The organism is Chryseobacterium cucumeris (genome assembly GCF_016775705.1).
GTDB lineage: Bacteria > Bacteroidota > Bacteroidia > Flavobacteriales > Weeksellaceae > Chryseobacterium > Chryseobacterium cupriresistens.
On sequence record NZ_CP068760.1, the window covers coordinates 4,613,718 to 4,671,388 of the forward strand.

At 36.5% G+C, this 57,671-nt stretch carries 62 protein-coding genes and 1 riboswitch (2 of these 63 cut by a window edge); of the genes, 14 read left to right on the plus strand and 48 right to left on the minus strand.

The window, feature by feature from the left end; genetic code table 11:
* The 3 genes from JNG87_RS20660 to JNG87_RS20670 form a co-directional block, all read right to left on the minus strand.
* Positions 1–335, minus strand: the 5' end (the start) of a protein-coding gene (locus JNG87_RS20660) for an O-succinylhomoserine sulfhydrylase (protein ID WP_202840784.1). Its footprint begins 826 nt before the window's first position; only the first 335 of its 1,161 coding nucleotides appear in the window; it begins with the start codon at positions 333–335; the stop codon falls past the left edge of the window.
* Between the two features lie 124 nt (positions 336–459).
* Positions 460–1,998 (minus strand): ACT domain-containing protein, encoded by a 1,539-nt coding sequence (locus JNG87_RS20665; RefSeq protein ID WP_120232627.1) that lies wholly within the window; start codon positions 1,996–1,998, stop codon positions 460–462.
* Between the two features lie 5 nt (positions 1,999–2,003).
* The gene (locus JNG87_RS20670; protein WP_202840786.1) at positions 2,004–2,942 is read right to left on the minus strand and encodes an alpha/beta fold hydrolase; all 939 of its coding nucleotides are present in this window, start codon (positions 2,940–2,942) and stop codon (positions 2,004–2,006) included.
* A gap of 60 nt (positions 2,943–3,002) precedes the next feature.
* A riboswitch (SAM riboswitch) is annotated at positions 3,003–3,110 on the minus strand.
* 188 nt (positions 3,111–3,298) lie between these two features.
* Between JNG87_RS20670 and JNG87_RS20675 the strand changes: the two genes are divergently transcribed.
* Positions 3,299–5,914 (plus strand): MGH1-like glycoside hydrolase domain-containing protein, encoded by a 2,616-nt coding sequence (locus JNG87_RS20675; RefSeq protein WP_202840788.1) that lies wholly within the window; start codon positions 3,299–3,301, stop codon positions 5,912–5,914.
* 77 nt (positions 5,915–5,991) lie between these two features.
* Here JNG87_RS20675 and JNG87_RS20680 read toward each other — a convergent pair whose 3' ends face one another.
* The 8 genes from JNG87_RS20680 to JNG87_RS20715 form a co-directional block, all read right to left on the minus strand.
* The gene (locus tag JNG87_RS20680) at positions 5,992–6,411 is read right to left on the minus strand and encodes an OsmC family protein (RefSeq protein WP_202840790.1); all 420 of its coding nucleotides are present in this window, start codon (positions 6,409–6,411) and stop codon (positions 5,992–5,994) included.
* Between the two features lie 27 nt (positions 6,412–6,438).
* Positions 6,439–7,761 (minus strand): DUF58 domain-containing protein, encoded by a 1,323-nt coding sequence (locus JNG87_RS20685; RefSeq protein WP_202840792.1) that lies wholly within the window; start codon positions 7,759–7,761, stop codon positions 6,439–6,441.
* An 85-nt stretch (positions 7,762–7,846) separates the two neighbouring features.
* Positions 7,847–8,197, minus strand: a complete 351-nt coding sequence (locus JNG87_RS20690) for a four helix bundle protein (protein WP_202840793.1) — start codon at positions 8,195–8,197, stop codon at positions 7,847–7,849.
* Positions 8,198–8,276: 79 nt separating this feature from the next.
* A complete protein-coding gene (locus JNG87_RS20695) occupies positions 8,277–9,308 on the minus strand; it encodes an AAA family ATPase (RefSeq protein WP_202840794.1) in 1,032 nt (343 codons plus the stop codon).
* A 113-nt stretch (positions 9,309–9,421) separates the two neighbouring features.
* Positions 9,422–10,579 (minus strand): hypothetical protein, encoded by a 1,158-nt coding sequence (locus tag JNG87_RS20700; RefSeq protein ID WP_202840796.1) that lies wholly within the window; start codon positions 10,577–10,579, stop codon positions 9,422–9,424.
* A gap of 11 nt (positions 10,580–10,590) precedes the next feature.
* Positions 10,591–11,382, minus strand: a complete 792-nt coding sequence (locus JNG87_RS20705) for a DUF4129 domain-containing protein (RefSeq protein WP_202840798.1) — start codon at positions 11,380–11,382, stop codon at positions 10,591–10,593.
* Complete coding sequence (locus JNG87_RS20710; protein WP_202840799.1) at positions 11,375–12,337, minus strand: DUF4013 domain-containing protein; 963 nt, start codon at positions 12,335–12,337, stop codon at positions 11,375–11,377. Before JNG87_RS20710 ends, JNG87_RS20705 begins: the two co-directional genes overlap by 8 nt.
* On the minus strand, positions 12,321–13,304 hold the full coding sequence (locus JNG87_RS20715; RefSeq protein WP_123278486.1) for a stage II sporulation protein M: 984 nt from the start codon (positions 13,302–13,304) through the stop codon (positions 12,321–12,323). The genes JNG87_RS20710 and JNG87_RS20715 overlap by 17 nt, the downstream gene beginning before the upstream one ends.
* A gap of 28 nt (positions 13,305–13,332) precedes the next feature.
* Here JNG87_RS20715 and JNG87_RS20720 point away from each other — a divergent pair, with 28 nt between their 5' ends.
* On the plus strand, positions 13,333–14,082 hold the full coding sequence (locus JNG87_RS20720) for an RDD family protein (protein WP_202840802.1): 750 nt from the start codon (positions 13,333–13,335) through the stop codon (positions 14,080–14,082).
* Positions 14,083–14,214: 132 nt separating this feature from the next.
* Positions 14,215–14,505 (plus strand): GNAT family N-acetyltransferase, encoded by a 291-nt coding sequence (locus JNG87_RS20725; RefSeq protein WP_202840804.1) that lies wholly within the window; start codon positions 14,215–14,217, stop codon positions 14,503–14,505.
* Here the strand turns inward: JNG87_RS20725 and JNG87_RS20730 are convergent.
* From JNG87_RS20730 to smpB, 5 genes are all read right to left on the minus strand, one after another.
* On the minus strand, positions 14,494–15,465 hold the full coding sequence (locus JNG87_RS20730; protein WP_202840806.1) for a glycosyltransferase family protein: 972 nt from the start codon (positions 15,463–15,465) through the stop codon (positions 14,494–14,496). The genes JNG87_RS20725 and JNG87_RS20730 overlap by 12 nt on opposite strands.
* On the minus strand, positions 15,466–16,290 hold the full coding sequence (locus tag JNG87_RS20735) for a UDP-2,3-diacylglucosamine diphosphatase (RefSeq protein ID WP_110008582.1): 825 nt from the start codon (positions 16,288–16,290) through the stop codon (positions 15,466–15,468).
* A 57-nt stretch (positions 16,291–16,347) separates the two neighbouring features.
* Positions 16,348–17,088, minus strand: a complete 741-nt coding sequence (locus JNG87_RS20740; RefSeq protein ID WP_076596963.1) for a YebC/PmpR family DNA-binding transcriptional regulator — start codon at positions 17,086–17,088, stop codon at positions 16,348–16,350.
* Between the two features lie 95 nt (positions 17,089–17,183).
* A complete protein-coding gene (locus JNG87_RS20745) occupies positions 17,184–18,695 on the minus strand; it encodes an OmpA family protein (RefSeq protein WP_110008580.1) in 1,512 nt (503 codons plus the stop codon).
* Between the two features lie 77 nt (positions 18,696–18,772).
* Positions 18,773–19,231 carry an SsrA-binding protein SmpB gene (smpB, locus tag JNG87_RS20750; RefSeq protein ID WP_047427948.1) on the minus strand — a complete coding sequence of 153 codons (459 nt, stop codon included), beginning with the start codon at positions 19,229–19,231 and terminating at the stop codon, positions 18,773–18,775.
* Between the two features lie 121 nt (positions 19,232–19,352).
* On the opposite strand from smpB, the gene JNG87_RS20755 reads away from it, so the two are divergent.
* The gene (locus JNG87_RS20755; protein ID WP_137905042.1) at positions 19,353–20,975 is read left to right on the plus strand and encodes an ABC-F family ATP-binding cassette domain-containing protein; all 1,623 of its coding nucleotides are present in this window, start codon (positions 19,353–19,355) and stop codon (positions 20,973–20,975) included.
* Between the two features lie 79 nt (positions 20,976–21,054).
* Here JNG87_RS20755 and JNG87_RS20760 read toward each other — a convergent pair whose 3' ends face one another.
* Positions 21,055–21,867 carry a M48 family metallopeptidase gene (locus JNG87_RS20760; protein ID WP_202840808.1) on the minus strand — a complete coding sequence of 271 codons (813 nt, stop codon included), beginning with the start codon at positions 21,865–21,867 and terminating at the stop codon, positions 21,055–21,057.
* 110 nt (positions 21,868–21,977) lie between these two features.
* Here JNG87_RS20760 and recJ point away from each other — a divergent pair, with 110 nt between their 5' ends.
* The 8 genes from recJ to JNG87_RS20800 all read left to right on the plus strand — a co-directional run bounded on the left by recJ (position 21,978) and on the right by JNG87_RS20800 (position 31,729).
* Positions 21,978–23,690 carry a single-stranded-DNA-specific exonuclease RecJ gene (gene recJ, locus JNG87_RS20765; protein WP_202840810.1) on the plus strand — a complete coding sequence of 571 codons (1,713 nt, stop codon included), beginning with the start codon at positions 21,978–21,980 and terminating at the stop codon, positions 23,688–23,690.
* A gap of 30 nt (positions 23,691–23,720) precedes the next feature.
* Complete coding sequence (locus JNG87_RS20770) at positions 23,721–24,083, plus strand: four helix bundle protein (protein ID WP_202840811.1); 363 nt, start codon at positions 23,721–23,723, stop codon at positions 24,081–24,083.
* 26 nt (positions 24,084–24,109) lie between these two features.
* Positions 24,110–24,694 (plus strand): nicotinate (nicotinamide) nucleotide adenylyltransferase, encoded by a 585-nt coding sequence (gene nadD / locus JNG87_RS20775; RefSeq protein ID WP_202840812.1) that lies wholly within the window; start codon positions 24,110–24,112, stop codon positions 24,692–24,694.
* Positions 24,695–24,697: 3 nt separating this feature from the next.
* Positions 24,698–25,501, plus strand: a complete 804-nt coding sequence (locus JNG87_RS20780; RefSeq protein ID WP_202840813.1) for a hypothetical protein — start codon at positions 24,698–24,700, stop codon at positions 25,499–25,501.
* A gap of 6 nt (positions 25,502–25,507) precedes the next feature.
* Positions 25,508–25,846 (plus strand): DUF3817 domain-containing protein, encoded by a 339-nt coding sequence (locus JNG87_RS20785; RefSeq protein WP_202840814.1) that lies wholly within the window; start codon positions 25,508–25,510, stop codon positions 25,844–25,846.
* Positions 25,847–26,222: 376 nt separating this feature from the next.
* Positions 26,223–28,484 (plus strand): outer membrane beta-barrel family protein, encoded by a 2,262-nt coding sequence (locus tag JNG87_RS20790; protein WP_202840816.1) that lies wholly within the window; start codon positions 26,223–26,225, stop codon positions 28,482–28,484.
* A 46-nt stretch (positions 28,485–28,530) separates the two neighbouring features.
* On the plus strand, positions 28,531–30,789 hold the full coding sequence (locus JNG87_RS20795; RefSeq protein WP_202840818.1) for a TonB-dependent receptor domain-containing protein: 2,259 nt from the start codon (positions 28,531–28,533) through the stop codon (positions 30,787–30,789).
* 79 nt (positions 30,790–30,868) lie between these two features.
* Entirely contained in the window at positions 30,869–31,729 is an 861-nt protein-coding gene (locus tag JNG87_RS20800) for an alpha/beta hydrolase (protein WP_202840821.1), read from the plus strand.
* Between the two features lie 47 nt (positions 31,730–31,776).
* On the opposite strand, the gene JNG87_RS20805 is transcribed toward JNG87_RS20800, so the two are convergent.
* The 11 genes from JNG87_RS20805 to JNG87_RS20855 form a co-directional block, all read right to left on the minus strand.
* Positions 31,777–33,531, minus strand: a complete 1,755-nt coding sequence (locus tag JNG87_RS20805) for a discoidin domain-containing protein (protein WP_202840823.1) — start codon at positions 33,529–33,531, stop codon at positions 31,777–31,779.
* A gap of 28 nt (positions 33,532–33,559) precedes the next feature.
* Entirely contained in the window at positions 33,560–34,585 is a 1,026-nt protein-coding gene (locus JNG87_RS20810; protein ID WP_202840825.1) for a hypothetical protein, read from the minus strand.
* A gap of 9 nt (positions 34,586–34,594) precedes the next feature.
* Complete coding sequence (locus JNG87_RS20815) at positions 34,595–36,079, minus strand: NAD(P)/FAD-dependent oxidoreductase (RefSeq protein WP_238349634.1); 1,485 nt, start codon at positions 36,077–36,079, stop codon at positions 34,595–34,597.
* A gap of 79 nt (positions 36,080–36,158) precedes the next feature.
* Positions 36,159–37,673, minus strand: a complete 1,515-nt coding sequence (locus tag JNG87_RS20820) for a polyamine aminopropyltransferase (RefSeq protein WP_202840829.1) — start codon at positions 37,671–37,673, stop codon at positions 36,159–36,161.
* The gene (locus JNG87_RS20825) at positions 37,666–37,881 is read right to left on the minus strand and encodes a DUF350 domain-containing protein (protein ID WP_110008568.1); all 216 of its coding nucleotides are present in this window, start codon (positions 37,879–37,881) and stop codon (positions 37,666–37,668) included. The genes JNG87_RS20820 and JNG87_RS20825 overlap by 8 nt, the downstream gene beginning before the upstream one ends.
* Positions 37,882–37,896: 15 nt before the next feature.
* Entirely contained in the window at positions 37,897–38,091 is a 195-nt protein-coding gene (locus tag JNG87_RS20830; RefSeq protein ID WP_167456636.1) for a hypothetical protein, read from the minus strand.
* The gene (locus JNG87_RS20835; protein ID WP_202840831.1) at positions 38,081–39,544 is read right to left on the minus strand and encodes a DUF4178 domain-containing protein; all 1,464 of its coding nucleotides are present in this window, start codon (positions 39,542–39,544) and stop codon (positions 38,081–38,083) included. Before JNG87_RS20835 ends, JNG87_RS20830 begins: the two co-directional genes overlap by 11 nt.
* 2 nt (positions 39,545–39,546) lie before the next feature.
* Positions 39,547–39,906: an S-adenosylmethionine decarboxylase family protein gene (locus tag JNG87_RS20840; RefSeq protein ID WP_202840833.1), complete on the minus strand. Its 360-nt coding sequence runs from the start codon at positions 39,904–39,906 to the stop codon at positions 39,547–39,549.
* Positions 39,907–39,926: 20 nt separating this feature from the next.
* Positions 39,927–40,850, minus strand: coding sequence for a citrulline utilization hydrolase CtlX (ctlX, locus tag JNG87_RS20845; protein ID WP_202840835.1), 924 nt, complete (start codon positions 40,848–40,850; stop codon positions 39,927–39,929).
* Between the two features lie 55 nt (positions 40,851–40,905).
* Positions 40,906–41,313 (minus strand): four helix bundle protein, encoded by a 408-nt coding sequence (locus JNG87_RS20850; protein WP_202840837.1) that lies wholly within the window; start codon positions 41,311–41,313, stop codon positions 40,906–40,908.
* Between the two features lie 82 nt (positions 41,314–41,395).
* Positions 41,396–42,310, minus strand: coding sequence for a dimethylarginine dimethylaminohydrolase family protein (locus JNG87_RS20855; protein WP_076596983.1), 915 nt, complete (start codon positions 42,308–42,310; stop codon positions 41,396–41,398).
* A gap of 288 nt (positions 42,311–42,598) precedes the next feature.
* On the opposite strand from JNG87_RS20855, the gene JNG87_RS20860 reads away from it, so the two are divergent.
* A complete protein-coding gene (locus JNG87_RS20860; RefSeq protein WP_156121335.1) occupies positions 42,599–42,763 on the plus strand; it encodes a hypothetical protein in 165 nt (54 codons plus the stop codon).
* A gap of 108 nt (positions 42,764–42,871) precedes the next feature.
* On the opposite strand, the gene JNG87_RS20865 is transcribed toward JNG87_RS20860, so the two are convergent.
* The 8 genes from JNG87_RS20865 to JNG87_RS20900 form a co-directional block, all read right to left on the minus strand.
* The gene (locus JNG87_RS20865) at positions 42,872–44,158 is read right to left on the minus strand and encodes a citrate synthase (RefSeq protein WP_110008563.1); all 1,287 of its coding nucleotides are present in this window, start codon (positions 44,156–44,158) and stop codon (positions 42,872–42,874) included.
* Between the two features lie 88 nt (positions 44,159–44,246).
* Positions 44,247–45,539 (minus strand): phosphopyruvate hydratase, encoded by a 1,293-nt coding sequence (gene eno / locus JNG87_RS20870; protein WP_047427629.1) that lies wholly within the window; start codon positions 45,537–45,539, stop codon positions 44,247–44,249.
* Between the two features lie 213 nt (positions 45,540–45,752).
* Entirely contained in the window at positions 45,753–46,082 is a 330-nt protein-coding gene (locus tag JNG87_RS20875) for a hypothetical protein (protein WP_202840838.1), read from the minus strand.
* Between the two features lie 65 nt (positions 46,083–46,147).
* Complete coding sequence (locus JNG87_RS20880; RefSeq protein WP_202840839.1) at positions 46,148–46,936, minus strand: sensor histidine kinase; 789 nt, start codon at positions 46,934–46,936, stop codon at positions 46,148–46,150.
* A complete protein-coding gene (locus JNG87_RS20885; protein WP_202840840.1) occupies positions 46,933–47,568 on the minus strand; it encodes a hypothetical protein in 636 nt (211 codons plus the stop codon). The genes JNG87_RS20880 and JNG87_RS20885 overlap by 4 nt, the downstream gene beginning before the upstream one ends.
* Position 47,569: 1 nt before the next feature.
* Positions 47,570–48,361 (minus strand): hypothetical protein, encoded by a 792-nt coding sequence (locus JNG87_RS20890; protein WP_202840841.1) that lies wholly within the window; start codon positions 48,359–48,361, stop codon positions 47,570–47,572.
* A 6-nt stretch (positions 48,362–48,367) separates the two neighbouring features.
* Positions 48,368–49,000 (minus strand): response regulator, encoded by a 633-nt coding sequence (locus tag JNG87_RS20895; protein WP_202840842.1) that lies wholly within the window; start codon positions 48,998–49,000, stop codon positions 48,368–48,370.
* A gap of 202 nt (positions 49,001–49,202) precedes the next feature.
* The gene (locus tag JNG87_RS20900; RefSeq protein ID WP_202840844.1) at positions 49,203–51,062 is read right to left on the minus strand and encodes a glycoside hydrolase family 35 protein; all 1,860 of its coding nucleotides are present in this window, start codon (positions 51,060–51,062) and stop codon (positions 49,203–49,205) included.
* Positions 51,063–51,128: 66 nt separating this feature from the next.
* On the opposite strand from JNG87_RS20900, the gene JNG87_RS20905 reads away from it, so the two are divergent.
* Positions 51,129–51,563, plus strand: a complete 435-nt coding sequence (locus JNG87_RS20905) for a hypothetical protein (RefSeq protein ID WP_137905027.1) — start codon at positions 51,129–51,131, stop codon at positions 51,561–51,563.
* Between the two features lie 101 nt (positions 51,564–51,664).
* Here the strand turns inward: JNG87_RS20905 and rplQ are convergent, their stop codons facing one another.
* From rplQ to rplR, 12 genes are all read right to left on the minus strand, one after another.
* A complete protein-coding gene (gene rplQ / locus JNG87_RS20910; RefSeq protein WP_110008555.1) occupies positions 51,665–52,183 on the minus strand; it encodes a 50S ribosomal protein L17 in 519 nt (172 codons plus the stop codon).
* A 6-nt stretch (positions 52,184–52,189) separates the two neighbouring features.
* Complete coding sequence (locus JNG87_RS20915; RefSeq protein WP_047376582.1) at positions 52,190–53,185, minus strand: DNA-directed RNA polymerase subunit alpha; 996 nt, start codon at positions 53,183–53,185, stop codon at positions 52,190–52,192.
* A gap of 33 nt (positions 53,186–53,218) precedes the next feature.
* Complete coding sequence (gene rpsD, locus JNG87_RS20920) at positions 53,219–53,827, minus strand: 30S ribosomal protein S4 (protein ID WP_110008554.1); 609 nt, start codon at positions 53,825–53,827, stop codon at positions 53,219–53,221.
* A gap of 19 nt (positions 53,828–53,846) precedes the next feature.
* Positions 53,847–54,236, minus strand: coding sequence for a 30S ribosomal protein S11 (gene rpsK, locus JNG87_RS20925; protein ID WP_002983263.1), 390 nt, complete (start codon positions 54,234–54,236; stop codon positions 53,847–53,849).
* 12 nt (positions 54,237–54,248) lie between these two features.
* The gene (gene rpsM, locus JNG87_RS20930; protein WP_002983260.1) at positions 54,249–54,626 is read right to left on the minus strand and encodes a 30S ribosomal protein S13; all 378 of its coding nucleotides are present in this window, start codon (positions 54,624–54,626) and stop codon (positions 54,249–54,251) included.
* A 9-nt stretch (positions 54,627–54,635) separates the two neighbouring features.
* Positions 54,636–54,752: a 50S ribosomal protein L36 gene (rpmJ, locus tag JNG87_RS20935; protein WP_007839480.1), complete on the minus strand. Its 117-nt coding sequence runs from the start codon at positions 54,750–54,752 to the stop codon at positions 54,636–54,638.
* 62 nt (positions 54,753–54,814) lie between these two features.
* Positions 54,815–55,030: a translation initiation factor IF-1 gene (gene infA, locus JNG87_RS20940; RefSeq protein ID WP_002983257.1), complete on the minus strand. Its 216-nt coding sequence runs from the start codon at positions 55,028–55,030 to the stop codon at positions 54,815–54,817.
* Positions 55,031–55,033: 3 nt separating this feature from the next.
* Entirely contained in the window at positions 55,034–56,413 is a 1,380-nt protein-coding gene (gene secY / locus JNG87_RS20945) for a preprotein translocase subunit SecY (RefSeq protein WP_002983253.1), read from the minus strand.
* Positions 56,414–56,422: 9 nt separating this feature from the next.
* The gene (gene rplO, locus JNG87_RS20950) at positions 56,423–56,872 is read right to left on the minus strand and encodes a 50S ribosomal protein L15 (protein ID WP_110008553.1); all 450 of its coding nucleotides are present in this window, start codon (positions 56,870–56,872) and stop codon (positions 56,423–56,425) included.
* 21 nt (positions 56,873–56,893) lie between these two features.
* On the minus strand, positions 56,894–57,070 hold the full coding sequence (gene rpmD, locus JNG87_RS20955; RefSeq protein ID WP_029297759.1) for a 50S ribosomal protein L30: 177 nt from the start codon (positions 57,068–57,070) through the stop codon (positions 56,894–56,896).
* 11 nt (positions 57,071–57,081) lie between these two features.
* The gene (rpsE, locus tag JNG87_RS20960) at positions 57,082–57,603 is read right to left on the minus strand and encodes a 30S ribosomal protein S5 (RefSeq protein ID WP_002983245.1); all 522 of its coding nucleotides are present in this window, start codon (positions 57,601–57,603) and stop codon (positions 57,082–57,084) included.
* 19 nt (positions 57,604–57,622) lie between these two features.
* Positions 57,623–57,671 carry the 3' portion of a 50S ribosomal protein L18 gene (gene rplR / locus JNG87_RS20965; RefSeq protein WP_002983242.1) on the minus strand. 305 nt of this gene lie beyond the right edge of the window, so only the last 49 of its 354 coding nucleotides appear in the window; its start codon lies beyond the right edge, outside the window; its stop codon occupies positions 57,623–57,625.

Below are 57,671 nucleotides of genomic sequence, written 5' to 3' on the forward strand. Positions count from 1 at the left end.
GTGTGGGTAGACCCGAATACTGACTGGCAGCTCACAATATGATCTCCAGCGTTTAGCAATGCTGCAAATGTTGAATAGATGGCTGCCATTCCTGTTGCAAAGGCATATCCTGCTTCTGCACCTTCCATTTTAGCGATCTTATCTGTAAACTCGGTTACGTTTGGATTAGAGAAACGGCTGTATAAGTTTTTTGGTTTTTCTTCTGCAAAGCTTGCTCTCATATCCTCCGCATCCTGAAATATAAAGCTGGAGGTAAGATAGAGCGGCGTAGAATGCTCATCAAACTGAGTTCTTTCCGTCTGGGTTCTTATTGCTGATGTTTCAAAATTTTCCATATAGTTTTAATTAATTTACCAAAATAGCAGTCTAACAATGTACCAATTAAAATCTTCGCTTTGCTCAGAATAACGACACCAATTATTGGTAAACTGGTACATTATTAGATTGTTACATTAAATATTATTTTGTTTCACTTACTCTTAAAATATCTCCGAATACTCCTCTTGCGGTTACCTTTGCACCAGCTCCGGCTCCCATAATCACGATTGGATTTTCTCCATAGCTTTCTGTGTAGATTTCAAAGATGGAGTCTGAACCTTTCAGTTGTCCCAATGCTGAAGTTGCAGGAACAGAAACCAGTTTTACATCCAGTTCACCTTTATCTTTCTGTAAATCTCCGTGCAGATCACCTACATATCTCAATACATGTCCAGGTTCCTGGTTTTCTTTTATTTTCTGGTATTCTTCGTCAAGCTCCTCTAGTCTTGAAAGGAATTCTGATTTTGAAACTTCAAGTAAATTTTCAGGAACCAGATTTTGAATGCTGATATCATCAAATTCATTGATTAAGTCTAATTCTCTTGCCAGAATCAATAATTTTCTTGCTACATCGTTTCCTGAAAGGTCTTCTCTTGGATCAGGTTCGGTGTATCCTTTTTCCAAAGCTTCATTGATGATGGTTGAAAATTTATCATCTCTTAAAGAAAAATTGTTGAAAACATAGCTCAGTGTTCCTGAGAATACGCCTTTAATTCTTGTGATATTTTCTCCTGAAAGGTGTAGTAACTTGATGGTATCAATTAACGGTAATCCTGCTCCTACATTGGTTTCATACAAATACCGTCTGTTGTTTTTATTCAACGTATATCTTAGTTTTCTGTATTCTTCAATCGGAAGGGTATTGAAAATTTTGTTGGAAGAAACCAGATCAAACCCGTTTTCTGCCAAAGCGTGATAGTTTTTAACAAAATCCTTGCTTGCAGTGTTATCCACAACAATCAGGTTCTCCAGTTGATTTTCATTAGAGAAATTAATCAGTTCTTCCACGTTTGACGGATGCTCTGCTGTTAAAACCTCATCATTCCAATGGGCATCAAATCCTTTTTTGTTGAAGGCAATTTTCTTTGAATTGGCTACCGCAACTACTTTAAGGTCTATTTTTTTACGTTTTTTAATTTCTTCTGCAGATTCAAGTACCTGTTCTATCAAGGTTTTTCCTACATTTCCATGGCCAATAATGGCCAGATGAACGGTTTTCGGTTTTTTGAAAATTTCAGATTCTATGATGTTTCTTGTTTTTTCATCCTGTGAAGACGTCACTACGATATTGACTCTGTTTTCTCCTGCTACCTGGTTCAAAAGCAATGGAAAAACATTATTTCTTGCCAGCTCAGCAAAGACTTTATTAAAATCTTCTGCTACAAAACCAATGACAGAAACATTATTGATACTATAGATCTGGGAAACTTTTCCTGACTTTCTTTCTGCTTCAAATTCATCGATAAGACAAGCCACTGCCTTCTCTGCATCATTTTCATGAACCAGGATAGAAATTCCGTTTTCTACGGCCTGCTGAGAGATTACTCCTACACTGATACGCGCCAAAGTAAGCGCTTTAAAAATTCGTCCGTCAATCCCGATTTCTCCCAGGAAATCTTCTCCTTCAAATTTAACGATTGATCTGTTCTTCAAAAATTTTATTTCGTTAGCATTTTTCATTACTTCTATAAAATGTTTTTAATGATATTATTTAATTGTTGATATTCCATTAGGAAGGCATCATGCCCGTGTATAGATTGGATCTCGTGATAAGAAACATCTTTATTTTTCTCTTTTAAGTTTTCAAAACACATTCGGATTTCAGAAGCCGGGAAAAATAAATCTGTATCTACGGAGATCATGTGCATTCGTGCCTGTATGTTCTCCAGTGCTGTATCAGCAGCATTTATATTCATCAAGAGATGATTCATCAATTTGTAAGCTTTTAAACTAAATCTTTCGTTTAGTGCATTACCATGATAAACCAGCCAGTCTTCTGATTCCAGGCGTTGTTTGTCCTGATTATATTGGTTTTGAAATCTGTCATTGAGCGACTGCGGTGTTCTGTAGCACAACATGGCATGAATTCTTGCTTTCTGTAATGGTTCTTCCTTATCATTTAATAAAAATTTCTGAACCAGACACTGTGCATGAAGCCAGTCGTGTGTTCTGTAATCGCAGGCAATAGGAATAAAAATCTCAGCAAGATCCGGCTGCTGGGCAAGCATTTCCCAGGCAATACCTCCTCCCAGAGAGCCTCCTATAATGGCATATAAATTTTTGATCTGTAAAACTTCAAGTCCTTTCAGAAATATCGCAGCGATATCTGAAGGAGTAAAGTCTTCATAATCTTCAATTAAAAAATCGTCGTATCCGTTTCCTGGTATATTGAAGCACAGAACGGTATATTGATCGGTATCAACAATCTGATTTTTTCCCACCAGCTGTTTCCACCAGCCTTTTTCTCCGGATACGTTTGAATTTCCGGTAAGAGCATGATTGATTAAGACAACAGGGGCTGTAAACAGATCTTTCCCAAAAAGCTGATAGCTTAATGAGATATGGTATTCCTTTTGGGAATGAGTTTGATACGTAAGATTAATATAGTTTAGTTCTGTTTTCAATTCTATTAAATTTTAATACAATTGAAAATGCCACAGGAAATGGCTGAAAAGAACTTCAGTAAGTTATCTGTCCAAAATTATTTTGGTAGAACGTAGCACCTTCTTTACTTGCGCAAAGGGTTGCTAAGGTTTCATAGGGTCTAATCCCTCAACCTTTCTTGATAACATTTTCAATATTTGAATGAACGAATGGTGCAAAGGTAGTTCTTTTCTTTTAATTTCAAAAAAAAATTATTTTAATATTTAAAAAAGCCCTTAAATACAAGTATTCCAAGAGTATATTAATAATTATTCAGATGAAAAAAATTGGAATTACTTCTCAAAAAAACTAACTTCGTATGGAAAAGTGATGAGATATGACCGCCGAAAAAGATAGATTACAAGATACCAAATGGAAAAACTGGGGACCTTATGTAAGCAACCGGCAGTGGGGAAATGTACGCGAAGATTATAGCCCGAACGGGAATGCCTGGAATTTTACCAACCATAATAATGCAGAAAGCTATGCCTACCGTTGGGGTGAAGAAGGTATTGCCGGAATTTCTGATGTAAAGCAGCTTTTATGTTTTGCTTTTTCGTTCTGGAACAAGAAAGACAAAATGGTAAAGGAACGATTCTTTGGTTTGAGCAATCCTCAGGGTAATCATGGGGAAGACATCAAAGAAATCTTTTATTATCTGGATAATACACCTACTCATAGTTATATGAAAATGGTTTATAAATATCCCATCAATGAATTTCCTTACGATGAACTTGTTGCAGAAAACGGAAGACGCAGTAAAAAGGAACCGGAATATGAAATTTTCGATACCGGAATTTTCGATAATGATGAATATTTTGATATTTTCATTGAATATTGCAAGGCCGATCACAATGATATTCTTGCCAGAGTAACGGTCTGTAACCGAAGTCAGCATGAAGCACCTATTCTGGTAGCGCCTACTGTATGGTTCAGAAACAACTGGAAATGGGGATACAACACCTATAAGGCAGAGCTTAATGCTTCTCATGACGGAAGTATCAATATTGGACACGACAGTATCTCCATTAAAAAACTTTATTCCCGAAATACCAATGCACAAAGCGTATTTTGTGATAATGAAACCAATACTTCTAAGCTTTACGGAGCTCCTGCAGGTGAAAATACATATTTCAAAGATGGCATCAATCATTTTATTACCCACCAGGCAAATACGATTAATCCCGCAAAGAAAGGGACAAAAGCTTCTTTCCTGATCGATGAGCTTATCGGAGCCGGAGAATCAAAGGTTTTTGATTTCAGATTATGTCCTGAGGAAAATGATAATCCTTTTGAAAACTTTGATGAAATTTTCAATACCCGGCAGGCTGAAGCTGAAGAGTTTTATCAGGAAATTCAGAATGATACCGTTAACGAAGATGAGAGAAATGTACAGAGACAGGCTTTTGCAGGACTTCTCTGGAATAAGCAGTTCTATCATTATAATATCGGAAAATGGCTGAAAGGTGATCCCAACTTTGAAGCCCCAAGAAATTTCAATGAATATGTAAGAAATACGGAATGGAATCATCTCCATAATAAGGATATTATTTCTATGCCCGATAAATGGGAATATCCATGGTATGCCACATGGGATCTGGCGTTTCATTGTGTTCCTTTTTCCATCATTGATGCGGAATTTGCCAAGGGACAGCTTTTACTTCTTACTAAGGAATGGTACATGCATCCCAATGGACAGCTTCCTGCCTATGAGTGGAATATGAGTGATGTGAATCCGCCGGTACACGCATGGTCTTGTTTCCGTGTTTTTAAAATTGATGAAAAAAATAACGGAAAACCGGATTTATTATTTTTAGAGAAAGTTTTCCAGAAACTGCTTCTTAATTTCACCTGGTGGGTGAACCGAAAGGATAAAAACGGAAAAAATATCTTTGGTGGAGGGTTTCTTGGTCTTGATAATATCGGAGCTTTTGACCGGAATATGGAACTAAAGGACGGACAGCATCTTGAACAGGCAGACGGAACCAGCTGGATGGCCATGTATGCATTGAATATGATGCGTATTGCAATGGAGCTTGCCCAGTATTATCAGGTATATGAAGATATGGCCATCAAGTTTTTTGAACATTATCTTTATATCGCTGAGGCTATGGAAAATCTTGGTGAAGGCACAAAAGGGCTTTGGAATGAAGAAGACGGATTTTTCTATGATGTATTGCAGCTTGGAAACGGAGACAGTGTTTCTTTGAGGTTAAGAAGTATTGTTGGTTTGATTCCTATGTTTGCTGTTGAAATTGTAGACCATCGCTTACTGGAAAAGATGCCGAATTTCAGGACCCGAATGGAGTGGATCTTAAAAAATAAACCGGAGCTTACCAAACTCGTTTCCCATTGGGACGAGGAAGGACACGGACGAAAACACCTTATGAGCATACTTCGTAAAAACAGACTGACAAAAGTTCTGACCAGAATGCTTGATGAAAATGAGTTCCTGAGTTCTTACGGAATACGTGCTATGTCTAAGGTATACGAAGAAAATCCGTTTGTATTCTCTGTACATGGGTCTGAAAATATGGTATACTATACGCCTGCAGAAAGTGACAGCAGAATGTTTGGCGGAAATAGCAACTGGCGCGGCCCCATCTGGTTTCCTATCAATTTCCTGATTGTTGAAAGCCTGCAGCGCTTCCATTATTATTATGGAAACAGTCTGAAAGTAGAATTCCCAACGGGAAGCGGTGATAAAAGAAACCTGGATGAAGTAGCCCAGAATATCAGCAAAAGACTCTGCTCAATATTTTTAAAGGATGAACATGGCCAAAGGGCGTTCAACGGAGGCAATCCCAAGTTCAATTATGATGAACACTTCAGAGATTATATTACGTTCTTTGAATATTTCCATGGTGATAACGGCCGTGGTGTGGGTGCTTCCCATCAAACAGGATGGACTGCTACTGTAGCGAAACTGATAAAGCCAAGACTCACCTTTTAATAAGCAATGAGTAATTGGTAATGAGTAATAATAAAAGCCGGATGAAACATCCGGCTTTTGTTATTTTATATAAGAGATTAAATTTTTTCTCCGTTCACATAGACTTCGTATCCGATTTCTACATTCGGTTCTAACGTTTTTGATACAGAGCAGTATTTTTCAAAAGAAAGTTCTGCAGCCTTTAATGCTTTTTTAGGATCAATTTCTCCTTCCAGAAGGAATTTTACGTTAATCGATTTAAATGGTTTTGCATCTTCTACCTGTACTCTTTCTCCTTCTACCTCTGCCTGAAAGCTTCTGATCTCCTGACGCTGCTTCTTTAAAATAGAAACTACATCAATTCCGCTGCAGCCTGCCACAGCCATCAGTACACTTTCCATTGGAGAAACTCCTTTAGCTCCCGGCTGGGAAGTATTATCCAAAAGAATAGAATTTCCCTGAGCATTGGTACATTCAAATAAAAAATCGTCGTTTATTCTGTTAAGTGTAATTTTCATTGCTTATTGCTTATTGCTTCTACAAAGTTATAAAATTCCTCTCGCTTTTATCTCCAGATATTTATTGATAACATCGATATTCAAATTTTCAGGAAGTGTATAAACAGTATAAATTCCGTATTTACGGAGTTCCTGGATGATCAGTTTCTTTTCAAACTCAAATTTTTCAGCAATGATCTCGTCATAAATTTCCTGCATACTTTCAGGATTTTTGTTGATCAGCGTCTGCAGTTCAGAATTTTTAAAGAATACTACTACCAGCAAATGGTTCTTAGCAATTCCCCTAAGATATTTCAGCTGCCGGTTTAGTCCGTCTAACGTCTCAAAATTGGTAAAAAGCAGAATTAAACTTCTTTGGTTGATGGAATATTTTACATCCTGATACAAACGGTTGAAATCACTTTCGAAGAAATCTGTTTTGATATTATAAAGAGCTTCAGAGATTTTCTTCAACTGTCCGGATTTATTATCGGCAGCAATTTTATTTTCAGCTTTCTTGGAAAAAGTCATCATTCCCGCTCTGTCTCCTTTTCTCAAAATAATATGAGACAGCGCCATGGTTGCATTGATGGAATAATCCAGCAAGCTTAATTCGTTGAAAGGCATTTTCATGGTTCGTCCTTTATCAATCAGCATAAAAATACGCTGTGATTTCTCATCCTGAAACTGATTAACCATTAAACGATTTGTTTTCGAAGTTGCTTTCCAGTTGATCGTTCTGATATCATCTCCTGGTACATATTCTTTGATCTGCTCAAATTCCATGGTATGTCCCAGCTTTCTGACTTTCTTGATTCCGCCTAATAAAAATTCACTCTGAATAGCCATCAGTTCATATTTTCTTAGATGAATAAAAGAGGGATAGGCAGGAAGCATAGCATCTTTCTGGAAAATAAATCTTTTTGAAATCAGTCCTATTGGTGATGATGCGTACACATTCAATCCTCCGAAATGATATTCTCCCCTTTCTTTAGGCTCTAATGTGTATTGAAAAAATGTATTTGCTCCGGAAGTGATCTGTTTTTTGATCAGAAAATCTCTTTTCTGAAACTGAAACGGGATTTCATCAATAATTTTAGTGGCTATGGTAAAGTTGTAATTATTCTTGATGTCAATTTTTACAAAATTCTCATCTCCGTTAGACAGTTTTTCCGGCAGAATTCTTTGAACCTGCAATGCATTCTTTTGGTTGAAAAGCAACAGAAAATCTACCATTGCTGCCAAAAAACAAATCAGGAGTGCGATATGGGCTACCCACATCAGCACCGGAAAGAAAAATGCAAGGACATACAGAATCCCCACTCCGATGAGTGTAAAAAAGAAACGTGTATTGATGTATAAGTTTTTCATTGGTTAGGTGGCAGGTTGCAGATTATAGGTTGCAGGTTACAGGTTTTGAGGATTATGTGAACGCACCATAGGTCTTACAGTTGTATTATTGTAATGAGTTAATGAGTCCGTTCAACATTTTGGATATTTCTATAATCTTTTCATTTAATTTTAAATGCTCATTTTCATTTAAAAATTTGAGATTTTTTGAAATAATTAATTGTGTTTCTACTTCCGCACAACTGCCTCTTGATATTTTTAAAAATTGCGAGTAATCAGGTTTGCTTCTCCTGGAGTTTCCCTCTGCAATATTGGAGGGTATAGAAACAGCAGCCCTTCTGATTTGTGATGTCAAGCCATAAATCTCATCCTTAGGAAAAGCTTCTGTAGTTCTGTAGATTTCAGTAACAAAATCAATAGATCTCTGCCAGACTAAAAGTTCTTTAAAATTTGCCATACATAATAATTTTGTAAATATTTAAACATTCACTCACAATCAACTGCTACCGGCTACCTACCATCTACTACCTATTGTTCTATCTCGGTATTTCTATTCCTTCTAAAATCTGACGGATAATTTCATCTGCGGTAAGACCTTCCATTTCTCTTTCCGGAGATACGATGACTCTGTGTCTTAATACGGCGTAGCTTGCTTCTTTAATATCTTCAGGAGTCACAAAGTCTCTACCTCTTAAAGCGGCAAATGACTTTGATGCCGTAAGAAGTGCCAATGAAGCTCGTGGTGAAGCTCCCAGATATAAGAATTGGTTTTCTCTGGTATTGATAATAATTTTAGCAATATATTCCATCAGCTGGCTTTCCACAATAATTTCTTTTACCAGATGCTGGTAGTTTTTCAATTGTTCAGCTGTGATCACGCGGTTGATTCCTTCTGTTTTATCTTCTTTTTTGCTTTCGTGCTGATTTTTAATGATCGCAATTTCCTGCTCAAGATCAGGATATCCTACATTGATTTTGAATAAAAAACGGTCCAGCTGCGCTTCCGGAAGCCTGTACGTTCCTTCATGTTCAATAGGGTTTTGTGTAGCGATCACCAGGAAAGGTTCCTCAAGGGTATATCGTGTACCGTCCATCGTGATCTGCCTTTCTTCCATAACTTCAAATAATGCAGACTGCGTTTTTGCCGGCGATCTGTTGATCTCATCAATCAGGATGAAGTTGGAGAAGATAGGTCCTTTTTTGAATTCAAATTCTGAATTTTTCACATTAAATACGGAAGTCCCCAAAATATCGGAAGGCATCAGGTCCGGAGTAAACTGAATTCTGCTAAACCCTACGTCAATGGTTTTGGCTAATAATTTTGCCGTGATTGTTTTCGCTACTCCCGGAACGCCTTCAATAAGTACGTGTCCGTTTGAAAGTAATGCAGCCAAAAGATGTTCAATCATTTTTTCCTGCCCTACAATTACTTTTCCGATCTCAGATTTTACTTTCTCTAAACTCGCACGAAGTTCAATCATATCAATTCTCGACTGAAACTGCTCTTCCTGTTTATTAAGATTGATAGCGTTTTGGTTTTCTATATTCGGGTTATCAAAGTTTTCCATAATAATTTTAATTTGCTAGTTTAACAATGACTATCTACAATTACATTTATTCTAACGAACAGACATTTTAGCATTGAAAAACTGTTATATGGTTAGGTTATTCTATTGTTATATTATTTAAGTATTTCATCAAGGAGCTTATTGATCCTTGTAAGGTCTTCTTTCATTACACTGGCGTAAGGATCCTGGGCTTTTTTGATAAGCGCTATTGCTTCGCCAATCATTTCTACGGGTTTACCAGTTTTCAGATGTAATTTTTTTGCAAATTCTTCATCTAGATGCTGGGTATCTATCAACAGATCCATTCTTACCTTGTTCAGGAAATATTGAGCTTTCTTGGCCATCATATCATGGAAATCGCCTTCCTGAAGATACAGATTTCCAATGCTTTTCACAAAATCCAGGGAAGTATTTCTCAATGGTTCTGTTACTGGGACTATCCTCTGTTTCCTTTTTGCATTAAAGAAGATAAAAAGAATAAGCCCTCCTAAAAATACCCACCATGCATATTTTAAAGCCGGATTTGACAATATAAATCTCATGAAAAAGCGTGATTCATAGCTTTTGTTTGAGACAAACCAAAGGGTTTCCCTATCCTGAAGATATGAAAATACGTCCTGAGCATATTTTACATTTCCGGGTTTTAGAAGATAATAATTCGTAAGGAAAAGAGGTTCTGTATGAGCATAGATATATCCTTTACCAAACTTTACTTTAATAAAATTGGCCTGATCTGTATTCTTCTTCTCAACGGTTTTCCCCAGTACTTCCACTCCCGGTTTTATGAATGAGAATCCTCTGCCCGACGGAAATTTATCCAGCTTAATAAAATCATTCTGAAATTTTTTATCGGTAAGTTTCAGGACATTTTCTTCTTCAAAAGAGATCTCAGAATCGTAATATCCGATACTATCAGAAATTTCTTTAGGCATGCGGGTTACCATCAGAAATGCATCCGAACCTTCAGATATCTGAGACAGAATTTTTTTCCATGACTCACCGTCAAGGTTATTTTCAATGACTACAATATTGTGAGCTCCCTTTTTGTGCTGGCTGTAATATTCATAAGGAACCTGTTCAATCTTCTTAAGATTATTTTTAAAAAGATATTTCGCTTCATTATTAAAAACAAACAGTCCAAACGGAGACTTCTCATTGATATCAAAATTCTTCCGCCAGTCTGTCGTTTCTTTTTTGTTAACTTCAAGCAACGCCAAAATAATCATCACAATGACGAAAATTACAGCATATGTTTTGAAAGTTTTGTTCATGGTTACTATAGTTATGGTTTAAATGCCTGATACTGATTTTTAAATTTCTGATAGCTCTCTTCTTCAATTCTGAATTCACCATACCATACATAATCAAAAATATAAGACAGATTGGAGAAGTCACCCTTCAGATGATGAGCTTTTAACTCTGAGGCATAGTCCTTATTGGTTTTTTCCGGATTCCAGTTGATCAGTTTTTTGTCACTCAGTTTTTTAAGAACAAACAGGAATTGATACCGAACTGCGGAACGATAATCTCCTGCGTGTTCAAATTTCGCGATACTTTCAGGAAAATTAATTTCATGGATATTCTCATGAAGTTCCTGCACATTAAGATCCAGCTTTTTATTCTTTTTACCAAAAATAAAATTCCCATCTTTTCCCATGATATATCTGATGATGAAATAAAGCAGAAATCCTACAAGAATAATGGCAAACAGTCTGATAAGAACAGTAGTAAGTTCTGCCGACTTAGTGAGTGCTGTATCTCCAAAGATCCCCTGTATGATCTGATTGATCTTCCGCATCAGTTTTTGAAAGAAAGATTCTCTCGGCTTTGAAACGGAATAATCAAACTCATTTCCTTTATATCTTGACGGAATATTCTCTTTAAACGTTTTCGGGTACACTTCATTCTCCGATACCGGATATTTCATCAGTACAGAATCTGCACGCAGCATATTTCTGTAATGCCCGGTAGTGTACAATGAATCTACCAGATCATCAGAAGCAGGAGGGTTATCCTGAGCATGAACCAGCCCGGGAGAAAAGAAAAGCAGTATGAAAAAAAGAGTTTTATTCATTGATTCCAATCGTGTCTATTTCGGCCAATTCAACTTTCTGGTGAAGATCTGTTCTGCTGTCATAATACATTAATCCCGCATTCACATACATAAGGTTGGAAAGAAAAAATGAAAGTAACATAGAAACTCCATAGAATACAAAAAAAATGATTCCGGCAGTTCCGGTAAAAGGATTCTGTTCAAAATTTCCGTCCGGTGTAGAGGTAAGCAGTGATCCGTAAAAAAACATCATCGGAATAAACGTAAAGATAGACGTTATAATGTACATGATAATAAACATCACAAATGCAGCTCCCCAATATTTCCAGAAGGGTGATTTTTCACTTCCATTGGGATAAGAAAACTGAGAACGCAAAGCATAGCTCAAGCTTTCCCAGAACCCTCGGTCCGAATTAAAATAATCATACATCAGAAATGTAGTAAAATTAAATATCGTAGGATAAAGAAGCAGGATAAGGAAGAAACCGATAATGATAAGAACCAGAATATAAGAAAAACCTACTACAAATAAGATTGCCGGAGTAACGATAAAGATCATTCCCAGACATAGTTTTCCAATTCTTCCGGCATTGTTTTTAAAGTCACCGAGAATTTCATCAGTCTTTATTTTTTCTGCTCCCTGTGCAATTCTTTTTAAATAAAAAACAGGATACAGATAATTGACAATCATCAGGACCATGAAAAGCAGGAAAGTCAGTAATCCTACTGTGATCAGCATTCCGGAATTTTCTGAAAAATACTGTTCAAAATAATAGGTTTCACCTCCAAGATTAGATCCGAATATCTGTGAAAACAGCTCCTTATAGCCGAAAATAACAACAGTAACCATTAAGATCAAAAGCAAGCCATTGATCAGAATATAGTTTTTGAAATAATTCTTTCCGTATAATTTGAAAAAATTGAAACTATCACTGATAAAAGTTCCAAAATCTCTTTTTTTATAAAATTGTATCATTGATGTGTTTATTAGTTTTTTTGTAAACAACAGACGGATATACAAAATAGTAGTATCCAATAATTGCAAGTGAGCCAAAAATGATGATAAGGTTTAAAATTAAAGGCATCTTCAATGCATGTCTGGTGACATATCCTTCTATAATCCCTGCACAAATAGTGAAAGGGACAGTACTTAAAAATATTTTAAATGAATCTTTAAATCCTTTTTTAAACGAGTTAAATCTTGAAAATGTTCTTGGAAATAAAATAGACGCGCCCAGAATCAATCCACACATCGCTTCTACTACCATCGCAAAAATTTCAAAAACCCCGTGAAGCCATATTCCTCTTGCACTGTCTTTCAATGCTCCGTAATCATAGAAGAAATATTGAAAAGCTCCCAGCATCACACTGTTGGAAAGCAGTGCAAACAATGTTCCCACTCCCCCGGCAATTCCGTAAATATATAATTTTGCTCCAACCTGAATATTATTAAAGATAATTCCGATGGTGCTTCCCCAAGTGCTTCCGCTCTGATAAACGCCTACGGCATTATTATTTTTAATATTTTCGATCGTTTCATTCACATACCCTTCCCCTAGTATAATATTCACAAAGCCTTTATCATAAATGGCAGAAAGCACTCCTATTGATGTAAACAAAATGAAAAAGAGAAAGGCATACATCAGATATCTCCGGTATTGATACATCAGCAACGGAACTTCAGTTTTGAAAAAGTAAATCAGCCTGTTCTCCTCTACCCTTTTTGTTTTATAAATCTTCTGAAAAATCTGGGCAGATAAATGGTTCAGATAAACGGTAGTATTACTTTTGGGATAATAAGTCTGGGCAAAAGAAAGGTCATTGATCAGGTTTATATACAATGAAGACAGGTCATCAGGATTTTTTTTAATTTTCCCTTGAATAACCTGTTCGATTCCCAACCATTTTTCTTTATTTTGTTTAATGAAATAAACTTCTCTCATAATTATTAAGGCTAAAATAATAAAAAATATGTCTCAAATTGCGATAAATACCTCACAAAATGTAAATATTAATTTTACTATTGCAGGTATAGGAGAAAGGATGCTTGCCTTCATTATTGATCTTCTGATCAGGATTGCTTATGTAGTTGCTATCCTGTATCTGTTCTTCAATATTCTTGATTTGGGATATCTTCTGAATGGTCTTGATGGCTGGTCGATACGTGCGGTATATCTTGTCCTTACCTTTCCTGTTTATATTTATCCTCTTGTATTGGAAAGTTTGATGGAAGGCCAGACTCCCGGTAAAAAACTCATGAAAATAAAAGTGGTGAAAATTGACGGTTACCAGGCCAGTTTAGCAGATTATATGATCCGGTGGATTTTCAGAATTGTAGATGTTTCATTTGCCGGAGTAGTAGGACTTATTTCTATGATTGTTTCTAAAAATAATCAGCGTTTGGGTGATATCGCTTCCGGAACAGCTGTGATCTCCCTAAAAAATAGCATTAATATTTCTCATACAATACTGGAGAATATCCATGAAAATTATATTCCCTCTTTCCCTCAGGTGATTGCTTTGAGTGATAATGATATGAGAATTATCAAAGACAATTATACCAAAGCATTGAAAGCAGATGATCGCCAGATCATCAGTAAACTATCCGATAAAATTAAAAGTATTCTGAAACTGGAAATAGATCCCACTAAAATGACGGAAAGACAGTTCATCGGTGTAATTATCAAAGATTATAATTATTATACGGGGAAAGATAATTAGGTAGGCAATGGTTAATTTTTCTTCGCAAGTGAATGGTCAATTTGAAAAGTGTTGAGCGAGATTGACAGCAACACTTATTGCTTATGCAAAGCTCGGTTCAATTTTTGTATCTTTAAACTAAAGTCAAGAATCATGAAATTTGAAAACAATAAATCCGGGAACGGCGGAGTTATCACTTTAAATAACGAAATAAAAGAAGTCGGAAGGCTTACCTATACCATTTTCCCTGAAGATCATAAACTGATTATCTCTTTTGTTTTGGTACACCCGGAATTTGAAGGAAGAGGAATGGGAAAATTCCTTGTGGAAGAAGCCATTAAATTTGCCAGAGAAAACAATTGGAAAGTATACCCGCACTGTTCGTATGCAAGGTCTGTGATGATGAGAATGAGTGATGTGGCCGATATCTTTTTAAAGAATTAAAACCTCGTTTACCAGGATATCTTCAATATCATCCGGATAATCTACTTTGAGATGATGATCTGATGCTACCCATTCCATTATTTCCTGAAGATTTAACACCTTGGAATTGGGAATTCCCATTTTATCCAGAGCACATGCATTGCATTCCTGCTCATATTGATTGTGGATAGGAATCACAAATAGTTTCTTATCCATAAATAGTGCTTCTGCCGGGGTTTCAAAACCTGCATTGCATAAAATTCCGTCACAGCCTTCAAAATATTTCAGGTACTGGCTTTCATCAATGGGAAATACTTCTACATTTTTTATTTTCACCTGTACTTTGCTGTATTTTGAAAAAACTTTCCACTCCACAGGGATTTTTCTTAAAACCTTAATGATATTTTCATCCGCAAAACTCGGAAGATAAACAAGATAATATCCCTGTTTGTAAGGATTAAGGTTTCTGATCTTTCTCCTGATGACAGGTTTTTTGATCTGTGGATGGTAATTTTCAAAATGAAATCCTATTTTTTTTTCGCTGGGAACGTAATATTTCAAAATCATTTCTCCCAGAAAATCTTTTTCCTTTGGTTTGGGTGTTTCAGGAAAACTCATAGAAGCCTGATGGCTGAGTTCTATCAACGGAAACTTTTTCAATTTGGAAGCCCAGCCTGTCAGAGGTTCGTAATCATTAATAATTAAATCATACTGTGACAGCTCTAGTTCTCTGATTGTTTTAGCGGCTTCAAAGAATTTATTTTCGGTAAATGTTTTTCGGTAAGATAGACCTCCTGTTTTATTATAAAGAAGGGAAATGCCTCTGTATTGAAAGTTAATGTCAAAATCAGCCTTCAATTGCGATTGATGGCCACTGATCAAGGTGTCTACAGACGCATGCTTTTTGAGAAGAGGAATAATTTCCTGTGCCCTGGCAATATGCCCGTTTCCGGTACCCTGGAATGCATACAGAATCTTCATTTAAGAAAAATTAGTTACAATTTTTAAAAGATCAGAATTATCCATCTCCGGGATTTCTTCTGCTTCATCATCTTTCAGTAAATGTTTATGTTCATCATAATAAAAAATCTTCCATTGTTTATCATGATATTCCAAAGCAGAAAGATTTTCTATCCAGTCACCGGAATTCAGGTAAGTACAGGATCCTTTTTTATTAACAACCTCGCGGATCTGTGGCTGGTGGATATGCCCGCATACCACATAATCATATTGGTTATCAATGGCCAGCTCTGAAGCTGTCAATTCAAAATCCCCGATATATTTTACCGCTTTTTTCACATTGTTTTTGATCTTTTTGGAAAATGAGTATTTCTCTTTACCCATTTTTTCCAGGAACCAATTTACAACATTATTGATGATAATAAGAAGATCATAACCTTTTCCGCCAAGTTTGGCGATCCATTTGGAATGCTGGACGGATGCATCGAAAACATCCCCGTGAAAAATCCAGGTTTTTTTCTGATCGATATTCAGACAGATCTTGTTACAGACTTTAAGTTTTCCCAGTTCAAAATCTGTGAACTTACGGAACATTTCATCATGATTGCCTGTAATGTAATAGACATCTGTGTTTTTGGTAGCCAGTGAAAGTATCTTTCTGATTACCTTCAAATGAGGTTTAGGGAAGTAAGACTTTTTAAACTGCCAGATATCGATAATATCACCGTTTAAAACTAAAGTTTTAGGCTGGATCGAATTGAGATATCTTAGCAATTCTTTAGCCTTACATCCATAAGTTCCCAAATGAACATCCGATATAACAACTAATTCAACGTTTCTTTTCATAGTTTTGCACAAAGAAACTAATTGAAAATTAACTGTATATGAATGCTATATTATTTTTTATAGAGAGTTCATCAGCTCTTCTGTGATTTCCATGTTGTGGTAAACGTTTTGCACGTCATCATCTTCTTCGAAACGCTCAAGCATTTTCATATTCGCTTTGAACTGTTCTGCGTTCACTTCTTTAGTATTATTTGGAATTCTTTGAAGTTCTGCACTTTTTGCTTCAATTCCAAGCGCATCCAATTTGTGAGATAAAGAACCGAAATCTTCAAAAGCAGTGGTAATCATTACTTCTTCTTCATCTTTTTCTACATCTTCTGCTCCTCCGTCAATCATTTCCATTTCAAAATCATCCCAATCCATTTTGATCTGAGCCAAATCTATAGTGAAAATACCTTTTCTGTCGAAGATAAATGCCAATTCCCCGTTCTTACCAAGGTTACCATCAAACTTATTGAAGATAGCTCTTACATTGGCTACCGTTCTTGTAGTATTGTTTGTAGTACATTCTACAAAAAAAGCAACACCACCTTGTCCGTAACCTTCATAAGTGATCTCTTCATAGTTTTCTGCATCTGCACCGCTTGCCTTTTTAATTGCTCTTTCAACATTATCCTTAGGCATGTTAGCCCCTTTTGCGTTTTGGATACATCTTCTCAAGGCAGGATTAGATTCAGGATCTGTTCCTCCAGCTTTTACAGCCAGTGCGATATCTTTTCCTATTTTAGAGAATGTCTTGGCCATCTTGTCCCATCTGGCCATTTTAGAAGCTTTTCTATATTCAAATGCTCTTCCCATTTTAATTTTTAAATTTCCAACAAAATTACTCAAAAGTCCACAAAAAAAAAATACCTCCAATCAAATTGGAGGTATTCATTATTTAGAAAAATTAATTATTTTTTCTTTTTAGCAGCAGCTTTTTTCTTAGCTGGAGCTTTTTTAGTAGCTTTTTTAGTAGCTTTTTTCGCTGGAGCTACAACATCAGATTTCTGATATTTGTTCCACTCACTGTCATCACCAATGTATCTAACAGTTACTTTTCTATCAGCTTGTCTTTCAGCATCAGAAGCAGATTCTGCAACTTTAGCATTTTGCTCACCAATACCAACTGATTTTAATGCGTTGATATCTACACCTCTTGCATCTAAAGCAGCAACTACAGAAGCAGCTCTTTCTTTAGATAATTTCAAGTTGTAAGCATCGCTTCCTTTCTTGTCAGTTTCACCAACTAATAGGAATCTACCTCCGTCTTTCTTAATGATTTCAGCAGCAGTATCTAAAGCTCCTTTAGATTCAGGCTTGATTGTAGCTTTGTTGAAATCGAAGTATACACTCTTAAGGTTTTTCTCAACATCAGTAGCTGTTACTTCTTTTGGTTTAGGACATCCGTTGTATTCTGGAAGACCTGGAACAGTAGGACAAGCATCATCTTTATCTAAGATACCGTCACCGTCTGTATCTGGCCAAGGACAACCGTTGTTTTCAGCAGGACCTGCTACTGTAGGACAAGCGTCATCTTTGTCGATTACACCATCACCATCAGTATCTGGCCAAGGGCATCCGTTGTTTTCAACTGGACCAGCCACTTCTGGACATTGATCGTCTTTATCTGGAACTCCGTCACCGTCAGTATCAGGACATCCTTGGAATTCTGGTAAACCTGGAGTATCTGGACAAAGATCATCTTTATCTAGGATACCATCCTTATCTCTGTCTCTGTTTCCGAATCTGAATAAGATGGAAGCAGAAGCTTGCCAGAAGTTAGCAACAGTAGATTTGTCACCTGGAGTTGATACATAATCTCCCTGAACACCAAGACCGAAGTTCTTAGTTACCCAGAAGTTAGCACCAGCACCTGTAGCTACAGTAAAGTGATTAGCTTTACCGTTTTCGTTACCATCCTTACCGTTAGTTACAGTTTCGATTGGGTTACCGTTATCATCAACAGATGTTCTAGGGAAAGTAAGAGCTGTATAGTCATGTCTTAAGTAGTTAGCACCAACTCTTAAATATGGATCAAACCAAGATTCTTCGTTCCATAAAAGACCTGCAGCGTGAGCCTGGAAACCAAGACCTGTCATTAGGAAAAATTCTTTCCCCATGTTGAATCTTTTGTTTTCAACATTTCCAACAGAAGTTTGCCAGTCAATTACTAAACCTTTACCAACGTTTCTAGCAACTGTTAACTTAGATAGTGGAGGTGTAATAGAAAAGTTGTTCACATTGAACATACTTTTTGTCAAATTGTTAGCAGAGAACGTATTACTGAAGTTACTTCTTGCTGCTACGTGGTTTTCAGCATGAGCACCAACTCCGATTAACCACGGATTGTTGGTAGTCTGTGCGAAAACAGTAGAGGCAACAGTAAGCGCCAATGCTGAAATTCCTAATTTTAGATTTTTCATAGAATTAAATGATTAAATAATTGATAATGCAAAATAAATATAATTTTTCTTTATATACAAAGTTTTTCAAATGATTTTTAACTTTTCTTTAATATTCTGTCGAGGTTCCGTTTATTTTCTCTATCTTTTATCGCCTCTCTTTTATCGAAAAGTTTTTTCCCTCTACCAAGCGCTATGAGCACCTTTGCTTTCCCTCTATCAGTGATATATAATTTTAAAGGTATTATGGTGTTCCCAGCATCCTTTAACTTTTTTTCAAGTTTTTGTAATTCTTTTTTGTGCAAGAGCAATTTCCGTTCCCTTTTTGTTTTGTGATTGTAAAAAGTTCCCAATTTGTACTCATCAATCATCATGTTGATGATGTACAATTCCCCATCAATAAACTGACAGAACGATTCTGTGATAGATGCTTTGGATGAACGTAAAGATTTTATTTCGGTACCCGTTAAAACCATTCCGGCTTCATATTCTTCAAGAATTTCATATTCAAAACGGGCTCTTTTGTTTAATATGTTAACTGTTTTCTCAATCTTCATCATTTTAAAATTTCGTTAATGAAATATATAAAAAATACCGTACATTTAAAAACTTGACTATTATATTATTACAAAATACCCAAATTCTTTTCGTATTTTTGCGCCAAATTTACAAAACTATATGTTAACAGTATCTAACTTATCTTTACAATTCGGGAAAAGAATTCTTTTTGACGAGGTAAATATTATGTTTACCAAAGGAAACTGCTACGGAATCATCGGAGCAAACGGTGCGGGAAAGTCTACATTCCTGAAAATACTAACAGGAAAGCAGGATCCTACAACAGGACATGTATCTCTGGAGCCAGGGAAAAGAATGTCAGTTTTGGAACAGGATCACTTTGCTTATGATCAGTTTACAGTTCTTGAAGCTGTTTTAAGAGGTAATAAGAAATTATTTGAGATAAAAGAGGAAATGGATGCGTTATACGCAAAAGAAGATTTCTCTGACGAAGACGGTATTAAAGCCGGTGAACTAGGTGTAATTTATGACGAAATGGGTGGTTGGACTGCAGAATCTGATGCTCAGACTATGCTCTCTAACGTAGGTATTTCTGATGATATGCACTGGCAGCTGATGAGCGAACTTGAGAACAAAGACAAAGTAAAAGTTCTTTTGGCTCAGGCACTTTTCGGAAACCCTGATGTATTGATTCTGGATGAGCCTACCAATGACCTTGATATCGACACGATCTCATGGCTGGAAGACTTCCTTGCAGATTATGAAAACACGGTAATCGTTGTATCTCACGACCGTCACTTCCTTGATACGGTTTGTACACACATCGGTGACCTTGATTATTCTAAACTTAACCTTTATACAGGTAACTACTCTTTCTGGTACCAGGCTTCTCAATTGGCAACAAGACAAAGAGCTCAGGCCAACAAGAAAGCTGAAGAGAAGAAAAAAGAACTTCAGGACTTTATTGCACGATTCAGTTCCAACGTTGCTAAAGCAAAACAGGCTACTGCAAGAAAGAAAATGATCGACAAATTAAATATTGACGATATTAAACCTTCTTCAAGAAGATACCCTGCTATTATTTTCGAAATGGAAAGAGAAGCAGGAGATCAGATTTTAGATGTAAAAGGTCTTGAGAAAACCAAAGACGGGGAATTATTATTCTCTAATGTTGATCTAAACCTTAAGAAAGGAGATAAAGTAGCAGTACTTTCTAAAAACTCTTTAGCTATCACAGAATTCTTCGAAATTCTTGCTGGAAATGTAGAAGCAGACAAAGGAACTGTTGCATGGGGAGTAACAACCAACCAGTCTCACATGCCTTTGGACAACACTAACTTCTTCCAGGAAGACCTAAGCCTGGTTGACTGGTTGAGACAGTTTACAAAAAATGACGAAGAGCGTCATGAAGAATTCGTAAGAGGATTCTTAGGAAGAATGCTGTTCTCAGGAGATGAAGCTTTGAAATCCTGTAAAGTACTTTCAGGGGGTGAAAAAATGAGATGTATGTTCAGTAGAATGATGCTTCAAAAAGCGAACGTTCTTTTATTGGACGAACCTACCAACCACTTAGACCTGGAGAGTATCACAACCTTGAACAACTCTTTATCCAACTTCAAAGGAAATCTTTTACTGGCATCTCATGACCACGAAATGCTTTCAACAGTCTGTAACAGAATCATCGAATTGACTCCTTCCGGAATTATCGACAGAGAAATGACTTACGACGAGTATCTTGCGGATAAAAAAGTAAAAGAATTAAGAGAGAAAATGTATTCTTAATCTGAACAACATTAAAATCTATATAAAAACACCTCAAAGCAGTGCTTTGAGGTGTTTTCGTTTAAACAATAAATAATATTTATTTCGTCAATTTTGCAGCAGGTAAAGTAACCGTTCCCGGATCTTTCCATAAGCCTTCTTTCTCTGCTTTCTTTTTGATAGATTCAGCTCTCTTGTTGCTATCGGGGTGAGAATTGAACATCTTTTCAAAATTAGTCTGTGTACTTCCCTGTGAAAGTAAGGCTAACTTTTTAAAAGCTGTATATGCTCCTACCACATCATACTTATTGGCCTTCATGAAATCATATGAATAAGTATCTGCTTCAGATTCCTGCTTTTTGCTGTGCGAAGCATCTAAAAATGCATTCGCCATCTTCCCTATCTGACTTTCATTTAGTGAAGCTACATCTGACGAAGCTGAGGAAGCAGCATCTAATGCAGCCGCCTTCAGATAAGCCGATTTCATAGCATCTTTGGTATCCTGATTCTTTACGTGCCCGATCTCATGTCCGATTACGGCAAGCAGTTCATTATCAGTCATAATATCCATTAAGGAAGAGAATACACGTACACTTCCGTCTGCACAGGCAAACGCGTTGATATCTTTTACTTTATAAACTTTATAATTAAGGTTCAGACCATCCTGAGATTTGTGTTTTCCAAACAGCCTGTTCAGTCTCACAGTGTAAGGATCTTTCGGTCCTGCTACAGGATTATTTTTATCCATCCATTCTACTGATTCTTTGGATAATTTAATAGCATCTTCGTTGGTAAATGTTAAGGCTTTTGCACCATTTGAAACCATTCCGGCTGCTTTGCCAAGATTAATTTTCTGTGCGTTGATCGAACATGCTGTTCCCAGTAACAGGAAGCATAGAGTAATTTTTTTCATAGTCATTTAAAAATTTGGAGCACGAAGATAGTCTTTTTTTAACAATTATTAAGTCAAAACTTCGTTTCAGTTCTTCCCTGAATGCTATTTTTTTTCCTTATTTTTGTGAAATGAGTCAAAAATGGATTTACAAGCCTGAACCCGATGAGGAAGTTGTGGACAGACTAAGTTCGTCACTTGGTTTTGGTACTTTTGAATCTAAAATCCTCGTTCTTAGGGGAATTGACAATTATCAAAAGGCCAGAGAATTCTTCAAACCGAACCTTAACGATATCCACAACCCTTTTTTAATGGCAGATATGCAAAAAGCTGTAGAGCGTATTGCTACCGCCATTGAAAACGGTGAAAAAATATTGGTATATGGTGACTATGATGTGGACGGAACCACAGCGGTTGCTTTAATGTACCTGTATCTCAGCAAAATTGTTGAGAAAAAATATTTAGATTATTATATCCCGGACAGAAATTCTGAAGGATATGGAATTTCCACGGAAGGAATTGATTTCGCCAAAGAAAATGGTTTCTCATTAATCATTGCTCTAGACTGTGGAATCAAGGCACTTGATATGATCAACTATGCCAGCAATCTGGGTATAGATTTTATTATCTGCGATCATCACCTTCCGGGTGAAGAGATTCCAAACGCTGCAGCTGTTCTTGATCCTAAAAGAAGTGACTGCCGATATCCTTTCAAAGAACTTTCCGGATGCGGTGTTGGCTTTAAGCTTTGCCAGGGACTGAATACGATTTATAAATTACCGGAGGCAGAATTATTTGAACTTACAGATCTTCTCGCCATTTCCATTGCAGCAGATATTGTTTCGATGACGGGAGAAAACAGGGTCTTGGCTAAAATGGGATTAAAAACCCTGAGGAAAACCAGAAATCTTGGTTTAAGGTTATTGATTCCTGAGGACAAACTTTCTCATTTCGAAATTTCCAATATCGTTTTTGAAATAGCTCCCAAAATTAATGCTGCCGGAAGAATTTCTCATGGTAAAGCAGCTGTAGAGCTTATGGTTTCCGACAATCTGAAACATGCCAACCAGATTGTGAATGATATCATGAACCTCAACGATGAAAGGCGTGAACTGGATATGAATTCCACTCTTTCCGCTCTGAATCAGATTATAGAATCCCAGCAGGAAACCAAGCATACTACTATCGTTTATCATCCTGAATGGAATAAAGGCGTTATCGGTATTGTAGCCTCAAGGCTTATTGAAACCTATTATAAACCCACACTAGTTTTTACCGATGGTAATAACGGAGAAATGGTAGCTTCTGCAAGGTCTGTTTCTGATTTCGATGTACATGAAGCTCTTGATATGTGCTCTGAATATTTCCTTAAATTTGGAGGTCATCATGCTGCTGCCGGACTTTCGATGGAAAAAGATAAGTTTGATGCCTTCAAGGAAAAATTTGAAAGAATTGTTTCTGAAAAAATCCAGGAGCACCAAAAGGAACCTTCTATTACGATTGATACGGAAATAAGAATTGACGAAATCAACAGAGAGTTTATCAATTTCCACAGAAAACTGGCGCCATTCGGGCCTCATAATATGAAGCCTATTTTTACATTAACCAATCAGAAGCTTTCCGGATATGTAAAAACCATGGGGAAAGATAATAATCACCTGAAGTTTTATATCAAGCAGGAATCTACGGGACGAAATATTGAATGTGTCGGATTCAAACTGGGACAGTTTGCTGAAGATTTTAAAAATAAAAATTTCGACCTTGCTTTTACCCTGGAAGAGAATCACTGGAAAGGCAATGTCACTCATTATCTTAATATCAAGGATGTAAAATTCAGGGGTTAGGATTTAGCAATAAGGGAATAGGAGAATCATATGGGAAATTATAAGGAATTAATTGTCTGGAACAAATCTGTAGATCTCGTTACTGAAATCTATTCCGTGACCACTATTTTTCCAAAAGAAGAACTGTATGGACTTACTAGCCAGATTCGAAGAGCGTCAATTTCAGTTCCGTCCAATATTGCTGAAGGACATTCCAGAAGATCTACCAGCGATTATCTTCAGTTTTTGAAAATTGCAAGAGGTAGCTGTGCTGAGCTGGAAACCCAATTGATTATTTCAAAAAACTTACATTATTTGAATCCTGAAGAGTTTCAAATTTTAATTAAAAAAACATCTGAAATATCAAAAATGCTGAATGCAATAATTACAAAGCTTCACACCCCTAAAACCTAATTCCTGCTACCTAGTTCCTTATAACAATGAAAAAAATCGGTTTATTTTTCGGATCATTTAATCCTATTCATATCGGGCATCTTATTCTGGCCAATTATATTCTGGAAAATTCTGATATGGATGAGCTTTGGTTTGTGGTAAGCCCGCAAAACCCATTTAAGGACAAAAAGTCTTTACTGAATGACCATAACAGACTTGATATGGTACAACTGGCAGTAAAGAATTACCCCAATATGAGAGCTTCCAATGTGGAGTTTTCTCTTCCGAAACCAAGTTATACTATTGATACCTTAACGTATCTGCATGAGAAATACCCTGATTATTCTTTCAGTCTGATCATGGGAGAAGATAATCTAAAGAGCCTTCACAAATGGAAAAATGCTGATATCCTGATCAAAAATCATCATATTATTGTTTACCCAAGAGTATTTGAAGGCGAGAAAAAAGATCCTGAATATTTACAGCATGAAAATATCTCTCTGGTAAAAGCACCCATAATAGAGCTTTCAGCTACGGAAATCCGTAATATGATAAAGGATGGTAAAAATGTAAGACCTATGCTGCCACCAGAAGTTTTTGAGTATTTGGATGGTAGTAGTTTTTATCAATAAACAATGAAGCTATATTTATTTTTATTCTCTGTTTTTTTGCAATGTTGTTTATATGCCCAGGAATCAACAACTTTAAAAAGTGACTCTCTTAAAGAATTACAGAAAATTGCTATTGCTGAAAGAAAAAGCTATAATAAAAAGCATTGCAGCGAAGATTCAATCAGGGCTGTAAAAGCTTCGGAAATTCAAAACAAATATTTTATCAATATTGCAGCTCCCGATGGTGATAAGTTTTTACCCGGAGAAGAGCTCAAAACAATTTTAAAAAAGCATAATATCATTTGGGGCGGAGAATGGATGGGTAGTGATATAGGCGGGTATTCCGGTGCCTGTTATTATTCTGTAATGAATAAATTGACTGAAAAAAAATTTGGTAAAGATTTTATGGATGGTCTCGTTAAAGAATCTGTAGCCCTATATGTAAAAAAACACCCAGATACAATCTTTGATAATGATGAGCATTGTGAATGGACCTATAAAGGAGGCTATCTCAGGTATAGTGATGATAATGATCAGTTAAATAAAGATTTCTTCCGTAATTTTAGTTATCCGGAAGGCTATGAAAATTACAATCCGTCTTTTCAAAAATACCGTTCAAGTACTGTGGTTACGCTCACATTAGATCAAAATGGAAAGGTTTTGAAGAATCAATTTAGTCATGAGATTTATAATGATCACAATTTGAAATACATTCCTTATTTTGAAAAAGAGATCAAAAAGTTTATAAAATACACTAAATTTGAGCCTGTAAAATACAGAGGATATCCAGTAAAAAGCAAAACATCCTTTTTTATCTATTATAAATAATTATTCATGGACTTCATCGAAAAAATATTCTCAAAATATTCTCAGGAAAAAATCATCAGATGGTTTAAGCAGATTTGTCTTGCAGAGGCCATTTCATGTCTTTTATTGTATGGTGTTGCGATGATCTGGATCCGGTATGATGAAAATGTATATTCTATCATCTTCATCAGTGTTATTGGTAGTTTACATGGTTTATTTTTTACTCTTTACCTTCTACTCTGCCTTCCTGCCAGAAAAATTTATAATTGGGATGATGAAGATTTTGTTTTTGCCTTATTATCGGCATTCTTCCCCTTTGCAACGGTTTGGGTAGATAAAAAGCTGGCCCGATTCGACAGAGAATAAACAATATTATGAAAGGACCTTTTCGGTCCTTTTTTATTTTACGGATATTACAGCCCCGCTTCACAGATACCTTTGTGTGGAGCATAATTCCTGGATCAGGGGGATAAATTCCAGGTATTAATTATCCATTTTTTTAAAAAAATCTTTCATAATTTCTTTCATTGATGTAACATTTAGCATCATTTATTTGTCTTATTATACAGAAAGATCAAGCAATCAATATTTTAAACTAAATTTTTATCAACTGACAATCAATCAATTGCGATGATTCAAAAATATTTTTAAGTACTTTGTATTGCATAATACTAAATTTATTATATATCTTTGTAATGTTAAATAACAAACCATACAAGCTATTAATTAAAAAAGAATAATCATGAAGACTCAAATTCTTATTGCAGCACTATTTTTCGGTGGACTTATCACTGCCCAGCAGAAAAAAGACAGTTTGAAAGTAAATGCTATTGATGCAGTGAATCTCAAGAAGCAGGTTTTCAAAAAACAAGGTGACCGTTTGGTATACGATGTAGCTTCTTCATCTATAGCTAAAGGAACCAACACCTTTACTCTTTTGAAACAAACACCGATGATTTCCAGCATTGACGGAAAAACGCTGAAGATTTTGGGAAAAAATGATGCAATCATTTACATCAACAACAAAAAAACTAATATGGATTCCGAGGCGTTGATTGAAATGCTGAAGTCTACTCCCTCTGAGGATATCCAGAAAATTGAAGTGATTACAGTTCCCGGCAGTGAATTCCAGGTTGAATCCAAAGAAGGGGTGATCAATATTGTGATGAAAAAAAGCAAAAACAACGGCTACAACGGAACGCTGAAAATGCAGAACGAGCAGGCTTATTACAATAACCCTAATGCAGGAGCTTCTTTTAATTTCAGACAAGGTAAATGGTCTGGTAATTCCAATTTCAGAACGGGAAGCTGGACAGACAGACAAAGATATACGCTGTCCAACGGAGATCCTACTTTCAAAAATGAATCCTTTGGATTTAATGATGATCCTAACAAAAACTTTGGAGGAGGCTTCAACGTTGATTATGAGATTAATAAAAAACACAGTCTGGGATTTTCCTACAACATGAGATACAATAAAAGTTTCAATTCTGTACTGGATATTACCAACTGGCAAAACGGAGTCTTAAACAACAGAACAGTGAATAATGAGGATGCACAGACCAGAAATCATTCTTTCAATTTAAATTATGAGATGAAAACAGATTCTCTGGGAAGTAAACTTACATCAAACGTTTCTTACCTGTGGTTCAACAGAGATAAAGTAAGCTTCAATGAGAGTTTTCCTCTAACGAATGATACGATTAACAAATATTCTGCATTGCATCAGGCGGTACCCCAAATTATCAACAACTATGCAGCCAATATTGATTATCTGAAAAAGACAGCAAAGGGCGCGACATGGTTAATGGGAATCAGCTACAATCACACCAATACAGATAACGATACCAAACAGGATAAACTAATAAAGGGAGAATTTATCATCGATCCCAACCAAACCAATCACTTCATTTATAAAGAAAATATTCTTGGAATTTACCTGAACTATGAAAGAAAACTGACTGAAAAAATATCAGGAAAGATTGGTGCCCGCTACGAAATGACCAGAAGTACCGGAGATATTGTGGATAAAACAGGTTTTGAAAGAAATTACAACAACCTTCTGCCTTATCTGAATTTAAATTACGCCATCAATTCCGATCATAATCTGAGCTATACTTTCTCCAGCAGAATCAGAAGACCGAGATTCTGGGAACTGAATCCTTCAAGAACTTATTTTACTCCAACCAATTATACACAGAACAATCCATTTATACTGGCTTCCAAATATTATAATCAGGAGTTAAATTATATGTACAAAAATGCATTCTATGCCAATCTTAGTTTTAATATGGTGGAAGATGCAGCAGCTTCAGACCTGATTCCATTGCAGGGAACGGTAACAGCTCCTAAAAAAGATGCTGAGGGGAAAATCATCAAGGATATCAAAGGAAATCCAATTATGGAAACTACCCGATTCTTAAGATATATCAGAACCAATTATGGTAAAAACAGGGAAATTGCTCTTACTCTTGGAATGAACAAGTCCTGGTTCAAAGACATCTGGACAACCAATTATTCTGTCAATCTGGGATATGTTACCTACAAAGGCGGAGTATTTGAAGATCCTACTTCCATGCCGGTTCCGGGAGAAACTGAAGTAGTGGATCCTTATATCATTGATGTTAAAAACTATAATATGTCTGCAACCATCAATAATGTGATCAGACTGTCTTCTAAAAAAGACTGGTTCCTGGGAGTGAATTACTTCTTTGCCAGCCAGACTGCCATGGAAGGAGGTATGATCCGAGCAAGACAAAGCTTCGATTTCAGTCTGAAAAAAATTGCAGGAGACTGGACTATTGTAGCGGAAGTGAGTGACTTATTTAATCAAAGTTTCTACAGCATTAGAGGCGTACAGCCCGATGGAAAATTTAACAATATCACCAACTTCAATTATCCAAGGTTTATGAGCCTAGGGGTTACTTATAATTTCGGAAATCAGAAACTGAAAAAAGCAAGGGAAATGAAATCGGCTAATGATGCTGTAAAATCAAGAACCTAATCTATAACCACTTATTTCACTAAATCCACTCTTAAATAAAAACAACATGAAACGTATAATTTTGTCAATGGCAATTGTATTCGGTACCTGTGCATTTGCACAAGAGAAGAAATCTGATACGGCAAAAACAAAAAACATAGAAGGTGTTACCATCACAAAGCAGGTTTTCAAAAAGCAAAGTGACCGTTTTGTATACGATGTGGCAGCATCACCTGTTGCCAAAGGAAACACCACTTTTGACCTTTTAAAACAAACTCCTTTATTATCTTCTACAGATGATAAAACATTAAAAATAGCAGGAAAAAACAATGCTCTGATCTATATCAACGGAAGAAAAAGCAATATGGATTCTGAGTCACTGGCTCAGTTTCTGAAAAATACTCCGGCTGAAAATATCCAGAAAATTGAAGTGATTACTGTTCCCGGCAGCGAGTATCAGGTAGAATCTTCTGATGGAATCATCAATATCATTTTAAAGAAAAAAATGAGTGACGGTCTCAACGGAAACATGAGAATGTCTAACACAACCAATAAGTATAACGGAAGCCAGGCAAGTTTCTCAGCCAATTACAGAAAAGATAAACTGGGAGTAAGTGCCAGTCTTAGCGGCGGTGAAAATATCGAAGCACAAACCTATACCCTGAGAAACGGAACCTCAACAACTTCCAACGAGTCTACCGGGGATATTGACGATCCGAATAAAAACATAGGAGGTTATCTGAATATTGATTACCAGCTGAACGACAAAAGCAACCTTGCCTTATCATGGAATACATGGGCCAATAAAAGTTATAATTCAACGGTAGATTTATTCAATACCATAAAAAAAACGAATACGGAATATACATGGTCTAAAAACAGAGAGAATACACGATCTTATAACAATTCTGTGAATTTAAACTATGAATTAAAAACGGATTCTCTGGGTAGCAAACTGAATGTAAATGCAGCATACCTCAACTACAGAAGGTTCCAGTTTACGGATAACCAAACCTTTACCTCAGATATCAACCGAAATGTAGGAGCAAGAACAAAACAAGTTATTCAGGACCTTCCGCAGATCATTAATAATTTCTCCGGAATGGTGGATTATAATCAAAAGTTTAAAAATGATCTTACCGTTTCCGTCGGTGGAAATTATAACAAGACTAAAACAGATAACGATTCTAAAAACATCACTTATTCATTTAATCCCGTAACAGCTCCGGATTCAAGACCCAACCATTTTATCTATGATGAAAACATCTACGGAATGTATCTTACTGTTGAGAAAAAAATTTCCGACAAACTTTCAGGAAAAGTAGGTGCCAGATACGAGATCACCAACAGTCTTGGTACGTCTGACAACGCTCCCACAGAAGCCCTTAGAAGAATTGAGAGAAATTACAAAAACCTTCTTCCCTATCTCAGCCTGAATTATGCGATTAATGATAAAAACAATATTTCCTATTCCTTTTCAAGCAGAATGAGAAGGCCAAGTTTCTGGGAACTTAATCCGGTAAAAAATATTCTGACCGATGATAACTATACTCAGAACGATCCGTTTGTAAAGGCCTCTTCCAACTACAATCAGGAACTTACTTATATGTACAGAAATTCGTATTTCCTGATTTTAAACCATTCTTACATTCAGGACGTCATTACACAGGTTCCGCTTCAGGGATACCCGGTATCACCGGATGGTAAAATTGGTGATAATCCTGCATTGAGATACATCAGAACCAACTTTGGAAATAAGCAGGAAATGTCGGCCATGGTAGGTATTCAGAAGTCGTTTTTCAAACAGTACTGGACAACCAATTTCAATATTGGAGTGCAGCATAATATCAACAATGGAAGTCTTGATACTGATCCTACAACCGGGGATCGCTTCAAAGATCAAAAAGGGCCTAATGGAAACTTTATTACCTACACCAATAAAACCAATTCTACCAGTCTTCTGATCCAGACCAATAATACCATCCGTCTTGATAAAAAGAAAACATGGTTCTTCGGACTTAATTATTTCTTTGTTGACAAACAGCAGATTGAGCTTGGTTCACTGAAAAACTTAATGAGTCTGGATCTCAGTCTTAAAAAAATGTGGAACGACTGGACTTTTGCAGTGAATGTAAATGATGTACTGAATACCAATATTGTTAAAATTGAAGACTTTCAAGACAACGGAAATTATAATTATATCCACCAAAACCGTTACAACAGAAGTTTAATCGTAAGCCTTACCTACAATTTCGGAAACCAGAAAGTGAAAAAGGTAAGAGACATCGAAGGGGCATCAGATGCCATCAAAAGCAGAACAAGATAGAGAATTATCTTTCTTCATATTTAATTATTCTTACGGTATCCGCTGATTCTTTTCAGCGGATTTTTTATATTTAATCATTATGAAAAAAGATATAAAAATTATTTTGATATCCCTCAGCCTCCTTTTTCTATGGACAGCTTGCAAAGAAAAAAAGATAAAGCTTGGTAAAGATATCCACTTTGATAAGGAGGAAAATATTCACTATGGAAACAATCCAGAGCAGGTTATGGATCTTTATATTCCATCTGCACGAACGAATAAAGAAAAGGATGTTTTTATTATGATTCATGGTGGAGGCTGGAGGGCTGGAGATAAATCACAACTCACCTTTTTCACACTCTCTATGATGCAGAAATTTCCTGATCATATTTTCGTTAATATGAACTACAGACTTGCTTCAGCTACGAGCTTTGGACTTCCAAATCAAACTAATGATATTAAAAAGGTAATTGAATTATTAAAAAATAAACTAGGCTACCATCCCAATGTGATTTTATTAGGCAACAGCGCCGGAGGCCATTTATCGATGTTGTATGCCTACAAGTTTGATGCGGATAAAAAAGTAAAAGCTGTAATTAACATTGTTGGCCCGGCAGACCTCTCTGATCCGGGTTTCAAAAATTATCAGGAGTATTCTTTTGTGGAAAGCAGACTTGTGGATCCTGAAATAATTCAAACCGGAACATCAAAGATAGGTTTTGCCAGTCCTGTGAAATGGATAAAAAGCGATTCCCCTCCTACTTTATCTTACTATGGAAATTCGGACCGCGTAATTCCGTTTACACAAGAAAAAAGACTGGATTCAGCTTTGACAGCCAACCATGTTATCCGTGAATCTTATCAATTTAATGGTGGGCACCTGGATTGGGATAAACATCCAAATGACGAATTCTTTATCAATAAAATAGAAACATTTCTTAAGAAAGCAAACAAAAAATAACACGTCCTGAATCCTCAAAACGTGTTATATTTTATTTTTAAATTGATTTATTCAGATTTTGCAACAGCTGTTCTTTCCGAGACGCCATTGGCATTAAAAGCTTCAATCTGGAAATAATAGGCATCCGTTCGGTCTGCTCCGGTAAAGAAATACTCATTCTTTCCGTACACCATAATGCTTCCATACAATTTATCGGGAGTTTTTCCAAAATAAATTACATAGCCATCCGCTTCAGGATTCTGCTGCCACTTCATCCAGATACTTCTTCTTTCACCATACTTCTTTGGATCAGCTCTCAGAGGAACAAACCCTTCCACTTTAGCAGGCTGCTTTCCTGCTCCTTTTCCGAATACTCTGAAGCCGCTTAATGCAAATTTTCCTGTTGGCATTTTAAGGTTTTCCATTTTAAGGAAACGGGCTTTTGCAGGCTGTTCAAGTTCTACATAGTCGTGAGGTACGTCTTTTGTGTTTTTGCTTTTATCCACAATCACATTCCATTTTTTCCCGTCATTGGAGCCATAGATTTTATATTGATGCATTTTCCCCAACGTTTTTCCCATAAATTCTGCATCCTGATCCGCATAATTGATCTGAATGGCATTAATTGTCGAAACTTCACCCAGATCCGTCTCGAACCATTCCCCGGAATTTCCTGTCTTAGCACTCCAATACGTTTTGATATCTTCATCTACCGCATAGTTGGGCTGATATCCACCCAAAGTAGATGAAACCTGCACCGGTTTATTATAGTTCAACAGCATCCATCCGGCAAAAAGACCTTTTGAAAAATCTTTTCCCTGTGCATATTGGGGAAGATAAGTCGGATAATCGCCATAAGCCGTGTTACAGTACATCACATCATCTTTATCAAATCCTGCCGGCCAGATTCCCAGTCTTCTTTCAAAATTATTTTTAGTTGAAATAAAGATGGTCGAAACATGCCACCAGTTTTTGTAATTGTCTTCAAATGTCGCTCCGTGCCCTGCACCTCTTGCAAAACCGCCCGGTTTATAAGAGAACGGATTATGCTGCTGATATTCGAAGCCTTCCAGAGGATTTTTACTTACATACACTCCATCGGAATAGCCGCTGAATTCTGTTGCCGGAGCACCATACTGCATATAATATTTCCCGTTATGCTTCGTCATCCACGCTCCTTCTACAAAAGGCTGCAGAAAAACATTATCATTATATTCCCCAAACCTTTCCCAACCGTGGTCTTCAGGCTTTAGCTTAATAATCGGTTTTACGAAACCTTCGGACTGAAGGTTTTTTACTTTCACTTCTGTTCCCAGCAATGGCCATTCATTGCTTGAACCCCAGTACAGATATAATTTATTCTTATCTTCATCATAATGGAATGCAGGATCCCACGCTCCTACCTTCAGTGTATCCACAGCAATTTTCCAGTCGTCTTTGGTGGGATTAGTACTTTTCCAGATCGGGAAATCCTGTTCCCAGGTAGAGCCATACACATACAAAGTATCTTTCATTGCCCAGACTGCCGGGGCATTAAGATCATGGATGTATTTGTTATCTCTGAGGAATTTCCTTTTTACAAACTTCCAATCCAGCATATCATCACTGTACCAGTATCCTTCCTGATTGGTAGAAAAAAGGAAAAGTTTATTTTTAAAATTGACAATTACCGGATCTGCTGTAGCGCGGTGCTTTCCCTGTTTGGAAAAGGCTTCAAAAGGGGTATATCCGTAGTCGATATTGATAGGATTGCAGAATGTTTTCTGCTGGGCTCCAACAATAATTCCAATAAAAATTGTTAATGATAAAAAATATTGTCTCATTTTCAGATTTTAAACGTTCCGGACAAAGTTAACTAACTTTTTTGGGTTTTCTCCAAATAAAGCCGTCCAGAAGATAATGAGTGAGCTGCGGAACAACCAGTAAAGGAACCAGAAACTGAAAGAGATTTTCTGAGATCACCACATTCAGGGAAAAGTGCTCATTCCAGACAAGCGTTTCCCACAAAAATTCTTCGAGAAAGGCAAACAATAAAATGACTCCGACAAATAGGAATATTCCTGAAAAGGATTTAAAAATCTGCATCCGGTTCAGCTGATGATTTTCTTTTTGCTTTATTTCCCGGATATAGATCAATGCGATATAGGGAATACCGTGAGAAACCACATTCAGAAAAGTAAACAGAAGATCATTATTGAAGTAAACAATCCCGAAATACCAGGAAAGAAAAGTCCCGGTGATCAGTGCTGTTTTCGGAATGTTAATTTTTTTTGTTTTAAAAGCTTCAACAACAGTTTTAATAATCCAAATAATCAGAATGGCAAAATAGATAATGGTAATTAAAGGAATATAATCCGGAAGATTTTGAAGCCAGTCAAACTCATTGTTGACAAACCAGGTGAAGGCACGGGGCGTTTTAAACCAGTACAGCATCGGATAAATCGTTGCGGAATACACAGCCACCTCATCTATTTTTTTGCTCCAGTTATCCGGTTCAAAGCGCGCATAGATTCTCATAAATCCGTATTGCTGCCGTATAAAATGAAAAACGGCAATCAATGCCAGTACTGACCAGAATGTCAGGCTACCCAACTGGAACAGGAGCATTCCCAAGATCCAGCTCAAAACAGGAATTCCCAGATACAGCAGTTTATTTTTCTGTATTTCTCCCTTTACGAAATACGTTTTGAACAGCGTAGAATATACATGAGCCACATCCACAAAAACGATCAGGAAAAGCCATGTGTAAAAGGAATAATGATTTTCCAGCCCCTGAATTTGTTTCTGAAATAGAAAGATAATCATCAATACCAGAAAAGGCGGCGATAAAATAAACCACCAGTCTGTTTTTGCATTATGTATCCACGGTTGTTTCATTGTTGTATTTTACATCATTTGTTCTGCAGTCCGGATTCCCTGATAGAAAGCTTCTTCAAAAATAGATATTCCCGAAAGATCGGAATGGGCAAAGAAAATTTTATCTTCTATCGTTTTTTTTGCTTTTTGGGTTTCTTCTCCAAAAATCTGGTTGGGAACCGGAGCGATCATCGCATGTCCGATTTTATGGAACTGCATTTCCAGAATGAAATCTTCTATCAACGGATGGGCTTTCTTCAAATCATCCAAAACTAAAGTTTTAAGTTCAGATTCTTTCATGGCATAGAGCTTTTTTCTTGCTTTTTTGCAATCTGCAGTTGAAAAACTCTTATAATGGGTAATTACTTTTTCACCTATGATCTGGTTCAGATTCTGGTGCTGGTCATAGATATAGCCTAATCCCGAAGAACCGTAGATCACATTATCCCAGGCCAGCTCTTCATCTCCTCCAAATTCGTTTTTAAACGTAATGGTGGTTAAAAGCCACGGAACATAATGAAATGATGATGCTCTTTTTTGATTAAAAATTCTTTCATTCACAAATTGTGGGGTTGCAAACAGTACTTTATCTGCAATGATCTTTTTAGTTTTCTTTTGGGTATTATCAAAACTTAAGACCTCAACTTTATCATTGATTTTAATATCAAAAACCAGATTTCCCGGCAAATGTTTTCCCTCCGTATATTTTGAAAAATGGTTTGCCAGTCTTGCATTTCCTTCCGGCCAGGTGAATACCTGATCTTTATATTTTGTGCTCCAGTTGTTTTTTCTTCCGGCAAAATAATGAATGCCTGCCCATGCTGAAACGTAGTCTATTCCTAATCCGAAATCGTCTCTGCAGGAATAATCCAGCAGCCAGAGAAGTTCTTCCGAATAGAAGTTATTTTCTTTGAGCCAGTCTTTAAAAATGATTTTTTCAAGTTTTACAACCTCATCTTCTCTGCTGGAATCATGTACCGGAATAGCAAACCAATATCTTCCTTCAGTGTCTTTCTTTGTACGAAATTCATCCATCAGCTTAAAAAAGCGGGCAAGCTCTTGCTGGACCTGTGCGGAAATTCCTCTTTGCGGAACAATATCGTTCTGCCAGGCATTTTTATAAAATAGTCTTTCCTGTTGTGGAAAAGTCATTTGGTATTCATCAAGGATGGGTTCTCCATCATCCTCAGTTCCCAAGCAGATTTCACATTCTTTCAGGAAGTGGATGATTTCTGTATTCTCTTTGTTCGGTAATGGTAAATAATGAGCGCCTAAAGGAAATTTTGAAAATGAATTCTGTCCGTTGGAAGAATTTCCTCCCAGATGGTTTTCCATTTCAAGGAGAAGATAATCCTGTTCATTATTCTGGTTAAAAAACCTACATGCGGAAAGTCCGGAAATCCCACCACCCACGATAAGATATTTTGTGTGGATAACTTCTGAAAACTGTGGAAAATCTTTTGCCCATAATCTATGGCCGAGAACATGATTGGTCCCTGTGATCTTTAACAGCAAAGTTTTTACTTTCTTTCCGCAATACTGCAAAAAAGGAAGTATAAGGCTACCTAAAAATATAGTTGTAAGAAAATCTTTTCTACTGTACTTTCCCCCACTCTTCATCGAAATAACGGACTAGTATCTGGTTGTCCAGACGGTTAACTTCTACGTCTTTCACCTTCATATCTTTATTGAAATAAGACATCTGTGAAAAATTGTAATCATAATATTTTAATCCAGGCAGTTTTCTGTAGATTCTGTTATTGATGGGTTCAAATGAAGCCATCGAAAATCCCCATTCTCCAAAAGACGGAACATAGGTATGATACGCTGCAGTGAAAGGAAAAATCTGATTGATTGTTTTCTCAATACACCAGAAAGATTTCGGAGCAAAATAAGGAGAAGTGGTCTGAACCACAATTTTCGTATCAAGGGTTGTCAGCTTCTCTAGTTCTTTATAAAACTGCAGGGAATAGAGCTTTCCTAAGCTGTAATTCGACGGATCAGGAAAGTCGATGATGATGACGTCAAATTTCTTTTTGCTGTCTTTTACCCAGATGTAAGCGTCTTTATTGATCACCTCCATTCTAGGATTGGAAAGTGAGCTTTGGTTCAGTCTTCGCATGGTTTCATTGGTCTTGAAAAACTGAGTCATTTCCCCGTCAAGATCCACAAGGGTTACTTTTTTAACGTCTTTGTATTTTAAAACTTCTCTTGCTGCAAAACCATCACCACCGCCAAGAATCAGAACGTTATCAATGTTTTTTGCCATAGACATCGCAGGATGTACTAAAGCTTCATGATAACGGTATTCGTCGGTGGATGAAAACTGCAGGTTGTTGTTTAAATACAGACGGAATTCGTGAGTATTTCTCGTTAAAACAATTCTTTGATAGGGTGAGCTTTTGGTATAGACTACATTTTCACCATATAACTTTTCTTCAGAATAGGATAAAATAGTATCTGAAAAAATGAAAAGCCCCAGAAGAAATGCAAACGCTGCAATAGATTTTACTTTTAACGATAATGGTTTTGATAATTCCTTTGTAAGATAATAGCAAAGGAATATCGCAATGGAAATATTGATTAACCCAAAAAATAAAGGGGTTTTAACAATCCCTAATTTTGGAATCAAAACCAACGGGAAAAGAATGGATGCCAGCAAAGCCCCGATATAATCGAATGCAAAGACATTTGAAACTAAATCTTTAAACTGAACCCTGTCTTTTAAAATATTCATCAGAAGCGGGATTTCCACCCCTACAAGACATCCGGTGAAGAAGACAAAGAGATAGAGAACGCTTTCAAAATGGGCCAGTGTATTAAACAGAATAAAAAGTACAACAGAACTGATTCCGCCTACAATTCCTACAAGGATTTCGATCTCAATGAATTTATCTATAAGATTTCCTTTGATGAATTTTGCAAGGTAGGAACCTACTCCCATTGAGAACAGGTATACTCCGATAATGAAAGAAAACTGCTTTACAGAGTCTCCTAAAAGATAGCTTGCCAGGGCTCCGGCCACCAGCTCATAAATCAATCCACATGTAGCAATGACGAATACTGAAAACAATAAAAGCAGCTCAAGAGGAATCCTCTTCTTATCCATGAATCGCTGCGCTTATGATCATTGAAATTCCGATAATAAATGCCCCGAAAACAATAGCAATGGCTATATTTTTGTTCTGGGCGATCTCATGCCATGTTTTTTCAGGAGTCAGTTTTTCAATGATGAAATAACATACAAGTAAAATGGCGATTCCTAAAAATGAATAAAGAACCGAGTTTAGTATGGGTAAGAAATTGATGTTGTCCATAATTTTTATATATTTTTATTTGTGATAGTATCTGTAAAATCCTACTCTGGAGTGGCTTCTTGTAGTTCCGTCGCGGTATGTTTCCGTTTTGGCACAGTCGCAGACCTGATTTCCCCGGTACGTAAGGTATACAAACCAGGTCATGAAAAATCCTCCGATCAGGCAGAGTATCCAGTTTTGTCTTATGTAATTGGTTATATTAGTTATCATTGGCAGGATAAGGTGAGTTTGAACTATTCTTCCATTTATTCACATTAAAGTAATGTTTTCCTATCCACATTGCCACAAACAGAGCAATCATTATGAATAAAATAATTCCGAAGTTCCAGAATGAGACAGGAAGCCATGTTGCTTTGAGCTGTACATAGGTATTGTTTGAAATAAGGTCTGTAGTAAGTCTAAGGGCTTCAGTATTAATCAGGGAGTCCAGTTTCTGAGTTCCGAATGATGCTTTGGCAAGTCTGATTACTTCCGAGGTATCTTTTTCCAGCGTCTGTCCGTCTGTAAAAGTCTTGGTCTGCACCTTGAATATATCAGTAACCTCAATTGTTCCTGATTTATCCCGTGAAATCACGACCTTCGAATCAGGAGATGTAAGACCTGAAAATGAGGGTAAGCCTCCTTCTTTTTCGGCGGAAATAATGAAATGATATTTCCCGGAGCCTACTCCACACAGGTTAAAATCTTCGGACTGGCTTCCTTCTGTCCAGCTTTCTCCACCTTCGTACCCATGATACTGTTCGATATCTTTGGAGGTATAGATAATTTCGTTGGTATTCTCATTCACAAGGCTTAGCTGAACATTCGCCCAGGAATTATCAACACCTGAAAAAGCATTCACCTTTAACGGAGCTGAACCGCCGGACAAGGTAAAGCTTTTGCTGACCAGCTCTTTGTCTTTTACATCTGCAAAATTGATAGTCTCTGCAAAAACGGTTTCGTTCGTTCTTGAAGTGTAGACATACATCTGGAGCAGACAAATCATTAATGCAGCCACACAAAAGATGTTCACGGCTTGTCTGATATCGAAATAATAGGGCTGAACAATCCCTATTCCCGTATAATAGGGCAGATTAGCTATTTTAAAAGCTTTCTTAACTTCATATTTTGAAATGTGAACTCCATAGAAATACTGGCTTTTTCTGCTGGTCTTCTCCTGAGAGATCATACGGGTTCCGTTGACATACTCTTTGTAGGTAGCAATGGTGAAATCCAGATGTTCATCAAAAAATCCGGCTGCAGCGTCAATAGTGCATGGAGTATTTTCGTACCACCGGTAGGTTCGTCCGAGATAGGTTGGAAATTTTGAATCCTTGCCTTTAAAATCATCAGGATGTATAGAAATCAGGAAAACCCAATGTCCATCGCTCTCACTCAGGAAAGCATCATTTCCTTTGCTGTCTTTTAAAGAATATTCACGCCAGAAAATACTGTTTCCGTATTTTTTAACAGTAATCGCAACAACCGTATATTCCGTACCGTCAATTTTTCCTTTTTGTCCGACATCCAATACAACATTTTCCGTTGGGACTTTCAGATGTTTAATTTTTTTGTTCCAGGCTACATCAATGAGATGGGAGCAGGTCATACAAACGTATTCTTCAACAGGAAAGGTGAGATCTAATGTATTTTCGGATTCGCATGCTGGGCAGACATAGTGCATTTTTATCTGTAAATTTTGTGTTTTTGAATGGTATTAGCTTTAAAATACTGAACCACTTCATCTGCAATCTGCTCTACTTTTGTGGTATTGTCCTGGGTATAATTACAAAGGAAAACATCGAAAGTAAGCTGTTTAAATTCCGGCCACGTGTGGATACAAAGGTGAGACTCTTTAAGGATCACGGCGGAAGTAAAGCTGTCATTCTCAAAAATATGATTGGTAACGCCTACAATTTCCACCTCTTTGGTTTCCAGAATTCCTTCTGTAAACGCCAGAAAACCTTTGCTGTCTAATAACAAATCTTCTGACTCTGTTTCCAAAGTCAGAAGAATATGTAAACCTTTACTTGATAATGGTTTCAATTAATTTTTTTGTAAATATATTATTTTTTTGGAAGAAAAACCTCAGCAAGCATACATCTTGCGCTTCCTCCACCATTTACTTCAATGGTATTCAGGTCTGAATAGATAATTTCGCAGTATTTTTCAATAGCAGCTACCTGTTCCGGAGTTAAAGACTGGTAAGCAGTCTGGCTCATGACCAGGAATTTTTTGCCTTCTTTATTCTGAACCTGAAGCATATTTCCGGCAAACTGCTGCATCTGTTCTTCAGAAATTTCAATGATTTCTTTTCCGGATCCTTTAATAGCTTCCACTACTTTTCCTCTTTCAAGTTCATCATCAATACAGTCAAGGCAGATTACGACAAATTTATCGGCTACACACATCATTACATTGGTGTGATAGATTGGAAGCCTTTCTGTGCCTACAGTCTGGAAAGAATGGAATACAACGGGAGTAAATCCGTATTTTGTACAGAATTCTCTGAACAGTTTTTCATCCAGCCTCAAAGAAACAGAACCGTAAGCAATTTTGTTATCGTGATCAAAAATCATACTTCCTGTTCCTTCCAGAAAGTGTCCTTGGGTTTCAGAGAAAGACCAGTCATCAATTTCAGCCACTTCAAACCCTTGATCTTTGATACTTTCGATAATATCTTCTCTTCTTTCCACTCTTCTGTTGGAAGCGAACATCGGGTACAAGACCACTTTTCCGTCTTTATGGAAACTTACCCAGTTATTCGGGAAAATAGAATCCGGAGTGTGGGGATCCAACGTATCTTTTATAGTGATTACATTAATTCCCTTTTCTCTCAGCTTTCCGACAAAGGTGTTGAATTCTGCCAACGCTTTTGACTGGATATCAGAGCCTGTCTGTTCTACCTGGAAATAATTATTTTTCGCTGTTTCAGCGTTGTAACCGAATGCAATCGGTTCTATCATTAATACTGTATCTGTTGTTTGCATTTTTTCTAAGTTTGAGGGTGTTAGTGTATGAGAGTTTGAGTGTCTGAACAGCGTTTTACAAATTATTATCTTCTTTATTCACCGAAGAAAATGAACACCACTTTTCTGACTGGCTCATCATGTTAACTAACATCCCTATTATTTGGTTATACTTGTTGTGCAAATTATTATATTGCTCGTCATTCATATAATGGCAGGCAAAAGCAAACTGAAGCCATGTTTGGGTTTCTCTTGCTTCACCCTCTGAGTCTGTAAGCTTAGCGATGAAGGATTTTTCATATTTTCTTTTGCCCCAAGCCTCACTAATATTTGCCGTTACAGATCTTGATGATCTTCTTATCTGATCTGTAAGTGAGTAAAGTTCTTCTTTTGGAAAGGATTTTGAGAGTTCATAAATCAGTTGAGCTGTTTCAAATGATTTTTGATACACTTTTAAGTCCTGATGAAATCTGATCGTTGACATACATTACTATTTATTTAAAGTTAAAAAAATATTCAAACCAATCAATGCTATCACTCTCAAACCCTAAAACTCTCCAACTCAATTACTCTCTCACAAGCGGCATTGTAGAGCATCTCAGCAAGCCTCCCATTTTAGAGATTTCTCTGTAAGGAATTTCTTCAACAGTCATTCCCCACTCGTTTCTCAGGTGGTTATTCATTCTTGTGAATGCTTTGTCTGAAACGACAACATCAGGAGAAATGGAGAAAATATTCGGAAACATTTCAAACATTTCTTCATCATTGATATGGAAACAGTTTTCTTCTCCGAAAATATCAATGATTAAACGGTAGTCGCTTTCATCTACAAATCCGTTTTTATAAATAATACATTTGTCTTCACCTACCGGATTAAATGTACAATCCAGATGCAGAATGCCTTCAAAAGGAACCTTATCGTTTTTCTTCAGTTCCAGGTCGATGATTCTTTTCTTCGGAAAATATTCTTTTAAGATTTCAATGGCATATTCATTGGTTCTTGCCGTCTTATAGTTTCTGTAATCTTCACTGAAGCAGGTTCCGATGAAAAGGAAGTCATTCCATACGATTACATCACCTCCTTCTATATGTGCAGTTTCGGGAAGATTGATGATCTTTCTCCATGCTACTTTTTCAAAAACGCTTTTGTAGGCTTCCTGCTCGTCTGCTCTGTCTGCAATCACATTGGAAATGATCATTTTATCATCAATTACAAAGGCTACATCTCTTGAAAAAACCTGATTGTAATCTTTGATGATGCTGGGACGCAGTACTTCAACGCCATACTTTTTTAAAACCGCTTCAAAAGCGTTCATTTCATTGATAATATCCTCTTCTTTAGGATAAATGTTGTGTTCGATTGAGTAATATGACTTTGCGTCATAACTTTCCTCTAGTGTGGGAACCGGCCCCAATGAATTAGGCTGGCCCAGAACTACTGACTTCAGCCTGCCCGTTTCGTTTTTAATGTTTAGTCTCATAAAGATTTATGCAATACTACAAATATAAGTAAAGGTCTCTACCTATAAAACTTTTGGATTATTTTATGCATTAAATTGGGTTCCCAAAATCAATACACTTCAACAAAATTTCCTTGTATATGAGCCAACTGTAGTGAATAGTTCCAAAAACATCTACAACTTACTATTTTCCATCTACATAAGAACAAAAAAATAGATAATCATATTATTTAATTTCCTATATTAGTGATATAATTTTCGCGAAATTATAAACCTTAAAATGAACTATTAACACCAAAAATCAAAGTCATGAACAAGAACAATCCGGTGCTGAAAAATGCACAAAAGTTAGGAAGAGATCAACAAAAATCCGTAATGGGAGGCGCTCCAATCTCAACAGGCAGAAGATGCTGTGAATGGGATGATGCAGGAAACTGTTATATCTGGACTTGCGACAGATGCCAGTGTCCTTAATAAACAAAGAAAGCCTGCTTAAAAAAGCAGGCTTTCTTATTGAGCTAATTGATATAAATAAAAAATCCCAAAGCATGCTTTGGGATTTTTTTATAGTATAAGCAAATATTATCTGCTTGCAATATCGATGTAGTTTCTTTGCTGAGCACCTTGGTAAACCTGTCTTGGTCTTCCGATCGGGTCTCCTTTCAGTCTCATTTCTTTCCACTGAGAAATCCATCCCGGAAGTCTTCCTAATGCAAACATTACGGTGAACATTTCTGTAGGGATTCCTAACGCTCTGTAGATGATACCTGAGTAGAAGTCTACGTTTGGATATAGTTTTCTTTCTACGAAGTATTCGTCTTCCAGCGCTACTCTTTCCAGCTGCATTGCAATGTCAAGAGCTTTATCCTGGATACCTAATGCTTTAAGGATATCGTCAGCAGCTTTCTTGATGATTTTCGCTCTTGGGTCGAAGTTTTTGTACACTCTGTGTCCGAATCCCATTAAACGGAAGTTATCATTCTTATCTTTAGCTTTAGCAACATATTTAGATACGTCACCACCGTCTTTCTCGATCAGTTCAAGCATTTCGATTACAGCCTGGTTAGCACCACCGTGAAGTGGTCCCCAAAGTGCAGATACTCCGGCAGAGATAGAAGCGAAAAGACCTGTGTGGGCAGAACCTACCATTCTTACTGTAGAAGTAGAACAGTTTTGTTCGTGGTCTGCGTGAAGGATTAATAATTTATCTAAAGCATTTACAACTACCGGATCGATTTCGAAATCAGCGTTTGGTAATCTGAATGCCATTTTGTAGAAGTTCTCTACGTAGTTCAGGTTGTTATCACCGTGGTTTAATGGTAAGCCCTGAGTTTTTCTGTAAGTCCATGCACAAAGGTGAGAGAACTTAGCGATCATAAGCTCAGCAGCGTGATCCATTTCTTCTTTAGAGTTTACGTTAACAGCTTTCGGGTTGAAGGCTGTTAAAGCAGACGTTAAAGAAGATAAAACTCCCATAGGGTGAGCAGAACGAGGAAAAACATCAATGATTTTTTTCATTTCGTCTGCGATGAAGTTGTATTTTTTAATATTGTTGTCGAATGAAGTAAACTGATCCTGAGTAGGTAATTCTCCATGTAATAAAAGATACATTACTTCAGTGAAGTTAGATTTTTCAGCAATCTGCTCGATTGGATAACCTCTGTAAAATAATTCTCCTTTATCTCCGTCTAAGTAAGTGATGTCGCTAATAGTAGCTCCTGTATTTTTGTAACCTAAATCCAGAGTGATTAAACCTGTCTGGTCTCTTAATTTTGAAATATCAATCCCTCTGTCTCCGATAGTACTATCCACGATTGGATATTCATATGAATTACCGTCGTAATTCAATATTACTTTGTTGTCTGACATTATTTATTTATTTTTTTTAAATATACCACTTTCCATAAAATACGGCAAACTAAAAATTTCGCTTGCCGTTATTTATAAATTCGATTAATTATCTTTTGATTTTAAAAGCTTCCAACCCTGGGAAAATTGCAGTTTCGCCTAAAGCTTCTTCAATTCTTAATAACTGGTTGTATTTTGCCATTCTGTCTGATCTTGAAGCTGAACCGGTTTTGATCTGTCCACAGTTCATTGCTACTGCTAAATCAGCAATTGTAGAATCTTCAGTTTCTCCTGATCTGTGAGACATTACTGAAGTGAATTTGTTATTCTGAGCCATCTGTACAGCAGCCATTGTTTCAGAAAGAGAACCAATCTGATTTACTTTTACAAGGATAGAGTTCGCAATATTTTCTTTTACTCCTCTGGATAATCTTTCTACGTTGGTTACAAATAAATCATCTCCTACCAGCTGTACTCTGTCACCAATTTTATCTGTTAACATTTTCCAACCTTCCCAGTCGTTTTCCTGCATACCATCTTCGATAGAAATGATTGGATATTTTGCAGCCAGTTCCGCTAAGTAAGAAACCTGCTCGCTGCTTGAAAACTGAGCTGCATCCGGAGTCTGGAATTTTCTGTAATCATAGATTCCGTCTTTGTAGAATTCCGAAGCTGCACAGTCAAGTGCCAACATAATATCGTCACCTGGCTTATAACCTGCTTTTTCAATAGCCTGAAGTAAAGTATCCAAAGCATCTTCAGTTCCTTTGAAAGTTGGTGCAAAACCACCTTCGTCACCTACCGCAGTAGATAAACCTCTAGAATGAAGAATAGACTTTAGGTTGTGGAAAATTTCAGTTCCTTTTCTCAATGCATGAGAGAAAGAATCAGCTTTTACCGGCATAATCATGAATTCCTGGAATGCGATAGGAGCATCTGAGTGAGATCCACCGTTGATTACATTCATCATTGGAACAGGAAGTGTGTTGGCGTTCACTCCACCTACATATTTATAAAGAGGCATTCCCAATTCAGCAGCAGCAGCTCTTGCTACTGCCAGAGAAACACCAAGAATAGCATTGGCACCAAGATTTCCTTTGTTAGGTGTTCCATCAAGATCAATCATAATCTGATCGATATAGTTTTGTTCAAAAACCGGCTGTCCTACTAGATTCTCTGCAATTACTTCTTTTACATTTTCAACAGCTTTCAGAACTCCTTTTCCCAGATATTCTGAACCACCATCACGTAATTCTACCGCCTCGTGTTCTCCTGTAGATGCTCCTGAAGGTACAGCTGCACGGCCCATTGCCCCGCTTTCTGTAAATACATCTACTTCAATGGTAGGATTTCCTCTGGAATCTAAAATCTGTCTTGCTTCTATGTAAGAAATTGCACTCATTTTTTAATTTTTTTAGTTTAGACAAATTTAATCAAAATTTAACTTTCAAGGGTATTTCACAGCATTTTTTTGAAATAAATCCAAGTTAAATTTTAGTTAATTTATATTATGATAATTCCCCATTTTTGAGGGAATGGATCAGGAATTAAAAAATGGAAGATCATAACAAAACTCACCTTGAAAAGTGAGCTTTATTATACGGTATATAGGGTATTATTTTCTGGGTGTGGGAGATAAAAGACCGGCCAGGGCACCTATTGCTCCTGATGAAATAGTAGCAAATATAGTGACCAGTTGATTATCTTTGGAGGAGCCGTCATTCCAGTAAGCAATGAGTATAAGCCCTGCAATGATTGCGATAACTGCCAGCCCGAGCATCAGGACAATAATCCTGTAAATCCAGTAGTCTGTATCCTTAGTATTTCTTATTTCTACATTTTTAATAGCCTCTACAGGATTTATTCTGAACTTCTCCTGAAGATCACTGCTGTTTTTTAAAGCAGCTTCCAGATCTCCGATACTGTCGTTAATAAGAGTTTTCATGGCCTTTGATTTTATATCAAATTTCTCTCTAAAAAAAGGACCAGTCAATTACACAAAAGGGTAATTTATAATTTGGTTTTGAAGACCAGACAGGTTCCGGGATTTCCGGAAATGATTGTACAATCGCCTGATAATTCGCTCATTCTTCGTTTCATATTTCTAAGACCGTTCCCTTCTTTATGGCCGTCGGAAATTCCCTTTCCGTTATCAGAGATTTTCATAGAAAAGTTATTTTCTTCCTGCGAAAATGAAAGCTTCAGGCTATTGGCACAGCTGTGTTTATAAACGTTATTAACGGCTTCTTTCAGACAGAGAAAAAGATTACGTCTCATTTCGGTAGAAATTGGTGTTTCTGCTATGATATTTTCATATTCTGAATACACGATTATTTTTGTTTTCTTCAAAAAGTTTCCGGTATAAAGGACAGCATAATCGATAAAGCTTCCTAATTTGTCATTTCCTGAGTTCAGGCTCCAGAGCATTTCTCTCATGGAGATGTTCATTTCTTCGGAGGTTTTCAGAAGCTCATCGATGTCGTTTTGCAGATCATCGTCTTTCGCTTTCTGTTTGAGAAATTCTGCCTGAAGCTTCAATGCAGAAATTCCGGCTCCAAGATCATCATGCATGTCGTGGGAGATACGTTCCCGCTCCTGTTCCAGCACCTTTTGTTTTTCCAGTTCTTTCTGAAGAAGCTGGTTTTGATGTTCAGATTCTTTAAGCTGCTGCTGCTGAATAAAAAAAAGCTGTCTTTTATTATACAGAACAACGATTAAAACAATAAAGATGACAAAAGTTATTAATAAAATAACAGCAATAATATAAGCCAATCTTATTGTATCCGGTAGTTGCTTCATATTGTGTTTTTATTTTCAAATTTCCTTAAAGCAATATAGAACATTCCATACATAATGATATTTACACAATACTGCATCACTTTTAGAATCTGCAGAAGCCCCGGATCATTATCCCGAAGAAAAAACATGGGTATAGATCTGAAAATAAAGAAAATACTCCAAAAAAGTAAACCACAGGAAACCCAGAAATGCGGATCGTCCAGAATTTTTATTTCGTCAAAATTCTTCAGTCTGATGTACAACCAAACCAACACATTAATGATGAAATAAAAGCATACTAATATTCCTAATGTATTTTCATAGTTATCACTATAAAACTTTACAAACAGGATAATATAGGCAAGTATCGCAATCAGAATGCAGCGGAAAAACATCCTGAGTTTCTGAGGGAAGATTTTAGCATAGTAAATGTTAAAAAATATAATCAAAAAAATGCTGTAATAATTAAACAGATAAGCAAAGTCAAATTCTTTATTGAATATTTTATAATGGCCATACAGCTCCAGACAAAGCGAAAGAAATAAAAATATCGCAAAATAGTTTTGGCTGGAAAGACCTTTCTTCCCAGCTAAAACTATGGACTTTACAGTAGCCGCCAGGAGTACTGCGATGTATATTATCTGGATTACCATTTTACGGATATAATGAACCCATATCGTAATATCCTTCGTCTGTACTAAAAACCAGTGTCATTTGTTTTTCATGGGTTTCAAAATGTCTTTTATATTGGTCTTCGCGAAATTTATCGCCAAGATTATTTTCAAAAACGACTTTCTTCACATCACTGATCTCGCAAAGATTAATGATAAATGTCTCACTATCATCTTTTGACAGGGTATCTATCAGATCAACGATATGATAACTGATATAAAATGTATTATTTCGTCCTAAATAATTAGTCAATACCTGATGTCCGTTCTTAAGATAAAAATCATTAAGTGCTTTTACATTCTCATCGGAGATTTTCAGATCCTTAAGTGAAAGATCCTGATTGGCATTGATGATAAGATAATTATGCTCATCAATGGTATTTTTCCCCTCTGTTTGCAAAGAGGCCACCATGTAGATCATCTTGTTTTCAGAATTAGGTGTAAGTCGCAACCTGGAATCCCGGGGATCTATCTGTACAAAAGTGAATGTTAAATAGGTCGCTTTAATATCATTCATGAGGTCACAAATATTTTTCAGTAATGAATGTTTTACAGCATAAATACCTCCGAGATTAAAATTCACATTTTGATTTTGCATAAATAGCAAAACTCCCCTTTTAGCACTGTCAATAAAACTTTTTGCCAGAATGTGACTAATGGGCCTCATTTCCGACACATCTTCAACCAGCTGTTCAAGTTTATTACCGATAGGGCCTTTTCTGTAAGCTAAATTGTCATCAAGGATTACCTGACTTGTTGCATTTGAATTTTCCATAATTTCTTAGTTTTTTGATTGGTTAAATTTATTGACGGCCTCCACTTTGTTGTTGACGTGGAGTTTTCTGTAAATATTTCCTACGTGCTTCTTGACGGTGTCAATACTGATGAATTTTTTATCTGCAATTTCTTTGTAAAGAAGTCCCTGTGAAAGGAGTTCAAGAATTTCTTTTTCGCGTTCCGTAAGTTCATCAAAGCCTTTTATTTCCGGAAGCTTTTTTTCAAAATGATTCAATACTCTTCTTGCAATAGAAAAGCTCATAGGAGCACCTCCCTGATATACGTCCCGTATCGAAGCAAGAATCTTATCCATACTTTCACCTTTTACAAGATATCCCATGGCGCCAGCCTTTAAAGAATTAAAGATCTTTTCATCATCATCAAAGCTGGTACACATAATAAATTGGGTACCGGGAATTTCTTTTCGCAGTTTTTCTATGATCTCGATTCCGAGCATGTCCTGTAACTGGATATCCATCATCACAACATCAGGAGAGATATCTGGCAGGTTCGTTATGGCATCATTGCCATCAAAGAACTGGGCAACCACTTTCATATCCTTCTGATAATTGATGACCTTCTTCAACGCATTGTTGTAGTTTTTTTCGTCTTCTACTATGGCTATGGAAATGCTCATGACTTTGTTTGTTTGAAGCAAATTTCAACAGAAAACAATTTGAAATCAATTACACCTTTGTGTAATATTACTATTTGAGTTTGAAGTTATGGTTTAGTGTTTTAGCTGTATTAAATTTAATCAATTTTTCACTTCAAAAACAATATTATCATAAATATTTCATAATAAATCAAAATAAAAAATTACAAATACATATTTAAAATCAATTATTTTTCACAATCTGATCAAGGATAGGATAATCAATACTGCTTATTGTATGGTGGGACTTAATCTGTTCAAAGATCTGAATCCTGTTTTTGCCTTTTTTCAGCCATACTCCGGGAATGTAAAGTGTTTGCTGAGGACCTGCAGTACTCCAGTATCTTCCTGCATTTTTCCCGTTAATAAAAACAATACCTTTTCCAAAATTTCTCATATCAAGAAAAGTATCACCGGTTTCTTCAAGCACAAATTCTGCCTCCTGAATAACAGGTGAATGATCTGCAATTTCTTTATTTTTAAAGTGATGTTTTGGAAAAGTATCAAAAGGAAGAGGAAGCATTTCCCAGTTCCCGGAAACTTCAGCGCCATTAATTTTTACGGGGCTGATAATTCCTTTTAAATTATGAACAATCTCTGCTCCGTAATTGATTCTTCCCATATTTTCAACAAGAATTTCCAGCCGGTCTCCGGATTTTATTTCAATAGCAAGATCATACTTTTTATATACTCTGTTCAATTCACCTTTCCATTGGCCATTGATGTAAATATTCGCATAATCACGGAGTCCTTTTATTTCCAATATCCCTTTATGGTCTTTGTCAAACTTTCTTCTGTAAAGAACATATCCGTTTCCGATGTTCAAATCTTCAAACGTCAGTGGCTGGTCATTAATAACAGGTTTCTGATGATCGGTAAGATCAAACAGAGAATTTACTTTTGAAAATTTTATTTGTGGAATAGTGATGACTTTTACTGGTTTTGGAATATCCGGAAGTTTACTTTTATTGAGGGATTGAAAAATTTCTCTCAGCGCATTATATTTAGGGGTTGCCCATCCTGCTTCACTGATGGGAGCATCATAATCATAGCTCGTAAGATCCGGCTGGATATCATGATCCTTATCGTAATTGGCACCACTGGTAAATCCAAAGTTGGTTCCACCATGAATCATATAATAATTAAAAGAAATATCATTTTCTATATAGAGCTTTGTTTGCTTCACCACTTCTTCTGTGGAGACCTTAACGAATGGTTCTACCCAATGATCGAGCCATCCGGGATAATATTCTGCAACCATATAAGGACCTTTTCCACCATTATACTCATTGATGTTTTTCTTTAAAACAGCAATATCACCTTCTCCGTTTGCGGTAGGTAAAGCACCTTCAATAGATCCTCCTTTAAAAAGTGAACTGCCGTCTGAGGTAAATAAAGGTACCGAGATTCCGCTTTTCAACAGCATGTCTTTAATCTTATGACTGTATTTCCTGTGTTCTTCCAACGGAATATCTTTTCGCTGGGCAACGTAAGATCCAAATTCATTCTCTGCCTGTACCATAATAACCGGGCCGCCATTATTAATCTGCAGAGGTACGATCTGCTTTGCCAGCTGACTGATATATTTACGGCATTCCTCTAAGAAAGCTTTGTTGTCTCTTCTTATTTCAAGGTCTTTATTTTTCTGCAGCCACCACGGATATCCTCCGAATTCCCACTCTGCACAAACATAAGGCCCCGGACGAATGATAACATATAAGCCAGCTTCCTGTGCCGTTTTGATGAACTTCTGCAAATCTTTTTCACCTGAAAAATTCCATTTTCCCGGGGCTTCTTCATGATAATTCCAAAAAACGTAAGTCGTAACGGTATTCAGTCCCATTGCTTTCATCATCTCCAGACGATGCTTCCAATACTCCGACGGAACTCTGGGATAATGCATTTCTCCTGAATACACGGTAAATGATTTTCCGTTCAGGAAGAAATGTCCATCTTTAATTTCAAAATTTCCTTTCTGTGAAAACACAGTATTCAAGGAGAAAAATAAAAGAATTATGCATAAATAACGGTTAAAATTTCTCATATTGTAAGGCATGATTTTTGTAAAATTTAAAATATAAAAATCAATTGAATATCAAATAATATAATCATGAAAAAAAGTCTTTTAGCACTAGGTGCTGTATTGGCACTGGCAGTAGTCAGCTGTAAAAAAAGTGAAAGCGGAAACAAAAGCGTTATCAAAACAGACAGTTCAGAAACTGTAGTTACAGACAACAACGGAAAGATAGATTCGGTAACACAAAGTTCTTCGACAGTAGATATCAACGGTCAGAAAACTGAGAAAACAGATTTTGTGTATAAAGCTACTGACGGAACACTGGTGAAAGTAGTATTTAAAAACGATCCGAAAGAAAGTACGGTAGCTATTACCAGCAACAAGAAAACGTTTACCTTGCCTAAGTCGGAAACGAAAGGAGATGAAACGATTTACAAAAAAGATGATATGACTGCAAGGGTAAAAGGAGACAGCCTTCACCTTGAACAGGGTAACAATATTATTGAGCTGAAAAGAACAAAGATTTAAATAAAAAATGTCCTTCCATATTGAGGGACATTTTATTTGATAAGTATTAAATAAAAAACCATCCGGATTCCGGATGGTTTTTTTATATATCTGAATGAATATTATTCTTCAGTTTTTTCCTCAGTAGTATCAGCTTTAGCTTCTTCTACTTTCTCTTCAACTGCAGGAGCATCAGCAACTACTGCTTCAGCTTTTTTAGCAGTTGTAGATCTTCTGCTTCTTCTTGTAGCTTTTTTCTCTTCAGCATTAGGGTTGTAAAGCTCGTTGAAATCTACTAACTCGATAAGAGCAGTATCAGCAGCATCACCTGGTCTGAATCCTGTCTTGATGATTCTTGTATAACCACCGTTTCTTTCAGCGATTTTAGGAGCTACAGTTCTGAATAATTCAGCAACCGCAAATTTATTTTGAAGGTAAGAGAATACTACTCTTCTGTTGTGTGTAGTATCTTCTTTTGCTTTTGTTAATAGAGGCTCAACATATACTCTTAAAGCTTTAGCTTTAGCTACAGTAGTGTTGATTCTTTTATGCTCAATTAGAGAACAAGCCATATTAGAAAGTAAAGCACTTCTGTGAGAAGCTGTTCTTCCTAAGTGATTGAATTTTTTACCGTGTCTCATTATTAATTATTTATCAGCGTCTAACTTATATTTTGCAACGTCGAAACCGAAGTTAAGACCTTTTGAATGCACTAATTCTTCTAGTTCTGTCAAAGATTTTTTACCAAAATTTCTGAATTTCATCAAATCAGACTTACTGTAAGAAACCAGTTCTCCAAGAGTTTCTACTTCAGCCGCTTTCAGACAGTTAAGGGCTCTTACAGAAAGATCCATATCTGCTAATTTAGACTTAAGAAGTTGTCTTGTGTGAAGAGTTTCTTCATCGTACTGGATAGATGCTTTTACAGCTTCAGTTTCAAGCGTGATTCTCTCATCAGAGAATAGCATGAAGTGATAAATTAATATCTTAGAAGCTTCAGTTAAAGCATTCTGAGGGCTGATAGACCCGTCAGTTTCTATATCTAATACAAGTTTTTCGTAGTCTGTTTTTTGCTCTACACGATAATTTTCAATGCTGTATTGTACTTTCTTGATCGGCGTAAAAATAGAGTCAATAGCAATAGTTCCTACTGGAGCATTGTTTGATTTATTTTGTTCAGAAGGAACATACCCTCTACCTTTTTCAATATTGAAAGTAATTTCGAAAGTTACATCACTGTTTAGGTTGCAGATCACCAAATCCGGGTTTAAAACCTCAAATCCGTTGATAGACTTTCCTAAATCACCAGCAGTAATAACCGTTTGACCTGAAACTTTAGCAACAACCTGCTCGTTAGCCTGGCCTTCTGCTGCAGCTTTTAATCTTACCTGCTTAAGGTTAAGAATAATTTCGGTAACGTCTTCGATTACTCCTGGAATAGTTGAAAATTCGTGCTCTACACCTTCTATTTTGATAGATGAAATAGCGTATCCTTCCAGAGAAGAAAGCAACACTCTTCTCAAAGCATTACCGATTGTAAGCCCGAAACCTGGTTCTAAAGGTCTGAATTCAAATTGACCTTTAAATTCATCAGAGTTAAGTAAAATTACTTTATCGGGTTTTATGAATTGTAAAATTGCCATATTATTGGGTTGAGCAAAAATTTGATTAAAAAATTATTTAGAGTAAAGTTCGACGATAAGGTTCTCCTTAATGTCCTCCGGAATCTGGATTCTTTCAGGAGCAGAAACGAAAGTTCCTTCTTTCTTCTCATCGTTGAATTGTAACCACTCATAGTTTGACTTAGAAGCCAATGCATTGGTAACAACCTCAAGAGACTTAGACTTTTCTCTTACAGCGATTACATCACCAGCTTTTACCAAGTAAGAAGGGATATTAAGAATTTCCCCGTTCACAGTGATGTGTCTGTGAGAAACCAATTGTCTAGCTCCAGATCTTGTTTTAGCAAAACCTAATCTGTATACTACGTTATCCAATCTTGATTCACAAAGTTGTAATAGAACTTCCCCTGTTACACCTTTACTTCTGTGTGCTTTGTCAAATAGGTTAGCAAACTGTCTTTCTAAAATACCGTAAGTATATTTAGCTTTTTGTTTTTCAGCTAACTGAATTGCATATTCTGATTTTTTAGCACCTCTTCTTTTGTTAGGACCGTGTTGTCCTGGCGGTTGGTTCTTTCTTTTTTCGAAGTTTTTATCATCTCCGTAGATTGCAGCACCAAACTTTCTAGCAATCTTAGTTTTAGGTCCAATATATCTTGCCATAATGGGTAAATTCTAAAAATTAAACTCTTCTTCTTTTTGGTGGTCTACATCCATTGTGTGGCATAGGAGTCACATCAATGATTTCGCTAACTTCAATTCCTGAATTGTGGATAGATCTGATAGCAGATTCTCTACCTGCACCTGGACCTTTCACAAACACCTTTACTCTTCTTAAACCAGCTTCGTGAGCTACAGCAGAGCAATTTTCAGCTGCCATCTGAGCAGCAAATGGAGTATTCTTTTTAGAACCTCTGAAACCCATTTTACCGGCAGAAGCCCAAGAGATAACCTCTCCGTTTTTATTTGTTAAAGAAATGATGATGTTATTGAAAGAAGCCTGAATATGAGCTTCACCAATAGCTTCAACTTTTACTTTTCTTTTCTTAACTACTTTAGTTTGTTTTGCCATAATTCCTAACGATTATTTACTAGCTTTTTTCTTGTTAGCAACAGTTTTTCTCTTCCCTTTACGTGTTCTAGAGTTGTTTTTCGTTCTCTGGCCTCTTAAAGGTAATCCAAGTCTGTGACGTATTCCTCGTTGGCATCCTATGTCCATCAATCTCTTGATGTTCAATTGCACTTCAGATCTCAATTCTCCTTCTACTTTTACGTTTTCAGAGATATATGTTCTGATTGCAGCCAATTCATCGTCATTCCATTCGTTGACTTTCTTGTCTTCGCTGATACCGGCAGCTTTAAGGATTTCAGAAGAAGTACTTCTTCCTACTCCATAGATGTAAGTTAAACCGATAACACCTCTTTTGTTTTTTGGTAAATCAATACCTGCAATTCTCGCCATAATTTAATGTTAACCTTGTCTTTGTTTAAATTTTGGGTTCTTCTTGTTGATTACGAATAGTACACCTTTTCTGCGTACGATTTTGCAATCAGCGCTTCTTTTTTTAATTGATGCTCTTACTTTCATTTTGATAGTATTTATTTTTTACAAATGCCAAATGGAATGGGTATTCCATTTGGCTAATTGTTTTAATATCTAAATGTGATCCTCCCTTTTGTTAAATCATAGGGAGACATTTCTAGTTTTACCTTATCTCCAGGTAAAAGTTTAATATAATGCATTCTCATTTTGCCGGAGATATGAGCAATAAGGATATGCCCATTTTCCAGCTCTACACGGAACATGGCGTTAGAAAGTGCTTCCACGATCACGCCATCTTGTTCAATATGTTTTTGTTTTGCCATAAATTAATATCCAGTCGTTCTTGATAATTTAGACTGCATTAAGCCATCATAATGATGGTTCAGCAGATAAGTATTAATCTGTTGAACTGTATCTAAAATTACACCCACCATAATTAATAATGATGTTCCCCCGAAAAATAGGGCAAACGCATCTGTCTGAACAAAGCTTCCATGCACAATTGCTGGAAGGACTGCAAAGATAGATAAAAAAATTGCACCTGGCAAGGTAATTTTTGATAAAATATCATCTAAATAATCAGCGGTCTCTTTACCGGGTCTTACTTTCGGCACTAAACCTCCATTTCTCTTCAAGTCATCAGCCATCTGGTTTACCGGAATTGTAATCGCAGTATAGAAAAATGAGAAGATAATAATTAATAGCGCAAACAATACGTTGTACTGCCAGCTAAAAACATTCTTGAAACCTGCAAGAAAAGTGTTAGACTCATCGAATTTTGTTAATAATCCTGGTACGAACATCAATGCCTGGGCAAAGATAATCGGCATTACACCAGCAGCATTTACTTTCAATGGAATCCATTGTCTTGCTCCCTGCATAAGATTTCTGTTTACACCTCCTCTTGCTTGAGCTCTGCTTACATACTGAATTGGAATTTTTCTAACAGCTACTGATAAGATTACTGCTAAAAGAACTACCAACATCCAGAATAATACTTCAATAAGGATCATGATAGATCCCATTCCTCCTTTTCCGTTCTGCACGGCCATCTCCTGTACGAATGCCTCAGGTAATCTTGAAAGGATCCCCACCATAATAAGGATAGAGATACCATTTCCGATTCCTTTATCGGTAATCTTTTCACCCAGCCACATTGCGAATACTGAACCGGCAACCAAAATAACAATACTTGGCAACCAGAACATGATTGAATTTGGCTCTACATAGTATGCAGACTGGAACTGAGCATATGGTAAGAATAATTGAGTAATAGAAGTTAAGTAAGAAGGTGCCTGTACCAGACAAACTCCAATTGTTAACCATCTTGTAATTTGGTTCAATGTATTTCTACCTGACTCTCCATCTTTCTGAAGCTTCTGAAGATAAGGAATAGCCATCCCCATCAACTGAACAATAATAGAAGCAGAAATATAAGGCATGATTCCCAACGCCATTACGGAAGCGTGGCTGAAAGCTCCCCCCGTAAACGACGAAAGCAAGCCAAGGAGACCTGCTCCTTGCTTGTTACCGCCTTGATTTTTATAATGCTCTAAGAGATCTCCCACCTCTGCAAGGTTAATTGCAGGAAGCGAGATATAAGATGCGAATCTATACACAAGGATAATCCCTAAAGTGAAGAGAATTTTATCTCTAAGTTCTTTAAGACTCCAAATATTTTTAAGTGTTTGTATAAATTCTTTCATTAGTAAGTATTATAAGGTAATTGCTTTTCCACCTGCTTTAGCAATAAGCTCTTCAGCAGATTTAGTGAATTTGTCAGCAGAGATTGAAACCGCAGATTTCAATTCTCCTCTACCCATAATTTTCACTAATTCGTTTTTAGAAATTATTCCGTTTGCTACTAAAACTTCTTTCGTGATATCTCCGGTGATGGATTTGTTCTCGATTAAAGTCTGGATAGTATCAAGGTTAACTCCTCTAAACTCTTTTCTGTTTACGTTTTTGAATCCGAATTTAGGTAATCTTCTTTGTAAAGGCATCTGTCCACCTTCGAAACCGATTTTTTGAGAATAACCAGCTCTAGCTTTCTGACCTTTGTGTCCTTTTGTTGAAGTACCTCCTTTTCCACTACCTTGACCTCTACCAATTCTCTTTGAGTTGAAAGTAGATCCTGCAGCAGGTTTTATGTTATTTAAATTCATTTTAATTTCTCTTTTATAAAATTATTTTTGAACTTCAAGTAAGTGGCTTACTGCAGCGATCATTCCTAAGATAGAAGGAGTAGCTTCGTGTTCTACAACTTGGTGAAGTTTTTTTAATCCTAATGCTTCAAGCGTTCTCTTTTGGGTTTTTGTTCTACCAATAGCGCTTCTTACTTGCTTTACTTTAATTGTTGCCATTGTTTTAATTATTAACCGTTAAACACTTTACTTAGAGAAATTCCTCTCATTCTAGCGATCTCTTCAGGTCTTCTGATGTCTAATAACGCTTTGAAAGTAGCTTTCACTACGTTGTGAGGGTTAGAAGATCCTTTAGATTTTGAAAGGATATCGTGAATACCAGCAGATTCCAATACCGCTCTTACCGCACCTCCGGCGATCAATCCTGTACCGTGAGAAGCAGGTCTTAGGAAGATATCTGCACCACCGTATCTAGCAGTAGTTTGGTGAGGGATAGTATGGTTCATTACAGGAACTTTCACAAGGTTTTTCTTAGCGTCTTCAACTGCTTTAGCAATTGCAGAAGCAACCTCTTTAGATTTTCCTAAACCGAAACCGATAACACCTTCTTCGTTACCTACTACAACAATAGCAGAAAATCCGAAAGCTCTACCTCCTTTTGTTACTTTTGTTACTCTGTTAACAGCTACGAGACGATCTTTTAATTCTAATCCTCCCGGTTTTACTCTTTCTATATTATCTAGTCCTAACATATTTTCCGAAATTTAATGATTAGAATTTAAGTCCTCCTTCTCTTGCACCATCAGCAAGAGCTTTTACT

Excerpts from the sequence above, each read along its gene's own strand:
- JNG87_RS20665 (WP_120232627.1), bottom strand. The coding sequence starts at position 1,998 with ATGAAAAATGCTAACGAAATAAAATTTTTGAAGAACAGATCAATCGTT.
- JNG87_RS20675 (WP_202840788.1), top strand. The coding sequence starts at position 3,299 with ATGACCGCCGAAAAAGATAGATTACAAGATACCAAATGGAAAAACTGG.
- JNG87_RS20680 (WP_202840790.1), bottom strand. The coding sequence starts at position 6,411 with ATGAAAATTACACTTAACAGAATAAACGACGATTTTTTATTTGAATGT.
- JNG87_RS20685 (WP_202840792.1), bottom strand. The coding sequence starts at position 7,761 with ATGAAAAACTTATACATCAATACACGTTTCTTTTTTACACTCATCGGA.
- JNG87_RS20690 (WP_202840793.1), bottom strand. The coding sequence starts at position 8,197 with ATGGCAAATTTTAAAGAACTTTTAGTCTGGCAGAGATCTATTGATTTT.
- JNG87_RS20695 (WP_202840794.1), bottom strand. The coding sequence starts at position 9,308 with ATGGAAAACTTTGATAACCCGAATATAGAAAACCAAAACGCTATCAAT.
- JNG87_RS20700 (WP_202840796.1), bottom strand. The coding sequence starts at position 10,579 with ATGAACAAAACTTTCAAAACATATGCTGTAATTTTCGTCATTGTGATG.
- JNG87_RS20705 (WP_202840798.1), bottom strand. The coding sequence starts at position 11,382 with ATGAATAAAACTCTTTTTTTCATACTGCTTTTCTTTTCTCCCGGGCTG.
- JNG87_RS20710 (WP_202840799.1), bottom strand. The coding sequence starts at position 12,337 with ATGATACAATTTTATAAAAAAAGAGATTTTGGAACTTTTATCAGTGAT.
- JNG87_RS20715 (WP_123278486.1), bottom strand. The coding sequence starts at position 13,304 with ATGAGAGAAGTTTATTTCATTAAACAAAATAAAGAAAAATGGTTGGGA.
- JNG87_RS20720 (WP_202840802.1), top strand. The coding sequence starts at position 13,333 with ATGTCTCAAATTGCGATAAATACCTCACAAAATGTAAATATTAATTTT.
- JNG87_RS20725 (WP_202840804.1), top strand. The coding sequence starts at position 14,215 with ATGAAATTTGAAAACAATAAATCCGGGAACGGCGGAGTTATCACTTTA.
- JNG87_RS20730 (WP_202840806.1), bottom strand. The coding sequence starts at position 15,465 with ATGAAGATTCTGTATGCATTCCAGGGTACCGGAAACGGGCATATTGCC.
- JNG87_RS20735 (WP_110008582.1), bottom strand. The coding sequence starts at position 16,290 with ATGAAAAGAAACGTTGAATTAGTTGTTATATCGGATGTTCATTTGGGA.
- JNG87_RS20740 (WP_076596963.1), bottom strand. The coding sequence starts at position 17,088 with ATGGGAAGAGCATTTGAATATAGAAAAGCTTCTAAAATGGCCAGATGG.
- JNG87_RS20745 (WP_110008580.1), bottom strand. The coding sequence starts at position 18,695 with ATGAAAAATCTAAAATTAGGAATTTCAGCATTGGCGCTTACTGTTGCC.
- smpB (WP_047427948.1), bottom strand. The coding sequence starts at position 19,231 with ATGAAGATTGAGAAAACAGTTAACATATTAAACAAAAGAGCCCGTTTT.
- JNG87_RS20755 (WP_137905042.1), top strand. The coding sequence starts at position 19,353 with ATGTTAACAGTATCTAACTTATCTTTACAATTCGGGAAAAGAATTCTT.
- JNG87_RS20760 (WP_202840808.1), bottom strand. The coding sequence starts at position 21,867 with ATGAAAAAAATTACTCTATGCTTCCTGTTACTGGGAACAGCATGTTCG.
- recJ (WP_202840810.1), top strand. The coding sequence starts at position 21,978 with ATGAGTCAAAAATGGATTTACAAGCCTGAACCCGATGAGGAAGTTGTG.
- JNG87_RS20770 (WP_202840811.1), top strand. The coding sequence starts at position 23,721 with ATGGGAAATTATAAGGAATTAATTGTCTGGAACAAATCTGTAGATCTC.
- nadD (WP_202840812.1), top strand. The coding sequence starts at position 24,110 with ATGAAAAAAATCGGTTTATTTTTCGGATCATTTAATCCTATTCATATC.
- JNG87_RS20780 (WP_202840813.1), top strand. The coding sequence starts at position 24,698 with ATGAAGCTATATTTATTTTTATTCTCTGTTTTTTTGCAATGTTGTTTA.
- JNG87_RS20785 (WP_202840814.1), top strand. The coding sequence starts at position 25,508 with ATGGACTTCATCGAAAAAATATTCTCAAAATATTCTCAGGAAAAAATC.
- JNG87_RS20790 (WP_202840816.1), top strand. The coding sequence starts at position 26,223 with ATGAAGACTCAAATTCTTATTGCAGCACTATTTTTCGGTGGACTTATC.
- JNG87_RS20795 (WP_202840818.1), top strand. The coding sequence starts at position 28,531 with ATGAAACGTATAATTTTGTCAATGGCAATTGTATTCGGTACCTGTGCA.
- JNG87_RS20800 (WP_202840821.1), top strand. The coding sequence starts at position 30,869 with ATGAAAAAAGATATAAAAATTATTTTGATATCCCTCAGCCTCCTTTTT.
- JNG87_RS20805 (WP_202840823.1), bottom strand. The coding sequence starts at position 33,531 with ATGAGACAATATTTTTTATCATTAACAATTTTTATTGGAATTATTGTT.
- JNG87_RS20810 (WP_202840825.1), bottom strand. The coding sequence starts at position 34,585 with ATGAAACAACCGTGGATACATAATGCAAAAACAGACTGGTGGTTTATT.
- JNG87_RS20820 (WP_202840829.1), bottom strand. The coding sequence starts at position 37,673 with ATGGATAAGAAGAGGATTCCTCTTGAGCTGCTTTTATTGTTTTCAGTA.
- JNG87_RS20825 (WP_110008568.1), bottom strand. The coding sequence starts at position 37,881 with ATGGACAACATCAATTTCTTACCCATACTAAACTCGGTTCTTTATTCA.
- JNG87_RS20830 (WP_167456636.1), bottom strand. The coding sequence starts at position 38,091 with ATGATAACTAATATAACCAATTACATAAGACAAAACTGGATACTCTGC.
- JNG87_RS20835 (WP_202840831.1), bottom strand. The coding sequence starts at position 39,544 with ATGCACTATGTCTGCCCAGCATGCGAATCCGAAAATACATTAGATCTC.
- ctlX (WP_202840835.1), bottom strand. The coding sequence starts at position 40,850 with ATGCAAACAACAGATACAGTATTAATGATAGAACCGATTGCATTCGGT.
- JNG87_RS20850 (WP_202840837.1), bottom strand. The coding sequence starts at position 41,313 with ATGTCAACGATCAGATTTCATCAGGACTTAAAAGTGTATCAAAAATCA.
- JNG87_RS20855 (WP_076596983.1), bottom strand. The coding sequence starts at position 42,310 with ATGAGACTAAACATTAAAAACGAAACGGGCAGGCTGAAGTCAGTAGTT.
- JNG87_RS20860 (WP_156121335.1), top strand. The coding sequence starts at position 42,599 with ATGAACAAGAACAATCCGGTGCTGAAAAATGCACAAAAGTTAGGAAGA.
- JNG87_RS20865 (WP_110008563.1), bottom strand. The coding sequence starts at position 44,158 with ATGTCAGACAACAAAGTAATATTGAATTACGACGGTAATTCATATGAA.
- eno (WP_047427629.1), bottom strand. The coding sequence starts at position 45,539 with ATGAGTGCAATTTCTTACATAGAAGCAAGACAGATTTTAGATTCCAGA.
- JNG87_RS20875 (WP_202840838.1), bottom strand. The coding sequence starts at position 46,082 with ATGAAAACTCTTATTAACGACAGTATCGGAGATCTGGAAGCTGCTTTA.
- JNG87_RS20880 (WP_202840839.1), bottom strand. The coding sequence starts at position 46,936 with ATGAAGCAACTACCGGATACAATAAGATTGGCTTATATTATTGCTGTT.
- JNG87_RS20885 (WP_202840840.1), bottom strand. The coding sequence starts at position 47,568 with ATGGTAATCCAGATAATATACATCGCAGTACTCCTGGCGGCTACTGTA.
- JNG87_RS20890 (WP_202840841.1), bottom strand. The coding sequence starts at position 48,361 with ATGGAAAATTCAAATGCAACAAGTCAGGTAATCCTTGATGACAATTTA.
- JNG87_RS20895 (WP_202840842.1), bottom strand. The coding sequence starts at position 49,000 with ATGAGCATTTCCATAGCCATAGTAGAAGACGAAAAAAACTACAACAAT.
- JNG87_RS20900 (WP_202840844.1), bottom strand. The coding sequence starts at position 51,062 with ATGAGAAATTTTAACCGTTATTTATGCATAATTCTTTTATTTTTCTCC.
- JNG87_RS20905 (WP_137905027.1), top strand. The coding sequence starts at position 51,129 with ATGAAAAAAAGTCTTTTAGCACTAGGTGCTGTATTGGCACTGGCAGTA.
- rplQ (WP_110008555.1), bottom strand. The coding sequence starts at position 52,183 with ATGAGACACGGTAAAAAATTCAATCACTTAGGAAGAACAGCTTCTCAC.
- JNG87_RS20915 (WP_047376582.1), bottom strand. The coding sequence starts at position 53,185 with ATGGCAATTTTACAATTCATAAAACCCGATAAAGTAATTTTACTTAAC.
- rpsD (WP_110008554.1), bottom strand. The coding sequence starts at position 53,827 with ATGGCAAGATATATTGGACCTAAAACTAAGATTGCTAGAAAGTTTGGT.
- rpsK (WP_002983263.1), bottom strand. The coding sequence starts at position 54,236 with ATGGCAAAACAAACTAAAGTAGTTAAGAAAAGAAAAGTAAAAGTTGAA.
- rpsM (WP_002983260.1), bottom strand. The coding sequence starts at position 54,626 with ATGGCGAGAATTGCAGGTATTGATTTACCAAAAAACAAAAGAGGTGTT.
- rpmJ (WP_007839480.1), bottom strand. The coding sequence starts at position 54,752 with ATGAAAGTAAGAGCATCAATTAAAAAAAGAAGCGCTGATTGCAAAATC.
- infA (WP_002983257.1), bottom strand. The coding sequence starts at position 55,030 with ATGGCAAAACAAAAACATATTGAACAAGATGGCGTGATCGTGGAAGCA.
- secY (WP_002983253.1), bottom strand. The coding sequence starts at position 56,413 with ATGAAAGAATTTATACAAACACTTAAAAATATTTGGAGTCTTAAAGAA.
- rplO (WP_110008553.1), bottom strand. The coding sequence starts at position 56,872 with ATGAATTTAAATAACATAAAACCTGCTGCAGGATCTACTTTCAACTCA.
- rpmD (WP_029297759.1), bottom strand. The coding sequence starts at position 57,070 with ATGGCAACAATTAAAGTAAAGCAAGTAAGAAGCGCTATTGGTAGAACA.
- rpsE (WP_002983245.1), bottom strand. The coding sequence starts at position 57,603 with ATGTTAGGACTAGATAATATAGAAAGAGTAAAACCGGGAGGATTAGAA.